Consider the following 54,867-nt stretch of genomic DNA (forward strand, 5'->3'; position numbering starts at 1 on the left):
CAGGATAGTCGCTGCGAAAGCGCGAGATCAGTTTTGGAATTGTATCGAGCACGCCTGAGCCAAAAATCCCTACGTCCAGGCGACCTAGCTTGCCCTGCCCGGCCTGTAGTGCCTTCTCTGCGGCTTGCTCGACCAGAACCCGAATATTGATAGCTTCCCGCAGAAGTAGCTCTCCTGCCTGTGTCAACTCCACGCCTTTAGGGGTGCGAACAAACAACTGCGCACCGATCTCTTCCTCGAGTTGCTGAATCTGGCGCGTAAGCGGTGGCTGCGAGATGTTGAGCACAAGCGCGGCTCGGCCAAAGTTCATCTGCTGCGCGACCGCGACGAAGTACTTGAGCTGACGAAGATCCATTTGAACGAGTAGCCACTCAAGCGGCATGTGGCGTCAATAACGAACCAAGCATACACAACTCAATACTTTTTTGATATTGGGTATCTCCTTCCAAAGCATTGGACCGTATCGCGCCCGCTCAAATAGGATTCTGCTGCACTCCCGCACTCAGCACAAGTGCCATATGAGGCACCCAATCGAGCGGATGTGACAACCAGAGAATGCTGCAATGCACCACAAATAGCGTTGTTGCCGGGCGGGATGACCTAGGTGTTTCTCTCTATCTTCGCCCTCCTTAAGGGAGGGCGCTGCGGGTGGAGCGAGTACTTAGACTTCCTTCAACACCCGAAAGGCAAACGCTGCAGACCCAACGCCATCGGCAAAGCATCCACAAAGGAGACCGCAAATGTTTGTTAAGAATTCCTGGTATTGCGCAGGATGGGACTATGAACTCAGCCAAGGCAAGAATGCACTGTTGAGTCGCAAGATCGCAGGCGAGCCGCTTGTCCTGTATCGGAAGCCAGACGGGGAGGTGGTCGCAATGGAGGATCGGTGCTGCCACCGCCAGGCTGCGCTGCATCTCGGTCAAAAGGAAGGCGACTCGATCCGCTGCATGTACCACGGAATGAAGTTCGGCCCTGATGGCAAATGCACCGAAGTCCCCGGCCAGGAACACATTCCCGAGAATGCTTGCGTCCGGACCTTCCCCGTCATTGAGAAAGACAACTGGATCTGGGTCTGGATGGGAGATCCGGCGAAAGCTGACCCCAACCTGATTTGTTTTTCCGTCGGCCCGGCAGACAGGAACTGGAATATCAAGACTTCGCAGGTTCGCGTCAACACCAACTATCGCCTCGAGATCGCAAACCTGATGGATCTGAGCCACCTGACCTGGGTGCACCGCAACACGTTCGGCGGAACCGACGCCTACACGAAGTCGCCGGCCAAACATACCATCACCCCACGTGGCGTCAACTCAAAGTTCTGGCTTCGTGGCGTGCCGGCACCTGTCTTTGCACAGCATCTTTTCCCAGTGGGCGCGCTGTTCGACCTCAGCTTCGATGTCGACATGACGATCCCCTGTAACTTCATTCTCCATTTTCAAGTCTGGACCGCCGGCGCCGCCACCGAAGGCCCATCCGATGGTCAACTGGTTCTCGACAGCTACTCCTGCCAGGCGATCACGCCCCGTGACGAGGACTCCGTCGATTACTACTACTCCTGGGGGCCAAGCGTTGCTACCGACGGTCCGGGCATGAGCGATTTGCTGTACGAAGCGATCACCGCCGCATTCCTTGAGGACAAGGAAATGCTTGAGGCCCAGCATGAACGGATGAAAGAGCGTCCGAACAAGAAGATGGTCGACATCGTTCATGACGCCGGGCCTGGCAAGCTCCTTTGGGTGCTCGACAAATTCCTGAAAGCGGAAGCCTCCAGCCATATCCCCATCGTAGAAGTCGTCTAGTCCTGCGAGATGGAAGGCTCGGTGCCATAGGCATCGAGCCCCCTTCCACGTCTCCCCCGCGGCTCTTGAAGCATGGCGTTGTAAATGAACACTCGACTAAACCTAACCGTGACCGGCGTACGCTGCGAGGCGCGCGACGTCCTCATGCTCGAACTTCGCGATGCGTCCGGCGCGCAGTTGCCGGCATTCTCGCCTGGCGCGCATCTCGAACTGCATCTAGCCGGTTCGATGGTTCGCCATTACTCGCTCTGCAACGACCCTGCCGAGCGACACCGCTATTGCATCGGCGTCGGCCTGGCCAGAGACAGTCGCGGTGGTTCGAAGCACATCCATGACTATATTCGAGTCGGGGCGACCCTCTCCTGCAGTCCCCCTCGCAATAATTTCCCGCTTGACACCGCGAACGACGATTTCGTCTTTGTTGCCGGCGGGATCGGTATCACCCCAATCCTCTCGATGATCAGACAGTGCGTCTCGCTGAATAAGCGCTGGCGTCTTTACTACTGCACACGAAACCGACAGCGTACGGCCTTCTATGAGGACCTTCGCCAGTTGGAGCACGACAACTGCCACTTCCATTTTGACGATGAGGAAGGCGGGCGAGTACTCAACGCAGCCGCTATCCGCAGCCAGTTATCCGCTCAGACGCATCTTTACTGCTGTGGACCGGCACCGCTGATGAATGCAGTACGCGACGCCATGTCCGATCATCCGCAGGACCGGGTGCATTTCGAGTGGTTCACCGCGCAAGACCAACCAACGTCGAATGATCGCCCGTTCACGATCAAGATCCATAGCTCAGGCGAACGATATGAAGTTCCTGTAGGCAAAAGCATTCTGGAGGTCCTGGAGGACAACGATCTGGCCATCCCCTACTCCTGCCGGGAAGGCCTCTGTGCCACCTGCATGACGCCAGTGCTTTCAGGCATCCCAGACCACAGGGACAACGTCATGTCAGCTTGCGACCGGTCGGCTAACAACAAGATCGTGATCTGTGTCTCTCGCGCGAAATCCGAGGAGATCGAACTCGACCTCTGAGCGCTCCCCAATTCGTCCTGATCTAAAAAAACGCGCCAAAGGAAAGGGGAATGTGCAATGCGCGAACTGGAGACAACATGCTGCGGCTACCCTCAGCTCAATCGGTTCCGCCGACCGACAGAACCAATTCGGTCCGGGCTTTGACTCGCTATCGGGTGGAGATTCTGGATAGCGGAGAGTGTGTGACCTGCATGCAGGGAGAGTCTGTCCTGGCTGCGGCGGCAAAAAATGGCCGACGCCTGCTTCCCGTGGGTTGCCGCGGCGGCGGTTGCGGCGTCTGCAAGATCGAGGTACTGCGTGGGACCTACGCGCAGAAGGCAATGAGTGCGAGTCAGGTTTGCGATACCGACAGGCGACTCAATCGCGTACTGGCCTGCTGCATCTTTCCTCAGGAAGACATGACTATTCGAATTCTCGGCAGGCGAGGGTCGCTGAGAAACCCTACCGGCACTCCACCTTCAGCAGCAGCAATCCGGGAACCATGACCTGCGCTGCGCGCCAAGGAAAAACAGCAATCCAATTAGCGCAGAGGCACCGGCGCACTAGCGCAGGGCCGTCGCCACAACCAGACAGCGAGAACAATCATGCGAGCAGTGAAACACTTTATTCACGGCGAATTCACGAGTGGAACTGGCCAGAAGCAATTCGAAAAGCACTCCCCTTTGGACAACCGCGTCATCGCCACGGTAGCCGAAGCGTCACAGGCCGACGTGAACGCCGCCGTCGTCTCAGCGCGTTCGGCGCTGCACGGTGAGTGGGCGCGCCTGGGCACCGAGCGAAGAGTCGAGATGCTGCACGCAGTGGCGAACGAAATCACACGCCGCTTTGATGACTTCGTTGAAGCGGAGATGGCGGACACCGGCCAGCCGCGGCACGTTATGACGCACGCATTTATTCCGCGGGGAGCTGCCAACTTCAAGGTCTTTGCTGATGTAGTAAAAAACGCCCCCGCAGAATCCTTCCAGACCGATACTCCAGACGGTCGTGGTGCGCTTAATTACGCCCTGCGTCGGCCCAAAGGGGTGATCGGAATAATTTGCCCCTGGAATGCACCATTCCTGTTGATGACCTGGAAAGTTGGTCCAGCGCTGGCGTGCGGCAACACCGTGGTCGTCAAGCCATCCGAGGAAACGCCGCTCACCGCAACGCTGCTTGGCGAGGTCATGAACACGGTCGGGGTTCCGAAGGGCGTCTATAACGTCGTCCATGGATTTGGGCCCGGCTCGGCAGGCGAGTATCTCACCAAACACTCTGGCGTGGACGCCATCACGTTCACGGGGGAGACACGAACCGGCACCGCCATCATGCAAGCAGCGGCAGATGGCATGCGAGACATCTCTTTCGAGTTGGGCGGAAAGAATGCTGGCATCGTCTTCGCCGACGCCGACTTTGATGCGGCGGTCGAAGGGATCTTCAGATCCTCATTCCTGAACTCGGGCCAGGTCTGCCTCGGAACCGAGCGGGTCTATGTCGAGCGCCCCATCTTCGAGCGTTTCGTGTCGGCACTGAAGACCAAGGCTGAATCGGCCAAATTTGGCCGCCCCGAGGACCACGAATCGAACTACGGTCCGCTGATCAGCCATGAGCATCGAAACAAGGTGCTCTCATACTATGCCAAGGCGTTGCAAGAAGGCGCGACGGTTGTCACGGGTGGTGGTGTTCCCGATATGCCCGACAGCCTGAAAGGCGGTGCGTGGATCCAGCCAACGATCTGGACAGACTTGCCCGACTCGGCAACGGTCATCAAAGAGGAGATCTTTGGCCCCTGCTGCCACATCCGGCCATTCGATACGGAAGATGAAGTCGTAGGCCTGGCGAACGATACGCCGTACGGTCTCTCCACGACGATCTGGACGAGAGATCTGTCGCGAGCACACCGCGTCGCCGCTCGCGTGGACGTCGGCATTACCTGGGTCAATAGTTGGTTCCTGCGCGACTTGCGAACCGCCTTCGGTGGCTCCAAGCAATCCGGAATCGGCCGGGAAGGCGGTGTTCACTCCCTGGAGTTCTACACCGAAACACGCAACGTCTGCGTGAAGCTTTAAGGCAATTGCCATGGCAACCATGAATCAACATGATATTCAGAAATACGGTGACGAACTCTACGATGCCCTCGTTTCTCGTCGCACGGTACGCCCGCTGCTGGAACGCGAGCCAGACATCACTATCGGGGATGCCTATCAGATCCAGTTGCGAATGGTGGAGCGACGAGTCCAAGCCGGGGAGCACGTCGTCGGCAAGAAGATCGGCGTCACCAGCAGGCCTATTCAAGAGCATCTCGGTGTCTTCCAACCTGACTTCGGGCACTTGACGTCCGGCATGGCCTATCAGGAAGGCCAGGCGGTTGATCTGACAAAGCTCATTCAACCCAAGGCGGAAGCGGAACTCGCGTTTGTCTTGAAGGAAGACCTGAAGGGGCCTGGCGTCACGGCTATGGATGTGATTCTAGCGACAGACTATGTCGTCCCCTGCTTCGAAATAGTGGATTCCAGGATCACCGACTGGAAGATTCGCATTCAGGACACGGTTGCCGACAACGCTTCCTGCGGGGTCTATATCCTCGGGCAAGACAAAGGCGATCCGCGCTCCCTGGACATCACTCTCGCCGGCATGGTGCTGGAAAAGAACGGAGAACTCTTCTCTACCGGCGTCGGCGCAGCGGTCCAGGGCTCCCCGGCGAACGCCGTGGCGTGGCTCGCCAACACACTCGGACGCTTCGGAATTCCCTTCCGTGCCGGCGAGGTAATCCTTTCCGGATCGCAGTCGAGTCTGGTGCCGATCGCCGGAGGAGACGAACTGGTTTGCACTGTCGGTGGCTTGGGCAGTTGCCGTGTCACATTCTCAGGAGGAAGCGCGGTATGAGTAGGACACTGAACGACGACGATGTGCTGCGCCTCGCCAAACGAGTGGAAGAGGCACAGCTAGGCGCTCACGCCATCGCGAAGCTGACAGATGAATTTCCCGAGATGACGGTTACGGAAGCCTACGCGATTCAACGTCAGCTCCGGCATCGCTGGATCGGGCGTGGAAACCGGCTTGTTGGCTGGAAGGTGGGTCTCACCTCCAAGGCAAAAATGCAACAGATGGGGGTCCACGAACCCAGCATCGGATTCCTCGCGGACGACATGGCTCGTCCCGAGAACTCCAACATCGAGACCAAGGAATTGGTACATCCGCGCGTCGAATGCGAAGTCGCGTTCGTAACAAGGGAGACGTTGCGCGGTCCGAATTGCACACGGGAAGCCGTGCTGGATGCAACCGCTTTCGTCGTCCCCGCTGTCGAGATCATCGACTCTCGCTACGCCGGCTTCAAGTTCGATTTGCCAAGTGTAATCGCCGACAACGGATCCAGCGCGCGCTTCGTGGCAGGTGGCCGTGCTCGCTATCCGAAGGATCTCGACCTCCGTACGCTTGGGGCAGTGCTGGAGAAGAATGGAGAAATTGTAGCAACGGGCGCTTCGGCCGCCGTACTTGGTCATCCGGCCGAGGCGATTGCAATGCTCGTCAATATTCTCTGGTCCCAAGGCGAAGTCCTGCCAGCCGGAAGCTTTGTTATGAGCGGCGGCATCACGGAAGCCATACACGTTACCAGCGGTGATTCGATTACGGCGAGATTCCAGGAACTCGGAACCGTGTCGATGCGATTTGTGTAACCCAAAGACACCCACGTCAACGCCCCGAGGGTAACGGAGCGCCAAAAGCCAGGAATGAGCGCGACCGGGGCGCGTCAAGTTCCATGTGCCATAGCAATTCGCGCTCGGCAGTAAGTCGGCGACGAGGCCCATCAAGGCAGGAGAAATCAATGCCAATCATACAAGTCCACCTGCTGGAAGGCAGGTCTATGCAACAGAAGCGCAATCTGGTCGCAGACATGACTGCCGCCGTTACCGGCGCCCTCAGCGTCAAACCGGAACAAGTGCGAATCATCATCAACGAAGTGGACTCCGGACACTTCGCGGTCGCCGGCCAGACTGTTGAGGAAAAAATGGCGCTCTCGCCTGCACGTTAAACAAGGCAACAAGGAGACCACACAGTGGAAAAGATCAAATGCGCCATCATCGGCTCCGGCAACATCGGCACCGATTTGATATACAAGATCCGTCGAAGCGCTGTTCTTGAGCCGGTCTGGATGATTGGCATCGATCCGGAATCAGAAGGACTCGCCCGCGCCCGGGAGTTCGGGCTGCGGACCACCTCGGACGGGGTCGACGGTTGCCTTCCGCATATCCACAATGACGAGGTTCGCATTGCCTTCGACGCAACCTCCGCATATGTGCACGCGGAGAACACCCGGAAGCTAAACGAGCTCGGTGTCACCATGATCGACCTGACGCCGGCGGCAATCGGCCCACTCTGCGTTCCGCCAGTGAACCTCCGAGAACTGGCCCAACGCAACGAGGCGAATGTCAACATGATCTCGTGTGCTGGCCAGGCGACGATTCCCATCGTGAACGCCATATCCAGCGTGCAGGCCGTCGACTATGCGGAGATTGTGGCAAGTCTCTCATCGCGCTCTGTCGGCCCGGGAACGCGGGCCAACCTCGACGAATTCACCTACACAACCTCAACCGCGATCTGCCAGGTCGGCGGTGCGCGGCGAGGGAAGGCGCTCGCGATCATCAACCCGGCAGATCCGCCAATGATCATGCGAAACACGATCTACTGCCTCACAGATGACTCGCCCGATGAGCAGCGGATCACTGAATCGGTACTCCGGATGATTCAGGAGGTGCAGAAATACGTTCCGGGCTACAAGCTCATCAATGGGCCGGTCTTCGACGGCAACCGGGTTGCCGTGTTTATGGAAGTCGCCGGGCTTGGCGACTACCTCCCCCGATATGCGGGCAACCTGGACATCATGACCGCCGCGGCAACGCGTACGGCAGAACTGTTCGCCGAACAAATGCTCGAGAGTAAAGAAGGCGCATCGCGCGAGGAGGCTACCCAATGAGCGATTCACTGAACGTCAAGGGACGCAAGATCATTGTCCACGATATGTGCCTGCGTGATGGCATGCATGCCAAGCGCGAGCAGATCAGCACCGACCAGATGGTCCAGGTGGCCGCAGCGCTGGACGAGGCGGGAGTCCCACTCATTCAGGTGACGCATGGAGGCGGCCTTGGAGGGAACTCGCTACAGCACGGCTTTGCTCTGCACACTAACGAAGAGTATCTCCAGGCAGTCGTTCCGAAGTTAAAACAAGCCAAGGTCTCGGTTCTGCTGATCCCCGGCCTCGGGACCATGAAGGAACTGCAGTCCGCATACGAGTGCGGCGCCCGCAGCGTCCATGTGGCCACGCATTGCACCGAGGCGGACACCTCCGGCCAGCATATTGCCTTTGCTCGCAAGCTCGGGATGGACACCACAGGGTTCCTGATGATGGCGCACCTCAACTCGCCCGAGGGTATCGCTGCGCAAGGCAAACTCATGGAGTCGTATGGCGCGCAGACGATTTACGTCACGGATTCAGCGGGCTACATGCTCCCCGGGGATGTGCGTGACCGGGTGTTGGCACTCCGCGAAGTCCTCAGTAATGGCACGGAAATTGGCTTTCACGGGCATCACAACCTCGGCATGGGGATTGCGAATTCGCTCGCGGCAATCGAAGCTGGGGCCTCGCGAATCGATGCGTCGGTCGCCGGGTTGGGAGCCGGTGCAGGCAACACGCCCCTGGAGGTCTTCGTGGCGGTCTGCGAGCGCATGGGCATCGAGACGGGTTGCGATCTGTTCAAGCTAATGGACATTGCGGAAGACATCATCTATCCGTTGATGGACCACGTCGTACGGGTGGATCGGGCTTCCCTGACGCTCGGCTATGCCGGCGTGTATTCCACCTTCTTGCTTCACGCGAAACGCGCAAGCGAAAAATATGGCGTTCCCGCACGAGACATTCTCGTCGAACTAGGCCGCAAGAAGATGATCGGCGGTCAGGAGGACATGATTGAAGACACGGCACTAACTATGGCCAGGGAGCGCGGCGTGCTGCAAGCCACGCACGTTTCCTGACCCAACCATAGTTCCAATTGAGAAAGGGCGTCTTGTCACTGTGTCGTAGACGCGCTCATAAATTTTACGGAGACTGAAATGGCACTGAGAGGAATTCTGAGGTTAGGCGAGGTTTGCATCCGGGTTCTTGATATGGCTGCGGCCCGCACGCACTATGGTACTCGCATGGGACTCCACGAAGTCATGGAGGATAGCGACGGACGTGTCTACTACAAGGCATGGGACGAACACGATCACCATAGTCTCGTGCTGCGTGAGACAAAGAACTCCGGACTGGACTACTTCGCATTCAAAGTCTATGACGACGAGACCCTCGTCGAATTGGAAGAAAAGGTCAGAGCCTTCGGGCTTAACGTCGAACGGATCGAAGCGGGTTTCTTCCCGAAGAGCGGTCGGCGGATTTCGTTTGTCCTCCCGAGCGGTCACACGATGCAACTCTACGCGGAGAAGGAGCAGATTGGTAATACGCTTGGCACACTGAACCCTGGCGTCATGCCGGATGAAGGTGTGATTCGCGGATTCCGCATCAACCGCATGGATCACGTCTTGCTCGGCGGAGTCAATCTGGAAGAGAACACCCGGCTGTTCCAGGAGGTGTTCGAGTTCGATATGAGCGAACGCCTGATCGATGACGAGTCGAAAGCCCCCTTGGCCGTCTTCTTCAGTTGTTCAACGAAGCCACACGATGTCGCGTTCGTGGCGCAACCCGAACCGAATCGATTCCATCACATCTCGTTTCTGCTTGAATCCGTGAATGATGTGATCCACGCAGCCGATATGATTGGAAAGTACCGCATCCCGGTGGATGTCGGTCCGAACAGGCACGGCGTGACACGCGGCGCGACCATCTATTTTTTTGATCCGTCAGGCAATCGAAATGAAGTCTTCACTGGGGGATACGTGCACTATCCCGACACGCCCGTGTTGACTTGGGATACGACTGAGCTTGGAGCCGCGACGTTCTCCCAGGACAACACTCCGCGAGAGAGCTTCCTGACTGTCCTGACGTAAGGGCGCGCGCCTGACACGGTGCAGCCCTCCCCAAAATCGAGGGCTGTGACGTTCAACGCTCACGGAACGGATATGAGCAATAGAAAAGACGCGACCAGTGAGTCGGTTGGCACGAGGTCGATTGACTGGGAGGCGGCGCTGCGCGTGGCGTCCGGGGCTGGACACAGGGCAAAGCAGCTTGGCATTCGCGTCGATGTTGCTGTCGTCGATCGCAGCGGCAACCTTGCGGCATTCGTGCATATGCCAGGCGCCTTTCTGCACTCCAAAGACATCGCCATCGATAAGGCTTATACGGCAATGGGATTCGGAATCCCGACCAGGACTATCGCGGAGCTTCTCGACTCCCAGCCCACACATGTGAGATCTGGCCTTCTCTCCCGGCCGCGGCTGGTTGCCATTGGCGGAGGTCTACCCATTGTATTTGCTGAAGAGATCATCGGCGCGATCGGCGTATCCGGTGGGACAGAAGAGGAAGATATCGACTGTGCTCTTGCGGGGCTGGCAGCGATCACGGCCGGGTAGCGCCGGCAGCAATGGGCGCCCCAGCACCCGACTGTAAGGCAGGAATTCCGAAACCAAAGTGTGACGCCTCCTGCTCCGTGCATCTGCCGCGTGAACGTTACCGGAAGCGCCTTCGTACGGCCCCACAGAGGGCTTCAGACGATACTTGCCAACACTCATGCTGCGTCGCAGCGATTCCCTCATCTGCCCCGCAGATTTGGCGAGCGTAATTCGGCGCTGCCAAGCGTCAGCTAGGCGTTAATACTGAACCCCACCCTCCCGATGGGAGGGCGGAGATAGAAGCTGCGCTTTTTACACTGAAGGCATTCAAGGACAGGCCTGCGGCGCGCGATAAGACCATCGTGCTCTGGCCGCCAAACCAGTTTGCCGAAGTGAGCGCGTCATGATTTACCGCCCCCAACATCAACCCCAATCCAGCGGGTTCGCAGGCGTTGAGTTTCCAATAGAAGACACTCTTAGCACCCTGTTCACGCCTGCCATTGGAGCGCACCTTGTTAGCCCACGATGTGGATATGAGCATCACGGAATATCGATCGGAAATGGCCGTGTGATTCACTACTCCGGTTTTGCGAATTCAGCTCGTGATGCCCGCGTTGAGGAAGTCAGTCTTGTTGCGTTCTGCGGGAACCATGGTTTTCGCGTCGTAGAAGACGAGCAATGCCAATTTGACGGCAACACCGCGGCCCGGCGTGCCCGCTCCCGGCTCGGTGAAAGAAACTACCGGCTTCTAACGAACAACTGCGAACATTTCTGTTCATGGTGTCTATATGGAGAGCCGCGCAGCGCGCAGGTGGAGGCGTGTCTTTCGAATCCCAGTGCTTTGGCATCAACGATCCTCGGCCTCCTACGGCAAATACTTCGCCTTCGGCTCCCGCTGCTGCAGGCGTCGCGAGTTCCTGCGATCCAGCCTAATTTCCTCTTTTAACGTGTCCTTGGTCAAGTCCGCCATCCTGCTATTAAGGCAGAGCTCTAATCGATCATTATTCTATCAACATCTCTATCTGATCATTCCGAAAAGGTATTGGTACGCTCATCGTAAGGTATTGGACCGTCTTGACATCATCTTCTTAAACTATTTCAGTATCCTCAACCTCATAAATTACAGCTAACACACCTAACTTAATATGCAGAAAAACTTTTGAGCATCAATACGTTCCCCATACGACCTTATAGCTGCAAATCACTTTTTAAAAAAAGATCAGGAGACCATTTTGAAGCACGCTTTACGATATATTCTGGCTTTCGTCACCAGCCTCATCTTGGCTCAGACCCAGGCATCCGCGCAGTCGGCTGGCAGTTTTGTGGTTTCAGGCGGTGCAGCCTGGATCAACTTCGCGCGCTCCAGCGCGCAGGAGCTGCAGAGTCAATCGGCATTTGGCTCCTTCACTTCGCCCGGCACTGCGGCCCAGGTGCATAACACCTTCACCCCTCAGTTCCTCTTCACGTACTTTGTCACGGATAACATTGCAATTGAAGGGACGGCAGGGATACCACCAGAGTTGCATCTATTCGCACAAGGTAATGCAGCTCCATTGGGCGCGGGTGGGCCAAGCTTGCCGCTTGGCAATCTTCGGCCTCTGGCCACGACTAGAGCCTGGGCACCGACCGTACTTGCCAAATACTACTTTGGCAAGGCGGAAGACAATCTACGCCCTTTCGTCGGGGCAGGGGTCAACTACACGTGGTTCACTTCGGTCCATTTGCACCCCACATTTGAAGGCGCTTTGAGCCAGTTCGCCGGGCCTGGCGGCAGTGTCCAAGCGGCCGCGAGCCCATCCTGGAATCCCGCGTTCGCGGCAGGCGCCACCTATCGGTTCAACGACCACTGGTCACTGACCGCCTCGGTTACGTATATTCCCCTCAAGACCACGGCAAGGTTTGACGCCGTGAGTCAGAACGGCACGGTGGTACTCGGGAACAGGACACGGATTACAGCGGATCCGATTATTGGATTTGTGGGGATCGGGTATCGGTTCTAAGCGGCGATGTTGTATGCTACGTGCAGCAGCCGACGGTAGAGAAGAGAGGGCGTGCCTGCTGATGTTGACGCCGACAACACAATTTGGCTGTCATCTGCTGCGGCGACTATCTCACCGCACTCCTTGCCGACGCCCATCCCGTAGCGCGAGGGCCGCATTTCGATCAGTACGAGCGAGTGCTTCTGCTCCTCGAAGAAGCACTCAATCCAGCGCCGGTGCGAGCAGAAGCTATCATGCTTGCTCGTTTCCGGCTGGGTACTTCGAGCAGTGGCGGGACGAACCACCCTGCCCGCTGACAGAATGGGCCAATCTCGCCTGACCAGACGCATCAGAACTCGAGCAAAGTCTTCCCGAAGTGCCCGCCGGCCTGCTGCAGCCGGAATGCCTCCGCAGTATTAAACCGATCGAAACCAATCTATCCCGCGTGATGCAAGTCAGGCAGGAGAAGGGGCTGGTTGAGTGAAGGGGCTGGTATCGGTGCAAATCCATCAGACTGGCCCGACAGTCCGGGGACCCCGTCGAGTACAGGTGTATCGGATGCAGCCGAACGTGTTGACTACGAATCCTTAGCAAAGCAATCGTAGAGCACGCTGCGCAACCACTGATTCCCCGCATCGCGGTGATAGCGCGCATGCCAATGCTGCTTCAAATCAATCGTCGGCGCGGCCATAGGTAGCTCCAGCAAGCGCAGCGGTCCCAATTTCGCAAATGCTTCCGCACACGAATAGGGCACCGTAGCAATCATGTCTGAGTCAAGAAGCAAATGCGGTACGCTCATGAAGTGAGGGATGCTCAGCCCTACCCGTCTCTGGATTCCCTGCTCTTCGAGGTAGCCCTCAAAGATTTCCTGGCTCCTTCCTTCGGCACGAATCACTACGTGTGTCGCCTCCAGGAACTGCTTCATGCTCAGCCTTCCCTTGATGACGGGATGGTCTCGACGCACTAGGCAAGCAAACGAATGCGTAAATAGATGCTGTTGGTAGAAGTTAGCCTTGGTAATGTCCGGAAAGTACCCCACCGCCAGGTCCACTTCACCGGCCACCATGGCTTCTTCCAGACGTGCCGGCGGCATCGATACCGATTTGAGGATGATATTCGGCGCGTCCGTCCGTAGGCGCCGGAGCAACTTTGGCAGGAACACCATTTCGCCGACATCGGTCAGGCTTAGCGTGAAGACTCTCTTGCTTTTCCCAGGATCAAACTCGTCCTGCAGGAACACATCCCTCTTAACCACCTCGAGAACCTGCTGCACTGGCCCCGCCATCTTTGCTGCTCGTGGCGTCGGCTCCATACCCTTGGTGGTCCGTACGAACAACGGGTCACCGGTTAGGGCTCGGAGCTTGTTAAGCGCGAAGCTGACGGCCGGCTGGCTTAGGCCCACCATTTCCCCTGCGAGAGTCACATTCCGCGTCCGTATCAGCGCGTCGAAGATGCGCAGCAGATTCAAGTCGACCTTTTCAGTATCCATAGCACGGATTTGTCCTATCAGCCCATTTGATTGACAGATAGTACCTCGAAATCCAGAATCCACTCGTCAGTCGCGCGCTCACCTGCTCCAACTGGTACCCCCTCAACAAAGCAATCAGCCCTGGAGCAACGACGTGCCCCATATTTCAGTCCGTGACGTTCAACTTCACTATCAACTCGAAGGACCGGAAGCAGCGCCAGTGCTGGTACTGATTAACTCTATTGCCACCGATCTAACGGTCTGGGATCGTGTACTTCCCGTTCTGACGAAGTCCTTCCGGGTACTCCGATACGACGCGCGTGGTCAGGGTCGATCCAGTGTTACAGAAGGACCCTACTCGCTGGCGATGCTTGCTGCGGATCTGATTGGAATGCTTGATGAGCTCGGCGTCTCAAAGGTCAACCTCTGCGGCCTGTCTTTAGGCGCCATGGTTGGCATGTGGCTCGCGACCAAGCATCCCGAGCGGATCGCCAAGCTGGTCCTTTGCAACGCGGCCGCCATGGTAGGACCGCCCGAATCGTGGGACGCCCGCGCGGCCGCCGTGCGCGAGCATGGCATGCAAGCAATCCGCCGGGCGGTGTTGGAACGCTGGTTATCCAGTTCCTTTTGCTCCGAAGACAAGGCGGGAGCGGCGCGCGTGCTCGCCATGGCTTTGGCGTCATCACCCATCGGCTATATCGGCTCGTGTGCTGCGATCCGCGACATGGACCAACGCGAATCCATTCGTTCGATTGATGTACCGACCAGCGTCATAGGTAGCAGCGCGGACCTTGCAACGCGTCCCGCGGATGCTCGCTTCCTCGCAGACACGATCCCTGGCGCCATCTATACGGAACTGCCGGGCGGCCACCTATCCAATATTGAGCAGCCCGAGAAACTGGGCAATGCATTTCGGAGCTTTCTCCTGGACTAGTTGATCAGAGAGCTTCAATTCCTACAAAAAAAAGGAGACATCATGTTTATTCGCAACGCATGGTACATCGCCGCCTGGTCGAGCGAAGTCCAAGCCAAACCGCTTGCGCGCCGTATTCTCAATGAACCGGTTGTACTGTTTCGAGACAAGCAGGGAAGACCGGCTGCATTGCTTGACCGCTGCTGTCACCGCGGCACCCCACTCTCCCTGGGACAGGTTACCGAAGCTGGTTTGGAGTGCGGCTACCATGGCATGACCTTCGATTGCTCCGGACAGTGCGTCCATATTCCAGGCCAGGACAAGATCCCCCAGAGGGCGCGCGTCCCCAGCTTCCCACTAGTGGAGAAAGATGAGTTTCTGTGGATCTGGATGGGTGACGAGAGCAAGGCCGATGTCTCGAAGATCATCGACTACCCGTATCATAACGACTACGAAAAGTGGCCGCACAAGCATGGGCTCTACCACGTCAAGTCCAACTACATGCTGCTGGTCGACAACCTAATGGACTTGACGCACCTCGGATATATCCACGGCAGCACCATCGGCGGCAATCCGATGACCCATGTAAATGCAAAGATGGAAACGACGCCATCTGAACATGGGCTTCGCTTTGTGCGATGGATGCCCGACTCCGTGCCGCCGCCCAGCTATGCAAAGGCTGTCTCTTTCGCGGGTAACGTCGACCGCTGGCAAGAGTTCGAGTACATCGCCCCAACGAATATTCTTCAATGGAGTGGCGCCATCGATGTAGGCAAGGGAGCCATGGAGAACAGGGAACAATCTGGCTTCTCGCTGCGCCTGTTTCATGGCCTGACACCCGAGACAGAAACAACCTGCCTTTATTTCTGGTCGACCGCAAACGGCTATAACCAGGACGATCCCAAGGCGACGGAACTGCTGTATCAGGAGATCGCCAAGGCCTTCATGGAGGATAAAGTGGTGGTCGAGGAGCAACAGTTGCGGTTGAGCGAGCGAGGTGACGACCCGCTGGTCGACATCGTTTCGGATCGCGCGCGCATCCACATGCGCCGCATCGTCGACCGGATGCTTGAGGCGGACACCCCGCCTCAAATGATCGATCCTGCATAAGCGCGGCGCTTACCTTCCCGCCGCAATTACCTTACCGTCTTTCCCCGGGTCTTTCGATCCGGGGCGGGCGCGCTTTCTCCGGTCCATTCCTGCTGGCTTTCCACCCCAGTCGAGAGCACTGCCATGCTTACCGTTAAAGTCAACCGCAAATCCCCAGAGGCGCTGGACATCTTCTCCTTCGAGCTAATTGATGTAGGCGGTCGCCCCCTCCCCGCCTTCTCGGCGGGCTCGCATATCGATGTGCATATCCGCAAAGGGCTGACCCGCCAGTACTCCCTAGCCAATGACCCGTGCGAATCGCATCGCTACTTGATCGGCGTACTACGCGATCCGCAGACGCGTGGCGGCTCTCAAGCCATGCTTGATGACATCCACGAAGGAGATTTCCTTCAAATCAGTGAGCCAAGGAACCATTTTCCCCTGGCACAGGTCACGATGCGTAACCTCCTGCTTGCCGGCGGTATTGGCATTACGCCGATTCTCTCTATGGCCGAGCAGTTGACCACGCTCTCCGAGAGCTTCGAGCTGCACTACTGCGCACGCTCGAAAGAGCGCACTGCCTTCCGCCAGCGCATCCGGACCTCCAGGTTCTCTGACCGGGTGTCCTTCCACTTTGATGACGGCCCCGAGAGTCAGAAAGCCGATATCCCGTCGCTGCTTAGCGACGCGGACAATGATACGCACCTATACGTGTGCGGACCGACCGGTTTTCTCGAATATGTCATCGATATTGCCAGGAAGAACGGCTGGAGTTCCGACAATATCCACTATGAGTATTTCGCCCCAGCGCAGAACTCAGGGGATGCAGCAAGCTTCGAAATCAAGTTGGCCAGCTCCGGACGAATCCTGACGGTAGGAGCGAATCAATCCGCGCTCGAAGCCTTGGCTGCCAATGGCGTGGCGATCCCCGTGTCCTGCGAGCAGGGGATCTGTGGCACCTGCGTGACACGCGTTCTCAGCGGAGTGGTCGACCACAAAGACAGCTATCTGACCCGCGAAGAGCAAGCGCGGCATGACCAGTTCACCCCCTGCTGCTCTCGCGCCAAGTCTGGCATGCTCGTATTGGATCTATAACGAGAACCGACCGCACCGCGAGCTCGCTTCGCCACGGGGCGAATCTCCGTCTCCTCTTGGTCTAAGCAGTGAGACATCGGCGCGGCGGAAAAAACGGATGGGTGCAAACCAGCCGGAAGCTCCAAAGCACTCGCATCAGCATCCCCATCAATTGAGGTCGGGCACCATGCGGCAGGTCCCACATGGCGCCCCATAACCCGCCTCTAGAAGATGTGTTTGATGCCCAGCATCGTCCCGAGCTGATTGCCACCGGGTGCGGGGTTGGAGCCAACCTGGCCCGCACTGACAGATTGCGCCAGAGTTCCACCGTTGTTGATATAGCCAGCGGTCGCATACAGGGAAGTACGCTTGGTGAATGCGTAAGTGCCGCGTGCCGCGTACAGCCAGGCCTTGTTCGCGCTATTGTGGAAGCGCAGGTTGAATACTTCAGCATCCACGCTGAACGCCGCTGTTACAGGATATGAGACACCCGCGAAGTACATGTCGCTACGCGGCGTAGGACTTCCCCGGTTGTCACGGCGCAGCCAGCCAAGCCCGATCTTAGCCTTCTCTACCATGAAGTAGCCGTTCACCAATAGCCGGTCGTCCGTCAGTCCACTATTGGTGAGACCCCCAAACGCGCCGGGGCCGCCGCGCAACGAGTCGTAGGCGGCTGCAATCTGCCAGGTAGGGGTGCCATACATCAGCAGCGCGGACCACTCCCTGCACGCGCGCTGGTCTGCGGGGTTCTCCCCGGCGCAGTTCGATCCGGCCGGGCTGGGACCAGCGTTGACGGTGTCACGCCCGAAGCTGTATGTCGCGCCGAGCGTCAGGCCGCCAAACGTTCCCTTGTAGGAAACAGAGTTATCTGTCCGCGCATTGGCAAGGTAGGGATCGAGCGAGCCGGAACCATATACGTTAGGTCCAAGCATGTCGGGCTCGGCCATCCCCCAAAAGAGCATGGTGTATTGGCGCCCCAGTCCAATTTGCCCCCATTTCCCCGAGAGTCCGACCGATGCCTGGCGTCCGAACAACCGGCCGCCCTGGTTATTCACCCCGCTATCGGGCGCGAATCCAGACTCGAGCCAAAAGAATGCTTTCATGCCATTGCCCAGGTCCTCGGCACCGCGCAGGCCCCAACGGGACGGCACCGTGCCGGTTAGATTGGGTATGCGAAACACGCTGTCTTTTGCGGCCCCGATATTGGAAACATATTCCACGCCGGTATCAACAACCCCATAGAGCGTCACCGATTGCGCCAGGGCGCCCAGCGGAAGTGCTGCCAGTATCGCTGCGGCAAGTTTCTTGATATTCATTGAGTTTCCTCCTCGGTCCTCGATATGATTTTTTGACTTCCTCGCTGCGTCGTGGCGCGGCGAGTGTGCGAGCGCGGGCCGTCTCCCCGTTTCAGGACGGGGATAGCAGACAGTGGGCGGGAATTTGGTGTTGGCCCGCAGGGCGAGGACTTTGCCTTGCCCTGATTCCGTCAAGGCCTAGGCGACGGACTTCCGGGCGGAAGGGATGCCTTCGTTGGCGGTGGCAGTCTTGGGCAGGAAGTAGATGATGATGGCCCCCACCAGCAGGGATACCGCCATGGTGTACAGGCCGTACTCGAGGTGCGCGGTCCGCTGCTTCACAAGGCCCATCATGTAGGGTGCGAGATAGCCACCGAGGTTCCCAATCGTGGCCATCAGTGCAATGCCCGCCGCGGCAGCCGCCCCGGTAAGAATGGCGCCGGGAAGTGCCCACATCACGGCAATGCCCGCCAGCGCGCCTGTCGCCGCCATTGACAGGCCGATCAGGGACAGTACCGGGCTTGCGGCATTCGCACCGCTGATCACCATACCAGCCGCTGCGACGAGCGTGCACCAGATCATGTGCCAGCGGCGCTCACCCGTCTTGTCGGAGTGCTGACCAACGAGCACCATGCCGATGGCGGCTATGCCAAAAGGCACGGCCGTCAGCAAGCCGTTGGACAGCATGCTGGTGACGCCGAGGTCCTTGACGATCTGTGGCATCCAGAACGACACACCGTAGATGCTGGACAGCAGCGTGAAGTTGGCCGCGGCCAACTGCCACACGTTCACGTTGCGAATGGCGTCCATGAACTTATGGCCGTGCCCGGCACTGAGCTGCATAGCCGCTTCCTTGTCTAGCGTCGATGCAACTAGCTCGCGCTCTTCTGCTGACAGCCACTTCGCGGCACGAGGTCCGTTGTCGAGATAGAAGTAGGTAAAGATGCCGGCGACAATGGCTGGGCCACCTTCAAGTACAAACATCCACTGCCAACCCGAGTGTCCCCAGACGCCATCCATGGAATGCATGATCCAGCCGGACAGCGGCCCGCCGATCAACCCGGACAACGGCACGCCGAGAAAGAAGATGCTGCAGACCTGGGAGCGGAGGCGAAGCGGATACCAGTATGTGAGGTAGAGGATCACCCCGGGATAGAATCCCGCCTCGGCGATGCCGAGCAGGAATCGCAGCACGAGGAACGAAGTGGGCGACTCGACCAGGCACATTGCCGTGGAAATTATGCCCCACACGACGAGGATTCGAGCGATCCAAAACTTTGCGCCGAAGCGTTGCAGCATAAGGTTGCTGGGAATCTCGAACAGTGCGTAGCCAACAAAAAATATCCCAGCTCCCAGTCCGAATGCTGCGTCACTCAGGCCGATTTCCGATGACATCTGCAGCTTGGCGAAGCCGACGTTGACCCGATCGAGGAACGAGATGATGTACAGCAGCAGAAGATATGGCAGCAGCCTGCGGGATACCTTGTTGTAGGTGACGTACTCCGAGTCATTGGCGAATGACGATCGGGTCAAGAATTTCATGGTGTCTCCTCGGGACCGTTCCGGTCCGGCGGTAATGTTTAATAGCGCTTGTTATCTGGGATTCGGTTCCTGCACCAGCACGACGCTAGAACGCGACGGCGTTCGCACCCTTCAGATGCAGCAATTGCCGGGCCTCGTCAGGCGTTGCGATGTCAAGTGACAACGACTCCAGCAGTCGGCGGATCCGCGTGACCTGGACGGCGTTGCTGGTCGCCAGCGTGCCGGGCCCGTCCCACAAGGAGTCTTCCAGGCCGACGCGCACGTTGCCGCCCATAGAGGCGGACATCGACGCCAGCGGCATCTGGCTGCGGCCCGCACCGAGCACTGACCAGACATAGTCCGAACCAAAAAGCCGGTCCGCCGTCCGCTTCATGTGCATGACGTCATCCGGGTGCGCACCGATCCCTCCTCGGATACCGAATACCGTCTGGATGAAGATCGGGCCAGAAAGCAGGCCGCGGTCGAGAAAGTGCGCGGCGGTGTAGAGGTGGCCGACGTCATAGCATTCAATCTCGAAGCGCGTGCCATGCGCTGCACATGACTCCAGGACATAGGCAATATCTCGGAAGGTGTTCTTGAAGATCAGATCGTCGCTGTTCGCCAGGTAGGGCTGCTCCCAGTCGTGCCGGAATTCCTTGACCCTGCCCAGCATTTCAAAAATCCCGAAGTTCATCGAGCCCATATTGAGTGAAGCAAGTTCGGGCGCGAAGCACAAGGCTGGCTCCAGGCGGTCGGTCAGGCTCATGACGGGCGATCCTCCCGTGGTCAGATTGACCACAACGTCGGATTGCGCTCTGATCTGCGGAAGGAATCGGGCATAGACGTCCGGCGACTGGGTGGGACGACCGTTGACAGGATCGCGTGCATGTAAATGGACAATTGCCGCGCCAGCCTCGGCAGCACCAATCGCCGCGTCGGCAATCTCTTGCGGCGTGACGGGCAAGTACGGCGACATGGACGGCGTATGAATCGCGCCGGTCACTGCACAGGTAATGATGACTTTCTTCATGGTGCTCGGTCTCTTGGCGTAAGCGGGCCCGTGCCACTGCCGCTAGCAGTGACATGGGTAATGACTGAATGAGAGATTTAGCGGCGCTGGACGCTATGCAACGAGCCTATGGCTCAGGCCAGGGAGGGCTCAGGCGGCCTTCGCAACGTGCGCCCCCTTGTAGCCAATACTCTCGGACGTTGTTCTTGCGGCATCCAGGACCGCCGCCAACTGAGCCTCCGAGGGTTCCGCCCCGATGGACTGGACGAGGTCCACGATGGCAATCGCCCCGATCATCATCCCCGAGGCATCGAAGATCGGTGCCGCAAGGGTATTCAGCCCCAGGGCAGCCTCGTTGGGAGCGACGGCCCAGCCACGAGAACGGATGACTACGAGCTCGGCCTGGAGCGTTGCTGCATCGATAATCGTTTGGGTGGTATGCGCCTCGAGCTTGGACGACAGGACGCGTTCCTGCACCGGGGCCGACGCATACGCCAACGTCACCTTCCCCTGGGCCGACGAGTGAAAGCCGAGCACGGACCCCGGCTTCACGATGATCTCGACCGGCGCAGTGCCCGGCAGAACGGAGATCACATGCGCCCCGTCCGGTCCCGCGAGCGAGAGGACCACGGAATGGCTCAGCTTGTCCCGCAGCACCTTCATTGGGCCGGATGCCATGCGAGTCAGGTCGAAGTTCTCGCTGACGGCGTGACCAAGGGCGATCAGGCGCGTGCCAACACGGTAGCGCTCGGATTCCCCCTCCTGCACGATGTACCCCAGTTGAACCAGCGTCCGCAAATGACGGAATATGCGGTTCTTATTGGTATCGAAGTGCTTCGCCAGATCGGTGATGCGAACGGCCTCCTTGTTTCCGGCGAGGTATTCGAGAATCTGTAGCGCGAACAGTACGGCTTGCACGCCGCCGGCGCTGGCTTGAATGTCTTTCATTCGTCACTTTCATCTGGCTTGGCCGCCGCTCTTGGGCGCGATCGGGCAAGTCTTTGTGTCTCAGTTGGCTTGAGCCCAAGCTTTTCCATCCGGAATTCTAGCCGGGGCGCGAGCGGCGCGATCTGCAGACGACGCCGACTGGCGTGCAAGACCAGCGACCGCTTTGACCTGTCCGGCCCAGTCCTCCAGGTACTGCCGGCGCGCATCATCGCCTACCCGAGGAGCAGCATAGGCGACAAAAGTGGGCGCGGTGGCCAAGCCGACGTACTCCAGCATGCACCGACGATGGGGATACAACAACGTATCTATAGCGCCATACACGCCCTCTGCCGAGAACCGCTCGCGCGTGCCGCCGGTGCTGATGGCCTCGATGCCATGGCATCCCTTGAAGAAGCCACGGTCAAATCGCTGCCCATCCGTGTAAGCGAACCCGTAGGCAAGCACACGCTCGAACCAGCCCTTCAGGATGGCCGGCATGCCGCCCCACCATAGCGGATAAACAAACACGAACAAGTCCGCCTCGGCGACGCGCCGTTGCTCCCGTGCGATATCGGCTGCAAAAGCTCCATCCTGCGCGGCGTGAAGTTGCTCCTGTTGATAGTGAAAACGATCGGCATCGCAGACCGACTCAAAATCATGGCGACCGGCGACAGGATTGAACTCTTCCGCGTACAGGTCCGAGACCGTCACCGTATAGCCCTCCTCTCGCAGGGCCGCCGCGGCTACGTCCTTAAGCGCCGCACTAAAGGACGTCGGTTCCGGATGTGCAAGCACGATCAGGGCGTTCATACGTCGATCTCATCAAGGCCGACAAGGGCGGCGGCATTGGACGAAACCATCTTGCGCACAGCGCTCTCGCTGTAGCCCAGGTCCAGGCAGATCTCGATCACGCTACGGAAACCGTCCACGAGCCTCGGGTTGCCAACCTGGCCGAGATCCGAGCCCAGGATCGTCCTGTCCACGGTGCCGGCCTCGATCATGGCTTTCAACATCTTCGGTTCGTAGAAACGAAACTTCGAGTCTTCAGCAAACATGCACATGGAATGCTCGACGTAGACGCCCATCCTCGCCAGCGTGGCAATGTCCTCCAGGCTCGCGTCGATGACATAGGTAGGATGGTTACAGAGCAGACGCTTGACGCCGCGCCGCTTCGCCTCCTCGAACAAAGGCCAGATTTCACTGATATGCAGGTGCCCCGACGACAGCACTACGTCGTGCTCGGCAACCATATCCAGGATCGGAAGCACCTCCGGCAGCAAAGCGCCCTTCTCGTCCACCACGGTCAACGGCTGCGGTTGAAGCATCTTCTTTTTCGCCCGGGGAAACTGAAAGTCATCGCCCTCTTTCTTGTGATGGGCGATGTGATTCGCGGAGGAAAATGTCGGCATCCACACCAGCCGGGCGCCTAATGCAATGCCATGTTCGACGGCATAGATATTCAGCCCACCGCTTTGATTGTTGAGCGGAACGCCGGACAGCAACTTCACGCCGAAATGGCTGAAGTGCTTGTTCAGCAGGCTAGTCACCGGTGTGGCCGAATAGTAGTGATCCTTGATCAGGAGCGCACGGACGCCGGCCTCCGAGGCTTCTTCCATAGCCTCGCAGTGATCGAAGTAGCGCGGCATCACGGAAGGGCCACTGTGACAATGCAGATCGATTGCGCCGGTCATCAGGCGGTCAACGACGGCTGGGTCTTCGGTGCGCCAAGAGTGAGTTTCGTATGCGGTTTCCATTTTGTGCGTCCTGTTCTTGAGTAGCGATGTTGAGGTTAGCGATCGGCTTCAGCCCTGAACTGGGCGGCCATCGAGGAGGCGGCTCCCCTTAGCAGGCCTTGATCGGAGCCCAGGATGAACAGAGTGAAGCCCATCTCCCTGAACGCGCGCAGTTCCGACAGCGACGAAATGAAGATGCCCGAGGCTTTTCCGTGTCTTTCGCACGCGTCCGCGACTTTGCGTACCGCTGCGACAACCTGATCATCCGTCACGCTGGTCTTGCCGAACGACACCGCGAGATCGCCACGGCCGACGAAGAGACAATCCACGTCTCCGATGGCCGCTATCTCTTCGATGTTGTCGATCGCAAGGCTGTCTTCAATCTGGCAGAGCACCACCGACGCATCGTCGGCCGCCGCGATGTGGGCAGCCATGCCTACCCTGCCGTACCCACCAGCACGCGGGGAATTCGAGAATCCGCGCGTACCGTCCTTGTAGTGCGACGCGCGCACCACGTGCATGACATCGGCGGCATTGGTTGCGTGGGGGACCAGCACGCCGGCATAGCCGACGTCGAGAACCTGAAGGATCGAACGTTCGGTCGCGTCGGCGATGCGCACCAGCGTCGGTATTTGTGCCGACGTGGCTGCCAGGGCCATGGCATCGAGATGGCCACGGTCAAATGGCGCGTGTTCCGCATCGATAACCGTAAAGTCCAGTCCGCTTTCACCCAGGACTTCGAGCGTCTGAAAGGCGGATGTCTTGATGAACGTTCCAAGCAATGTCTGACGCTCCCGCACGCGCTGCTTGAAATCTGAATTCGCAGTCATTTGGCTTCTACCTTTTCGGCCAGGCGAAGGTTGTCCAGCGACGCGAATTCGGCGGCCTGGTATTCGACCAGGTGCGCATAGTCCTCCCGAATCGGGGAAAACACGTCGAGATTCAGGACGACCTCGTCTCCGAGGGGCTCGGCGTAATGAAGGGTATGGGGTGGCACACGGAGCATGGAGCCCGGGGTCATCTCAAATACGTCATCGCCCACGTGATAGTTCATGCGGCCTTGCACGCAAATGGCGATCTGCTCGAAAGGATGGCTGTGCGGCCGCACCTGCATACCCGGCTCAGCCCAGTTCATCACCATCACCACGTTCTCGCCGCGAAATCCCACGCGTTCCACACCCTTTCGCACGGCCTCCCGAGGCAAGGTGTTCCAGTTGTACATCGCCGTCTTAACCGGTTCGGTCATCACAATCTCCTGAAGGTCTCTGTATTGTGTTATGCTAGATATAACCCTATGTCACTGTGCATAACAAAATGATAGTGGGTGTGCGCGCCAAATCCACTAGGGTTAGCCCTTAGGGTTCGCGAGCGAGGCCGTCCTTGACGTGGGACGGCGATGGGAGTCAGGAGAGCAAGGGAGCGAGACTAGGCGGTGTAGGTGGGCAACTGATTAGCGACGGCCCACGGCAGGAGATCGCTCATGCGATTGACCGGATGGTCGGCAATGCGAGAGATGACGTGGCGCAGATAAGCCTCAGGATCTAGGCCGTTGAGTTTGGCGGTCGCCATCAACGTGTTTCGGATCGCGCGACACCTTGAAGCCGCGCACGATGTGCGGCTTCAACGCGTGGGCGTGCCAATGGCGCATGACGGTGCTGGCGCTCACGCCCAACTCGGCGGCCATCTTGCGCGTGCTCCAGTGCGTGGCTGCTTCGGGCTTGCTCTGAGTGGTCAGCTCCACCAGCCGCGCCGTGCCCACCTTCACCGGCGGCGCACCGCGCGGCAAGTCGCGTTCGATACCGGCAAGCCCCGATTGCGCATACCGCTCACGCCAACGCGAGACCTGCACGCGTCCGACTCCCAACTGCTCGGCGATGTCCTTGTTCCGCAATCCGTTGGCGGCCAGCAGCACAATGCGCGCGCGCTGCGCCAGCCTCACGCTCGTGAGCTTCGACCGAACCAGCCTCGTCAACTTGGTTCGCTCCTGCTCTACCGTGCCTTGTCGCCAAAGGGCAATCCGACCCTTAAGACCTTGCTTGCCGTGCTGAAGACGGTTGGAATGCGGCTGTCTGTCGAGCCCGATCACCACGCGCACGCCTGACAAGCCGTTTGAGGTTCCGCAGCAATTGGCCTGAGGGCAATGGTGCCCTCCCCGTCCCAGCCCTGCCCGTTCGCGCTGCGCGGGCGAGCGCCGGCAAAAAATTCTGGCCGATTTGCACGCCGTAGCCAATCGGCGCGATCTCGGCGGTGGCTTCCGCCTGCGCGCTCCCCCCGCCGCCGCGCCGCTTAGTCGGCCGCCGCTTGGCGCGGTCTCCAAGCCAGGTCGGCTCGTGCCTGTCGAGCACTTCCTCGCGGTCCGAGCCCTGCAGGCTGTGCAGTGTCAGAAACTAGCGGGCAGCAAGGAAGCCTCGGGAAAGGGGTGGTCATCTCTTGCGAGGCCCCTGTCGGGCAAGCGATACCTGTGCTTCTCGCCGCTCGCAACGGCCCGGGTCGTTACTTGTCCAGCAGCTTCATCAGCGCGGCATCGTAGCGGTCGCCGCTAACCTGGCCGGGCGCGAACATCTCGCCAATACGCGTCATTGTCTCGCCGGACAGCGAAATCTTCAGCGCGCCGAGGTTCTCCTCCAGGAAGGCCAACGTATCGCAGCCGCAGATCGCGACGACATTGCTGCTGTTGTTGTACAGCCAGGCCAACGCAAGCTGCGAGAGGGTGCAGCCCTGCTCCTCTGCGATCGCACCCAGCCGGTCAACCAGCGCGACATTCCTTGGAAAATTCTCCGGTGAGAATCGGGGATACCTGCGCCGCACGTCGCCTTCACCAAGCTGATCCAGGCACCGTAGCAGGCCGGTAAGCATGCCGCGGGCCAACGGCGAGAACGCCATCAGCGTGACGCCGAGTTCCCCGTAGGCGTCGAGCATGCCGGCTTCCGCGTCACGGGTCCAAAGCGAATACTCGGCCTGCACCGCGGTGATCGGGTGGACCGCACAGGCCCGGCGTAACGATCTCTCCGAGATCTCGCAAAGTCCGAGATAGCGCACCTTGCCTTCCTTCACCAATTCCGCCATGGCCCCCACCGTCTCTTCGATCGGCACGTTCGGATCCAGTCGATGCTGGAAGTACAGGTCGATGCAGTCGGTGCTCAATCGGCGCAACGACGCCTCGCACGCCTGCCGGACGTAGGCGGGATCCCCGCACACACCCAGGCCGCCATCGTCCGCCCGCACGTAGCCGAACTTGGACGAGAGGATGACCCGGTCGCGCCGCCCTTGCAGCGCCGATGCCACCAACTGCTCGTTGTGCCCCCATCCGTAGAAGTCGGCGGTGTCGATCAGGTTGATGCCTCCATCTACCGCGCGCTGGATTACCTGGATCGATTCGGCATCCGATCGCTCGCCATAGGCGTTGCTCATCGAATAGCAGCCTAGGGCCATGGCCTTCGTACTGACAGCGGTTTTACCAAGCTGGCGCTGGAACAAAGCATCAGGCATATCGTGGACCTACCTCTCTTTGAATTCATCATCGGAGCCCCACAGCCGGGGCGGAAACAGCCGAGCCACGCCAGGCGGCTGAACGGCATAGCGCACAATACCTGGCGTCACTCGAGCCTTGTATCCGCACCATGCCGTGAAACACAACACGGTCGGCGGCGAGCGCGGGCTGACGACCAGGCCGGAGCGCGTCATCATCGCGGTCCGGCCGCTGTTTCACGTCACCTCATGATCGACGACGTCCTCGGGCCGAGCCTACGAGCACCAGGTGGTCCCTTCGGACTCAGCGAGAAAGGATTGTCACGCAAGCAACCGCCTCTTCCACCCCGATCAATCCGCCACCATTCTCGGCGATGCCCACTGCGGCATTTTCAACCTGCCGCCCCTCCGCCTCGCCACGAAGCTGGAGCACCAGTTCGTATATCTGTGCGAGTCCTGTCGCGCCAATTGGATGACCTTTTGACTCCAATCCGCCGGAGGGATTCACAGGAATCCTTCCGCCGAGCGTCGTGTCGCCGCGTTCCGCTAGCGGCCCGCCCTCTCCGAATGCGCAGAGTCCCAAGTTTTCGGTCTGGACAATCTCGCCCATCGCCGTAGCATCGTGAACTTCGGCCACCGATACGTCTGACGGGCCAATGCCGGCCTTCTCGTACGCCAGCCTGGCGGCGATCGCAGTGCAGGCGTTCTCGACATCGTGCACATCACGATCGGCCCCGGTGCGTACGACCGACGCGGCGATTCGCACGGCACGGGAGCGGCTCAGCCCAAGTCTTCGCAGGGCGCTCTCGCTGCAGACAATGGCCGCGGCAGCACCATCCGAAACCGGCGAGCACATCGGCGCAGTCAGCGGATAGACAATCGGGGGCGCCGCCAGGATCTCCTCGATGGAGTACGGGTTCCGGTACTGGGAGAGCGGGTTGTACTGCGAGTGCTTGTGGTTCTTGGACGCGACGGCCGCGATCTGGCGCTGGGTTGTGCCGTAGCGCTTCATGTGCTCGCGCGCGGAGGCTGCATAGATGTCCATGAACACGCTGTATGGCTTCGGCGACGTGCTGCCAGGCGGGACCTCGACCCCCTGGCCGAGCTTGAGCAGCCAGGTTTTCGCAGCCTCGATCTCGCCGATGTCCCAGCCGCTGTCGAAGGCGGAGAACATGCGCCCCCGGTCCTGCGAATACATCTTCTCGGCGCCGAGGGCAAGCGCGAAATCCCCTTCGCCCGACTTGACGAAGTTGTATGCCAGGTTCAGTGCGGTACTGCCGCTGGCACAAGCATTCTCGACGCTGGTGACTGGAATTCCGCCGATACCCATATGACGCAGCGCCACGGGGCCGCGGATCATATGCTGCCCTTCCATATGGCCCTGCACGCAGTTTCCGAAGAATGCCGCCTGCAGGCTTTCCTTTTCAACGCCGGCGTCCTTGAGCGCGGCGCCGACGGCGGCGCCTGCCATCTGCTTGATGTTCAGTTCCAGCAGGCGGCCGAACGGCGTCATCCCTACGCCGATGACATATACGTTTTCCATGTTGTCTCCTGTTTTTTTCGTACCTGTCACCGCGCTAGCCGGCGATGACGACAATTTTCCCGAAATGCCCGTTCCGCGCCATGTGCTCCAGCGCGCTGGCGAGGTCGCCGAGCGGGTACACTTTGTCGACCGGCATGCTGATCTTGCCCTGCTTCAATGCCGGCTCCAGGTCGTGCCTGGCACGCGCCACGACGGCGGCCACCTCGGCCGGCGTGCGGGTGCGGAAGCTCACGCCGACGTAGGTGATCCTGCGCATCGAATGCAGGTCGAAGTCGAACTCGCCGCTCTCGCCAGCGACCCGCCCGACATTCACGATGCGGCCGCCCACGCGGGTCGCGGACATCCCACCATTTACGAACGGCCCGGCGATCAGATCGACCAGCAGGTCGACGCCTATACCGTCGGTGGCGTTGGTCACCGCCTGGACCCAGTCGCTCTTGCTGGTGTCGACCGGCAGGTTCGCACCGTAGTCGCGCAGCTTCTGCCGGCGCTCCGCGGAAGTCGAGGAACCCAGCACCAGGCCCGCGCCCAATAGCCTGGCAATCTGCATCCCCATCAGTCCCATGCCGGAACTCGCTCCCTGGATCAGGACCGACTGACCGGCTTGCATGGCGCCATTCGTCGAGATGGCGTCGTGCATGGTCTGCATGGCCACGGGCAATGCCGCAGCCGCTTCAAAGGGCATCCCTTCTGGAATGGCGTACATCATGGCCGGGTGCGCCAACGTGTACTCCGCAAACGCTCCGATACCGGCGCCCATCACCCGGTCACCTATTTGCCAGGCCTTGACCTGGCTGCCGACGGCAGCTACCTCGCCGGCCCATTCGACACCCAGAGGCACACCTTGGCCACCCGCTGTGCCATGTTGTTTCCCCTTGGCCATCGTCAGGTCGATACGATTCAACGCACTGGCGCGAACCTTGACGAGAACTTGCCCGTCGGCTGGCGAGGGGCGAGGCACATCGCCTGCGACGACGCCGCTGCCATCAGATAAGAATGCAAGCATGGTTTTCCTTGTTACATGAGGTTCCGATTGCCTTGAGCCCGTCGATGCCATGGACAACCCTCCCGGTGATCGACGCGGTCAAAACCTGCCCGCGCCGACTAGCGCCGGAGCGCATAGCCCGCCCTTTCCCGGTCCCAGGTCGAGGGCGTGACCCCCTCTTCGCGCAGTCGATACTTTTCAACGCGGTGCGTCGGCGTCTTGGGAAAGTCATTGCGAAAATCGACAAAGCGCGGCACCGAGAAATACGGCATGAGCTTTTCGCAGTGCTGGATCAGCTCGAGCGCGGATAGTGCCGAGCCTTCCTTACACACCACGCAAACCATGACCTCGTCTTCGCCAACCTCGGATGGAACGGCAATGGCCGCGGACTCGAGGACCGCCGGGTGGGCGTTGACGACCATCTCGACCTCAAAGGCTGAGATGTTCTCGCCGCGACGGCGGATCGCATCCTTCTTGCGGTCGACGAAGTAGAAGTAGCCGTCGCTGTCCCGCTTCATCAGGTCGCCGGTGTGGAACCACAGGTTCTGGCTCTGCGCCAGCGTCGCCTCGGGATTCTTGTAGTACCCGTCCATCATGATGTACGGCTCCTGGGGCCGGAACACGAGCTCGCCAATCGCATCCACACCAACCGGCTCGTCGTTGCTGTCGACAAGATCGACGTCATAGCCGCAGATCGGCAGCCCAATGGAACCGACACGCGGGGCGTCGATGGGGCTTGCGAGCGCGACACAGTTCTCGGTCTGGCCATACCCTTCGTAGAGCTTCAGGCCAAATCGCTGCTCGAAGGCCTCCCACAGGTCCTTGGGCGCACCGCCGCCCGTGGCAAACCTGACAGTGTGGTCGCGATCCGAGGGGCTGGCGGCTTGCTTCATCAGGATCGGGAGCATGCCGCCGATGTAGTTGATCTGCGTCGCACCACAGCTCTTGAGCCGTTCCCAGAAATTAGACGCACTGAAACGATCGTCCACGATCAGCGTGGCACCAGCCATCAGTGCCGGCGTAGCCGTCACCAGTTGAGCATTGGCGTGAAACAGCGGCAGGCAGGTGTAGAGGCGGTCATCGTCGCCAATATGCCGCCCCTCCGCAGTCTTGCTGCCATGCCACCAAAAGTAGTTATGACAAAGCTGGATTCCCTTCGACGGCCCGGTCGTCCCCGACGAGTACATGATTGCCAGCGGGTCTCGATTCGACACTTTTACATCGGGCAGGGGCACGTTGGACGATTCCAGCGTCTCGAAGTGAACGCCCCGGATTGGCATATCCGGCAGCGATTCGCCATCGGCCCCCAACACGATCGCTGTCTCGATCTTTCCGAATCCGACGTGCGCATCCTGGAATCGTTCGACAAACTCTTTCGAGACCACGGCCATCCGGGAATCCGAGTGCTCGATCACGTGCCGCAGGAGCGGTCCGCGGTAGGCCGTGTTGACGGTCACCTCCAGCAGGCCCAGACGCGCGCACGCGAACCACAAGCCCATGAATTCAGGGCAGTTGGGCAACATGATCGCGAGCTTGTCCCCCTTGCGCAGCCCAAGCTCAGTCAGTCCGCGGGCCAAGCGAGTGACCCAGGCATCGAATTCGCTGTAGGTATAGGCCCTGTCACCGAAGACAAGAAACTCCTTGTCAGGGCGCTTTGCCGCTTGCATGGCAAGGCATGCGCCCAGCGTCCGTTGCTCGTTCTTGAGTGAAAGCGCATCCATGAGATCAGCCTCCCGTAGTGGCTTGCGCCGCCGCCGGCGGAATCTCGACGATGCGCACAGGATCGGATCCATCCCATGTCAGCGCGGCTTGCCTGACAGCCTCGAAATACTGAGCCTTTCCACCAATCATCTCCGAGATTTCGAACATCCCACTCGGAAAGTCCGGGTGCACGAAGTACCCAAATCGCCCGGCGCCGCCCATGCGACCGCCATGCCCCTCGACATATCCCTGTCCGAGCAGGGTCGCGACGATCTCGTCGTACCGGTCGTCCGTCCAATAGGCGACGTGCTGCGCGATCTCTCCGTTTCGCTTCAGGGAATCGTTATACAGGGACGGCGCATCATCCCTTTGCTGGATCAGTTCGATCTGTACGTCACCCGAGTTCGCCAATGCGATCGAGAGTTTCGGTATGCGAGAGTTCTCGCCGAAGTAACGAAACTCCCTGGTCCCGACGTCCGCCATGTAGAACCAAGGCCCGACACCCAGGTTGGTCCAATGCGCCATGGCGGCCTTGATGTCTCGCACGACGTACCCGATCTGGCGGACCCCGCCGAATTTCTGACTCATTCCTTGTCTCCTCGATGTTCGTTGTTTCGCCCTCGGCACGAACCGGTGCGGTTCTGACCGCGTCTCTGCCGTTCGCAGTGAGGCCAGTGTAGCTCGTTTCTGGAATCGATTCCGCATAGGGATAACCCCATGAAAGGCAAATTGGTTTCCGCAGCGCTGGATGTACAGAACCCGTTTTCAGTGAAAAATACGAGATATACCGCATGTCTATGGCAACGCATCCTTTTGGAGAGCCGATTACCTATCGACTGGTGCTTACCTATGGTAAGCCCTATGTGCAATCGATTCCAGACGCATTACACTCGAACGGACAAGCCCCTTGCAACGTGGGTTGGTACCAAAAAAGAGGAGACAATTCATGTACTCAACATCGGGCGCCGGCCCCAAGGAAGTGGCGAGCGCTTCGACGCCATCCGCAGACGACGCGCTCTTTCGGCGCATATCCTGGCGACTGCTGCCTCTGCTATTCCTGGCGTACTTCATCAACTACCTGGACCGCACCAACATCGGATATGCGCAACTGCAGATGCAGGAAACGCTCAAGTTCGCGGACACCGTTTTTGGGCTTGGCGCGACCGTTATTTTTCTCGGTTACGTCCTGTTCGAGATTCCCAGCAACGTGCTGCTGACGCGCATAGGGGCGAGGCGCACGCTGGTTCGAATCATGATCCTGTGGGGCTTTGCGTCGGCAGCGACAGCGTTTGTCACAACGCCCACCCAGTTCTACGTGGCGCGATTCTTCCTCGGGATGTTCGAGGCTGGACTGGTACCGGGCGCCCTCTACTACCTGACGCTTTGGTATCCGCTGGAACGCAGGGGCCGCGCCAACGCCATCTTCCTGATGGGCGCCGGCTTTGCGCCAATTCTTTCCGGGCCCATTGCTGCCGGCGTCATGACCTGGCTGCACGGTAGAGGCGGTCTTGACGGGTGGCAGTGGCTGTTCGCGCTGGAAAGCCTCCCGGCATTCGCCCTCGCCGCAGTCACCCTGCTCCGGTTCGACGACAATCCTGGCAAGGCGCGCTGGCTTACGCCGGAGGAGAAATCACATGTGCAGGCATTGGCACGGTCCGGCAATGAAGGCCGGGACGCCGGCCACCTCGGCACCGCACTTCGCCAGCCGAGGGCCTGGGGCTTCGGTCTGGTCTGCTTCCTGACGGTCCTCGGCATTTATGCCCTTGCCTTCTGGCAACCGACGCTGCTGAAAAGCATGGGCCTGTCGTTGATACAGATCGGACTGGTGTCGTCCCTGCCCGCCATTGCCGGCGCGACGGCGTCGTTCTGGATGGCATCGCACTCCGACAAGCGACGCGAGCGCCGCGGACACTTCACGGTTGCGGCGCTCGTGGGCGCGGCAGGCCTGACGACGGCAGCCTTGATGCAACAGCATCTGTTGATCGCCATGGTCGGCTTGGTCTTTGCAGGCGCCGGACTGGCAAGCGCACTCACGCTGGTATGGGCGAGCGTCGGGGAAGTGCTGCCGCGTGAGGGCCTCGCTGCTTCCATCGCGCTGATCACCACCTGCTCGAACTGCTCCGGCCTGGTTGGACCGCTGTTGGTAGCGGCCATCCGGCAGGCAACGGGTGGATTCGGATGGAGCCTGATCATTTTGTCTGGCGCCCTCCTGCTCGCTTGCGTTGTCATGCAGGTCATTTTGTGGCCATCCAAACGAATCCCCTCCCCGATGAGCGTCGCTGCCAGGCACCTCTGAATACAAGTCCAACAGGAACCAGCATGAACAGAACTGAAACCACAACCATGACCGGCAAACTGCTTGCCGGGAGGACTGCTGTGATTTCCGGCGCCGGCCGCATCCAGGGGATAGGACGGGCAACAGCCAGGCTCTTTATCGAACATGGCGCGCGGGTGGCACTGCTGGATGTCAACGAAGATGAGGTCAAGGAGGCCGCGCACGATGTCGCTCGAGGCGAGCCGGTGGCCCTCGGCGTTCGTTGCGACGTCACAAGCATGGAATCCTGCCTCGCTGCCATCGGCCAGGTGCAGGAATGGAGTGCTTCCGGTGGGCGGATCGATGTCCTGATCAACAACGCCGGAGTCACGCAGAAGATCTCCGCTGCCGACATCAGCCTGCAGGACTACTTGCGGATTACCGACGTCGTGCTCAGGGGAACCATGCAACTCTCCCAGGCGGCGATTCCTGCCATGCGAAGTCAGAAGGCCGGTTCGATCATCGCCATTTCGTCAATGTCGGCGCAGCAAGGCGGTGGGGTATTCGGCGGCGCGCACTACTGCGCGGCGAAAGCTGGGGTGCTCGGCTACACGCGCGCACTCGCTCGGGAACTGGGTCCCGATGGCATTCGCGCAAATGCGATTACCCCAGGGTTGATCGTGACCGACTTCTCTCGCACCAATACGCCGGAGGATGTCCTGCATTCCGCGGCGGGTAGCTGGCCGCTCGGTCGTGCCGGCAGTGCAAGTGAGATCGCAGGCGCCTGCCTGTTCCTTGCTTCGGACCTGTCATCCTATGTGACCGGCAGCACTCTCGATGTGAATGGGGGCGCCTACATGCGCTGAGCGCCCGGCGGCGGCATGCACGAGCGCCGTAGCAGGAGCTCGGTCGGAAACATCACTGTCCTGCTGTCGCCGCTTCGGCCCTCGATGCGATCCAGTAGCAGTTCCGCCGCTGTACGGCCGAACTGCTTCAGGTCCCAGCGCAGTGCAGTGATGCCGGGCGCAGCAAACTGTGCCAGAACGGTGTCGCCAATACTGATCACCGAGATGTCCTCCGGAATGCTTAGGCGGCTCGCTTCCACTGCCGCCAGGGCCCCCGCGAGCATTTCCGTTCCGAGCGAAACGATCGCAGTCGGCCGCGACGGCTTTGACAGCTCATGCAGAACGTCGCTGAATACGCGCGTCTGGGAAGGGTCGGTATGTTCAATGACCGTGAGCACAGATAATGGCAGACCTGCTGCCTGCACGGCCTCTTGTGCTCCTGCGATGCGCTCGCGACCCGGCCGAACACGCGCCGACGGCGTTTCCAGCAAGATATGCCGGTGTCCAAGGCTGAGAAGAAACGAAATCGCGGAACGCGCGCCCTGGCGATGATCCACCGTAACCCGATCACAAGACAGGGCACTATCGCGATCCAGCAACACCACTGGGGCATCCGCATCCCGCATGGCATCGAGCACATCCTTACGCGTATCGTCATCCACGGTCAGCAGCAGGCCGTCCATGCGACGACGCCGGAACATGTTCAGGAGTTCGAGTTCCTTCGCACCATTGCGCGAATTCGCGACGACCATCAGGTATCCGGCTTCCTGGAATCGAAGCTCTGCTGCACCGATGATCTCCGCGTACATTGGATTGGTAACGTCGGAAACCATGCATGCGATGGTACGACTGGACTGGTTGCGCAGGCTTTGAGCGACCGAATTCGGCTCGTATCCGAGCTTTGCGACGGCTTCCGCAACGCGGGCGCGGAGTTCGTCGCTGGCGTAGCGGTCAGAATTCAGGGCGCGCGACACACTGCTGGCCGATACCCCGGCTAGTTTCGCCACATCGCGGATTTGGACAGGTCGCTTCATGCCAAAAGTATACCTCAACGCACTGCCTGAAACGCGCACCAAAATATAAAGCCGCACCTCCAGAGAGGTGCGGCCCGCTTATGGTTGATCCGGCGTTGCGCCCTATCGCGCGCCTGCCGGTTTCGATCAATCGAGCGTGATATTTGCCTCCTTGGCAACGCGCTTCCAGACTTCAATCTCGCGGGCGTTGACCGCCGCCTGTTCTTCGCCTGGCAGATAGTCCGGAGTAATGCCCAAATCGAGCATTTTGGCCATGACAGTGGGGTCCTGGAGCGTATCCTTGAGCGCCACCGAGATCTTTTCGACAATCGCCTTCGGCACGCCAGCGGGGGCGAACATAGCCCAACCAGTCCACTGATCGAAGTCGACCCCCTGCTCCTTGTACGTTGCGACATTCGGGAAATTCGACGTACGTCGGGTGCACATGGCAAGTGCCTTGATCTTGCCGGTCTTCACTGCCGTGGTTCCAGAGCCGATGTCGAGCCACCCCACCTTCACGACATCGCCCATCATAGCGGTCATGACGGCAGCGCCTCCCTTGAACGGAATGTGATCGAGCTTGATGCCGGTCTTCTGCGCAAGCACCTCCGCACAGAAATGACCGGTCGAGCCCGCCCCCCAGGTACCGAACTGAATGGGCTTGGGACTCTTCCTGGCCAGCTCGATAAACTCCTTGAGGTTATTTGCCGGCAGATCCTTGGTTGCCACGAGAATGATCGGCGATGTGCCTACCCGCGCCAGAGTGGTAAGGCTCTTGATAGGGTCGTAGGGCAACTGATGATAGACCGCGGGCGCAAGTGTGGTGGTGGTCATCGTCCCCAGCGCAATCGTGTAGCCATCCGGCCTGGCGTGAGCGAGCTGCGCGATCGCGATCGTGCCTGCGGCGCCTGCGATGTTCTCCACCACGAACGACTGCCTGAGTCGCTTGCTGAGTTGCTCGCCAAGCAGTCGACCGAAAGCATCCGCGCCGCCGCCCGCCGCCGACGGCACGATCAGTTTGACGGGACGCGCAGGGTAATCATTGGGGCTTTCGGCCATGGCAGTGCCGGCGAACGCCGCACATATGGCCAAGAGCCCCCGGCAAAGGGACTTCTTCATGACACTTGTCTCCATTGATTTCTTATAGGTGAAGATCGATGATCCACGCCTTGCGCCGCGTGCATCGACGTCGATTGAGTGCGCAGTCCTGTGGCACGCACGGGACCGCGCCTCTCAAACTATTGAGAATCAGTCCCGCGAGAATTCCGCGCCACCCTTCGGCCGGATATACCGGGGCACAGGGAGGCCAGCCTTCCGAGCCGCAGCAAGAATGCCTTCTTCGATGGCGCCAGCATCCCGAACACTCTGGTACTCCCCATCGGCGAAGATCACGTTGGCACCGTACACCACCATGAAGCCCTCGGCAGGTTCCGTCGCATCCGCCGGTACCGAGAACGTATGCACTGAGCCACCGGGCTCGTAAAGGTAGCTACCTGCGGTTTGGGGGTCGTCCGGGTACTCGACATAGTTCCACTGCCCTTTGGTCGTAAAGAAGTGCACGGTGCCGGTGTGGAAGTGCGGCGGCAGCGTCGTGCCCGGCTCGAACTTGCCATACAGCACCCATACGCCGTTCTCGCGATCGAGAAACAAGGGGATGATGGTGGAGCCCGATTCGGATCCCGGAAACTCCTGCGACTCATGGATATTGACCGAAAGCAATCGGTCCTGATGCGTAACAACCTTCGGTAGTGCCATCTCAATCTCCTATGGAATGATCGTTTGCTGGTGAAGTACATGGCAGAGGCCACTCACACGTCGGCCTGGCCACGGCATTTGGCGATTGCCTACTCCAGCGTGATGTTTGCTTCGCGCGCGACCCGCTTCCAGACCTCGATATCGCGGGCGTTAGTCGCAGCTTGCTCGCTGCCTGATACGAAGTCGGGCGTAATGCCGAGCTCGGCCATCTTGCTGGTCACAGCCGGATCCTTTAGCGTTTCCTGAACCGCTGCAGCAAGCTTTTCCACGATCGGCTTGGGCAGGCCCGCTGGAGCAAACATGGCCCAACCGGTCCATTGGTCGAAATCGACGCCCTGCTCCTTATACGTTGCGACGTTGGGGAAATTCGCAGTGCGACGGGTGCACATGGCCAGCGCCTTGATCTTTCCGGACTTGACGGCGGCAGTGCCACTGCCAATGTCCAGCCAGCCCACCTTCACGACGCCACCGAGCATTGCGGTAACCACCTGGGAGGTCCCCTTGAACGGAATATGGTCGAGCTTGACCCCCGTCTTCTGGGAAAGGACCTCAGCACAAAAGTGGCCCGTGGAGCCAAGCCCCCACGTACCGAACTGGATGGGTGTCGGGCTCTTTTTCGCTACCGCCACAAGTTCCTTCAGGTTGTTGGCCGGGAAGTCCTTGGTGGCAACCAGGATGATTGGCGATGTGCCGACGCGAGCGATCGTGGTCAGATCCTTTATCGGGTCGTATGACAAGGCTCGGTACACGGCCGGCGCGAGCGTGGTCGTGGTCATCGTGCCAAGGGCGATCGTGTAGCCATCCGGGGTGGCGCGCGCCAGTTGCCCGATCGCAATCGTGCCGCCAGCGCCCGCATTGTTTTCAACCACCAGCGGCTGCTTGAGGCGACGGCCCATCTGGTCCGCCAGGATTCGGGCAAACACATCGCCACCGCCGCCTGGCGCTGTGGGAACAATCAGGCGGATAGGCTTGCTGGGATACGCCACTTCGCCCTGTGCTTGCGCCGCAACGGATAAGGTGATCGCAGTCAGCAATGTGAGGGCGCTGAACTTCTTCATTTTTGTCTCCAACTTGTGGGTCGGTGCACCACTCTTCTCATTTTCTTGAGCGTGGCGCCTGCCGTAGAAATGGAACATGGAAAAACGTTTCCACACATTTTGCGACCACAACCCTTACGAACAAATGGTGGTAAACCCGTGGGAAATTTGATGCCTGGTGCGCTAAGCCACCAGGGCGGTCAGGCGCGGAGATCCGGCTCTGCGGTCGGCCTGCGTTCGAAGGCCATTCCTTTGAAGGCTATTGGCGGGGAACTGAAGCTCAGGCTCACTCCCGAAGGTCTCTCATGCATTCTGAGTGAGAACGATCTTCCCGAAGTGTGTGTTCTTGCGCATCATTTCGCACGCCTGCGCCACGCGATCGAGCGGCAACCGCACATCGATGGGAAGGCGCAACTCCCCACGCGCGAGTGCGGGCCAGAAGTCCTTGCGCACGCGCTCTGCGATCACCCCAAAGTCTTCGACCGTGCGAGTTCTGAACGTCATACCAAGATACTGAATCCGGCGCATCGAGTGAAGATCGAAATCAAATATTCCGCTCTCCCCCGCCATCCGGCCAATATTGACGATCCGTCCTCCGATTGCCACGGCGCGCATACTGTCATTGATCAGCGGCCCGGCCAGGAAATCGACGAGAAGGTCGACGCCGCGGCCGTCCGTGAGCTCATGTACCTTTTTCACCCAGTCCGGACCGTTGCTATCGAGAGCGACATGGGCACCGAACTCGGCAAGCCGATCACGCCGATCCGCTTTGGTCGAGGAGCCGATCACCAGGCTCGCGCCGAAGTGCCTGGCAACCTGAAGACTCATTAGCCCGACGCCGGACGATGCACCCAGCACCATGACCGTCTGGCCCGCCTCCAGTTGCGCGGTATGCCGTATCGCCGTGTGCGTCGTGCGTAGCGCGACAGAGAGACAGGCGGCAGTTTCATAGTCCATGTCGGCCGTCGGAAACGGGAAGGCACGCCGCCAATCCGTGACGGCATACTCGGCAAACCCGCCAAGGCCGGAGCACATGACCTTGTCGCCGGCTTTGTATGCGGTGACCTCTTCCCCTACCTCTACCACGTCACCAGACCACTCAAGGCCCAATACCGTGCCAGGGCCGCCAGCGGAGCCGTGCGACTTGCCATCGACAAGCGCCAGGTCTGCGCGATTCAGGGAACTCGCCCGGACCTTCACAAGGACTTCGGTGGCTTTGGGGCGAGGAATCTCGAGATCTGCCATGGCCAGTCCGGTCTCATTGCGAATCGCAGCTTTCATACATGTCTCCTGTCGAATTAGTTCTGGTGTGACGTCGCGCCCGTAGGCTACGACGTTGTGGGCATGATCATTGTAGAAACGTTTCTACAGTTTACGCAAGTATATGCGAGACAAAAAAACCGCTTCACTTCGAAGCGGCTCTGTTCAGGATCTACCTGGATCGGGAAAGCCTATGCTGTTGTCTTCTTGCGGCTGGCGGCAGCGGGCCCGCATGACTCTCTCAGAACGAGTTGGGTTGTGATGCCGATCGTCTCCGGCTCGACCTCCGCATCCTTCTCCAGACGCTTGAGCATCATCTGGGAGAGGACCGTACCAACAACGTCGAGGTCCCAAGTCAAAGACGTGATCGATGGGCTAAACAGTTGCGAGAGATCGGTATCGCCGATACTGACCACGCTCACATCATCCGGCACAACCCTGCCGGTGTGCCGCAGCGCTTGGAGAACGCCGGACAGGATCCGAGTCCCGAGACAGAGAAATGCGCTGGGGGCATCCGGACCGGACAACAGCGATAGCGCTTCGCTGAAAGCGAAATCCATCGATGACTTCTCCGAACGGATGAGCTTGGCCACGGGCGTAAGCCCGCGTTCCTTGTACGCATCCGTGAATCCGGCAATCCGTTCCCGGCCGGGTCGAAGCGCACTACCAGGCGTCAACAACGCGATCCGCGTATGCCCCAGATTCAGCAGATAGCGGGTCGCCTGCATGGCACCGCCATAGTGATCGACATGCACACCGCTACCAATCACGGAAAGATCCCGATCCAGCGCGATGACGGGCATTTCTTGCGAAAGCTGCTCCAGCAGCTTTGGATTCTCTGCCTCACAAGGCGCAAGGATTAGCCCATCCACCCGTCGCCGGCGAAAGAGGTCGATCAGGTTCTTCTCGCGCTTGCCATCGTTATGCGTACTCGCGATCAGCAGCGCGTAGCCCGCGGCCTGCAGGGACGCCTCAATGGAGATGATGATGCGTGCGTAAAGCGGGTTCGATAGATCGGAGACCAAGATGCCGATGGCTCCCGACGAGCGCGTCCGCATGCTCTGGGCAATGGCGTCCGGCTCATACCCCAGGCGGCTCGCTGCCTTGGTGACAGCGGCAATCGCGGATTCGCTCACCCGCCCTGCACGATTGAGCGCACGTGAAGCCGTACCAATGGAGACGCCCGCTTCCTTTGCCACCTCCCGGATTGTGATACGCGGCTTCATTTGGCGAGCGTCGTTGTGAGCTGACTAACCAAAGTGACCGGGGCCATACGCATGCTCGACCAACCATCCGACACAGTCTGATGCGACACTTTGCGCCACACAGGTTCAGGCAGTGCACGGGGCTGCAACATCGATTCTCTCCTTTTTGCCCTAACGTGCGCCGCGAAGCAGCGGGTTCAGGCTGAGTAACGTCTTATGTGAATGCCGAGCATTCTAGCTCACCGGATGACGCGCACTCGTGGAGGCAGAGGCAGTCCCATATTGAGGCTAGAGCGCCCCTCGTAGAGCGCTCTAGCCTCAGTTAGCAACTATCGCGGGGCGCCGATCAGCCGGATGTGCTCGCCGTTTCCATCCCAGGCGAGGCCAGCACGCCTCACCTCGGCAAAATACTCGGCCTTGCCGCCAGTCATTTCCGAGATCTCGAACATCCCGCTAGGCAAATCGGGGTTGACGAAGTACGCAAAACGCCCTCGCGACCCCATGCGGCCACCATGCCCCTCTACGTAGCCGGCCTCCAGAAGGCGACCAACGATCTCGTCGAAGCGGTCTTCCGTCCAGTATGCGATGTGCTGCGCGCCCTCACCGCTTCGCTTTAACGAGTCCAGGTAGAGCGATGGCGCGTCATCTCGTTGCTGAATCAGCTCAATCTGCAGATCCCCCGAGTTGGCCAGCGCGATGGAGAGCTTGGGCGGCGTCGAATTCTTGCCGTAGTAGCGAAACTCGCTCGTGCCGACGTCTTCCTTGTAGAACCAGGGCCCGACACCTAGCTTCTCCGTCCAGTGCGCCATTGCCTTCTCAATGTCGCTCACGACGTAACCAAGCTGCCGAACCGCACCAAACAGATAACTCATCAATGTCTCCTCGTCGTCTTGAAAGTGTGCCCTGCATTGCAGAAACGTTTTTACAATACATCATCCACGACCCAAACATCAAGGGTAGCGTTTACCATGATTGCTCCAATTTTTAGGTAGAACAACAATGCTTCCCAGTTGTGGAAACGTTTCTTCTGTTTGGCGAAAATGAGGCTCGCGAACTGGAAAGAGACTGCAGAAGGACATACCGGAGACATGAAGATGGCGCAGTTCACGGAGAAAGTAGCCCTGATCACGGGTGGTGCGTCCGGCATTGGCGCCGCCACGGCCCGCCTGCTAGCCCAGCGGTCGGCAACAGTCGTTATTGCCGACCTGCCCAACAGCAGCGGCGCCAAGGTCGCCCAGGAAATTAGCGGCGAGTTCGTGCCGCTCGATGTGACCAGCGAGTCGAACTGGGCGGAGACCGTCAAATCCATTCTGCGCCGGCATGGCAGGCTGGATGTGCTCGTCAACGCGGCGGGCATCGTTGGCGACGTCGTCAACGGCACCTTGGCCAAAACGACGCTCGATGACTGGCATCGCGTGCTATCCGTCAACCTGGACGGGACCTTCCTGGGGTGCCGCGAGGCCATGGCCGCGATGCAAAAAGCTGGCGTAGGTTCAATCATCAACCTCGCTTCTGTGGGCGCCTACTACCCGACGACGCAAAGTGTCGCGTACGGAGCCAGTAAAGGGGCGGTAACACAGTTGACCAAGACGGTTGCCCTGGCCGGCGCCGAAAATGGCAACAAGATTCGCTGCAATTCAGTGCATCCCGGGAAGACGTCGACTCCGATGCTTGAGAGCATCTTCACGCAATACCAACAGCGCCAGGCGGCGGGCGACGTAGACCCCAGGCCGAAAGGACGCCAGATTCCGCTCGGCGACGAGGGACGAGCGGAGGATGTCGCAAATCTGATCGCATTCCTGGCATCGGACGAAGCAGGCTATATCACGGGCGGGGAGTTCACCGTGGATGGCGGGTGGCGGCTGCTCCGTTAAAGGTCAGGCAGGGCAATGCTGTCAAGCGATCAAGGCGACAGGCAACACCTACGCAGCTCAGCACAGTTTCTCGCGGCGGCCCGACTTGAGCCGCCCACACTTACCCCAAAAATATCCGACGGAGAACAAGGATGACCGATACGTTGAGCGCCGCGCGCATTCAGACCGTACGCGACCACATGGCACTGGAATGCACCCACGAGTGGGACGCCGTGATCAACACGTTCCAGCACCCCCGGTATGAAATGCATGCTACAGGGGTCGTGTTTGACGGCGAGGAGCAGGTCCGAGGTTACTTCGATTCCTCGCGCATCCCCTTCCCCGACCTTTCCAATGAGATCATCGCCATCGCCGCGGACGATGAAACTGTTCTCGTTGAATTCTGGCTATCGGGTACGCACCTCGGCCCGCTGAAGGCGAACGGCAAAGTCTTTGAACCAACCGGCCGGAAGTTCCGCGTGCGAATGGCAGCGACGTTCGAGTTTGCCCCGAACTCGGACAAGATCATCTGCGAGCGGCCCTACTCGGCGGCGGACGCAAAGCTGCGGGCTCTTGGCTTGGTCTGACAAATCGCTCCAATTGCCAGTTAATTGGCCTTTCTGCCGCCCTCGTGCTCGCAAGCGCACACCAACGACAACTGCAGAGTGGGGGCTTCTATGAAGCCTCCCCGATCGCTGTATGTCCGACGCCGACCGTGTAGACGCGATCGCTGCGTCTGACCGACCATTCGCGTGATGGGCATGTGACTGGATCGTGCCCGCGATAGGCTGGACACTATCCCTCCAATTCATCATGCGTCGCGCAAGACGCTGGCGCGTGGCGGCCGTTTGCCGGTTCGCGCTCCCCGGTCAGCGCGCAACGCACCATGGTGATCCTCAATGGATTGTTCGCCTAGCTGGTCGACGCGGGCTACTTGGCCGGCAACCCACTGTCGCTGGCGCGCAGGCTGCCCAAGCCGCGCATCACGCGCTAGCTGAGCCGCGACATGTGGCAGGCGGTCAAGGACGCGATCGATGCCATGCCGGGCACGATCGAACGTGCGACCGAGCGCGTGCGGCTGCACGCGTGCACCGCCTCATGCAGGCCTTCCCTTGTATCGTCGTCCAGGGTCAGCAGCAAACCATCCATGCGACGACGGCGGAACATATTGAGCAGATCCACCTCCTGCTGGCCCAGACGCGAATTGGCGACTACCGTCAGATAACCCGCCTCCTGGAATCGGGCCTCTGCGGCGCCAACGATCTCCGCGTACATTGGGTTGGCCATGTCCGACACCATGCATCCAATGGTGCGGTTGGACTGTGTGCGTAGGTTCTGCGCCAACGAGTTAGGCTCGTAGCCCAGCTCGGCCACCGCGGCGACCACTCGGGCTCTCAGCTCCTCGCTGGCATATCTTTCCGGATTGAGCGCGCGAGAGACGCTGCTCTGCGAAACTCCCACAAGCTTTGCAACTTCGCGGATATGTACAGGTCGTTTCATGTGCGCAATCCCAGCCGAGGTTACCCAATCATGGGGCCGGCGATCACGGCGAGACGCTAAAACCCGGGACGGTTCAATCTTTTGAGTAATACCTTGGAAACCATATGAACTTAAACACCTGTCTTTTCGAGATCACGGCAGCTCATCCAGCAGCGCTTTGGCCTGTCGTAAGTCAGCGGTGTCGAAACCTTCTGTGAAGAAGCCATAGGTCTCAGCGAGCCTCTGCCGGGCTGCCGCCGTCTTGCCCTCTCCTTGCCACAGGCGGGCCAGGCTCAGCGCCGCTCGGAGCTCCAGCGACTTCGCGCTTTGGTGGCGGGCCACCGCGATCGCCTTGTGAAAACACGCTTCCGCTTCTTCGCCGCCCACGGCCTCATCGGTCTGGACGCTCCGCTGATGCAGCATTGCCCGATCTGATGGTTGGCTCGATTACCCATCCGCAGAGCAGCCTGTCCGACTTCTACCGAGAGCTTAGCGACATCTTTGCGGTGCCGATCAAGCCGCAGAACCGCTGGGGCGGCTTCAAGGCCCTGCGCGAACGCTGGCTGGCCCATCTGGAGGCCAGCCGCCGTCGCTGCGTGCTGCTGATCGACGAAGCCCAGGAGATGAGCGCGCCGGTCCTGTCGGAGTTACGCCTGCTGGCGTCTGCTCGCTTCGACTCACAGGCGCTGCTGTTGCAGATCGCTAATTCTGCGAATGGTGCGCACTAATACTGCGAACGTGGCGTGCCAAGGAGGCTTCGGAACGACTCGCGATCCCCCCGCGCGTACTGTTTCCCTACCCAACGGATCACTGCATTGAGATTTTTGAGCTGGTGTAATCTGAACGATGAGATGGCCTGGAGGCGGTGATCGTGAATTTCACAGACAGTTGCCGCCGGATTCAGCCACTCACATTTCCAGCGAGGCGAAAAGACATCGAGGGGATTCAGAGCGAGGCACTCGAAGCAGAATGAAAGGCCGCGCCGGTCGGACACCCACGCTGCTGGTGTTTGGATCGCCACTAGTCTGTCGATGTTAACGTGAGTCAGAGCTGCGAGACGGGCAAGCACCAGCTCATCAACCGGCGGAAACAGCAGCCATCCACAGCGGGGCAAGTAGGGGAATGCCTCAAGCTGCCCACTTGCCCATAGCTGGGGGACGCTGATTCGATACGTGGCTGCCAAGCGCCCCAGCCAGCCGCCAAAGGCCTCGTCGTCAAACGGACGTGGCGCCACCGGCCAAGGTCTCACAGGCTCAGCACAGGAGACCTCGCGCTGCATTCTCGATGTGGCCAAGTTCGATCACCTCTCTGCCGTCGCGAATGGCGAGTTCAGTCGCGACATTGAGCACCCGCGATACCTCCCCGATTAGTCCGCCGCTCGCCGCCAGAATCGCGCCAGGTTCGACGGCCGTCGAAGGGGCAGAATTCGTTCAAAGGCAGCAAGGAGGCATCGGAAGGCCTCTGATTCGTTCCACCTGGGAATTTCGAAGCGTGTGAACCGGCTCACCATCTGCGGATCCGTTTGCAACGCAATCACGGCGTCTTGGGTGCCAACGAGGACGATGGAGATTCTCAAATCATTCGCCAGAAACTTCAGCAGATTCAAGGATGCCCGCTGTTCCCGGTAGCTTCCTGCCAGCAAGTGATGGACCTCATCAACAATCAGCATCCGCGGCGCTACCTTCCGAAGAAGCTCTCGGGTCAGCTTCTCGAGCGCGGAAAGCCGGGCTGTAGCATTGAAAGGCGCCCCCAGCTCGAAAAGCAGTGACGCATAGAATCGCTGCTGATCAGGCGTCGGCGGCATCTGCATGGCGACAATCTTGCACATCTCAACGCCCTTCTCCTCGTCATACTCGGGCGGATGATGACGCCGAAACTTGGAGATGATCTGCGTCTTTCCGATATTGGAGTCTCCGTGCAGTAACAGGCATGGCATACGCTCGCGCTCAGGTGTCTGGATGAGTCGTTCAAGAATCTCCAGCGCCTGCGTGGCCCGCGGGTAATCGATCCATCGGTTACGGGCCAGCCCTCGAATCCGGACATTGTCATCGCACTGAGCCAATGGTCTTGCAGCAGGCAGAAGATGTGTGAGTAGCGCGCCCATTACGGATCACCATTGCTCGATATCGTACGCTATGGCTGGCTTGCTGTAGTCGACGGATGCCTCAGTAGGTTTCACCGATGCGCTTTCGCTTTGCCGAACTTGAGAACTCTCTTGCCGAGCGTTCCTTGGCACCGGATCCTTCAAGACAGTGCCTCGACGGCTTGCGCCCAATGATTGCGTTCTTGCGCGCGCAACGATCCGTCGCTGTTCATCGATGGCCTCAAACAGCATCGCCTCGCTGACGTATTTCTGTCCCTGGGCGCGCAGATGCCGTAATGCGCTGCGCTGCTCCCATAACGAAACGCGCTCACGGCGCAAGTCGGCAAAGGTCGCCTCGAGGTACCGTTTGCCATCAACGCTGACAAAAATTTTGGAGAGATCTTCCGGGTGAAACCGTGTAATGACCTTCTGCTTGGTTGCCCGCCACGCAGTAAAGATTGGGTGCCAGTACCGAATGTAGAATAGCGTGAGGCCATCCGCCTGGACCGTTCGATAGGTCATCGGCAGGAACTGGATCAGGAAGCGCAAAGCCTCGGACGCCGTATCGGGAAGCAACTTCGGTGGCGTCACGCCGCCAAGAGTGGCCCACATGGAGTAGGGAGTGGCTCCGCGCAACCCCCGGTGCGCATTATGGTGATAGCGCTGCGCAATCTCCAGGACCAGCCACCGCTCGAACTCTCGGATAGTCAGGGATGCCTCTCGTTCAGGCGCCCTAGCCTTGCGGCCCTTTGGAGAGGATCCAGTCGACCCCGGCAAGCTGTGGACGCGCTCCATGAGGGTCCGGTTCAATCGCTCGATATGTCCGCCAAAGTATGGGCGTCCGGCGGGACGATACATCAACTCCACCCCGTACTGGCTACACCCGGAACGCAGCGCCCTGCTCTTGAACTCGGCCGCATTGTCGAGGTGAAGAACCTTCGGGATGCCGTGCATCGGCCATTCGGCACTGACCTCGAGGCTGGCGAGCCAGCTCACCTTGGCGAGCACGACGCGCGTCAACAGGAGAGCGACTGTGGCCGCACTCGGGCGGTCCATCCCCACATACACTCCCACGACACATCGTGTGGCAACGTCAACAGCGAGGCTAAGCCATGGCCTACCTATGGGACGCCGATATAACTCATCCACCAAGATCACATCGGCCAGCGTGTGATCGACCTGAACGATGTCCATCGGGTAACGCGCCACGAGACTGCCAGGCGGAATTGCTGCCGCCGGTAACACCGCCTGCAGAAGCGCCTCTTCCTTCCGATGAGCGGCCCAGCGCCGTGAAATGGTTGACCTGGCTGGTGCGGTGATGCCGGCATCTGCACAACGTTTGCGGATTTCAATGGTCAGCTCAAACAGCGGATGCGCCAGATAACGCTGCTGCGGCAGCCATGTGGTTAGTACATCGTTCACGATGTTCTCGACTTGCGCCGGCAGTCGCCCCTTTCCGGATCTCGGACCGCGGTCATACGGGCTCAGCGCGCTCGCGACTGGATCAGCTAGAAACCGTTGCCGCAGACGATAGACCGTGGACCGATGCATTCCGAGCAATTTGCCAGCGTACTCTGCTTGCTTGCGCGAGAGCGGTCCCCTTCCAAGAGGACGCAGGACTCGCGCAATGGCAAGTTCACGCTCCGTAGGCTCAGTCATGGAGATACGCAGAACACTAACCTTCAACCCACAGTAGTCGAATTACCGGTCCGCAGAGCCACAGTCGCGGAATCTGTGGTCCTGCGCCGGAAGGCCGTTGCCTCTGCGCAACGGCACCAATCGCCTTCCACCGACAGTTTTTCATTCAGAATCAATGCGTTAAGCCAGTGTGATTGCTCGCAGATATGTGGGCGCCGCTCGCGGAATTAACGATCTGCAACAACCGCTTCCCTTTCCTGGTGTTCTATCGGGTGAACGGTGACATGCTTGACGTGCTGCGTGTCCTGCATGAGCGCAGGGACATCGTGGCAAGCCTGATTGCGCATTGAGCGCCTGGCCACGGCCGTTCTCGCCGCAAGCCTACTGGATCGAGATGCGCGTGCCTACTCGGATAGGTCGTTCAACTCATAGCTGGTGCTGCGCCCGCCTGCATCCGATTTCCGCAATACGCCACGTGCGAGCAGATCAGTGATGTCGCGCAACGCGGTGTCTGGCGAGCATTTGGCGATCGCCGCCCACTTGGAGCTGGCCTTTGGCCACTCGCCCTACCTGCCGGAGGACGATGCCGGGCATGCGGCCACGCACGAACGGCACCGGATCGGCGGGAAGCCCAGCATCGTGAAACAAGCCCACACGAAGCAGTATGCGGTTCCGTTGGACTCAGGCGCAGGCACTTCCGACGAATATTCACGTTCGTGAAAGAATCCGTTTTCCCGACGCTCGGCCAGCGCGGTTTAGTTCTGCCGGGACGGCGGACGGATGAGCAAGGGCGGGTCGTGAGATACGTGAGATGGGGGGCGCTTCGGTCCACCAGCCTACTTGCACAGCGAGCGCGATGCGCGGCACGAAGGCACGCAAGCACATTAGCGACGCATGGGCATCGCACTGGTGCTGAGGCCCCTTCCGGTCGCCGCTTACGCCACGCTGCCCCTCCCGGGCAGGTCCTGCTGCCAAAGCCCGGATTAAGGTTGGGGTAGAAATCCTGGCGATTAATTGCATTTTGATGATCAAAGGATGATCGCGCAGCCAAGCGAAATCGCCGCGTTGATCATCGCCCCGGCGCTCTCTCCCGGAAGCTAAAATAGGGCCAGATCAGGCGACACGAAATGAAGAAGCCAGACATCAAGCAATGCGAGGGATACCGGCAGTTCGAGAAGATCCATGCGGCCTTCTGCTCCGGCGACATTGATGCGCTGCGGGCGGCGGTTGATAACCCGGCCTGCATTCCCAACGGACCGATGCCGCCAGGGATTGGGCCTTGCCTGGAGTACGCGATCTACCATAGCCCGCTGCCCCTTATCCGCACCTTGCTCGAGATCGGGGCGGATCCCCGGCCGGTGGATCACGCGGGTTTTCCGCCGCTGATTGCGGCGCTTTCATGTAGTCTCGCCCGGCCAGGCGCACCCGCACGAACGGATGTGATCGAGGTGCTCAGGCTGCTGCTGGCCTTCGGCGCCAATCCTGCGCAGCGCGGCAACAACGACTATAGCGCGCTGCACATGGCCGTGAGCGTGCGCAATTTGCCTGCGGTAGAGATGCTGCTGGCGGCTGGGGCGGACGCAGCTAGCCGGACGCGCATCGACGACTGCGAAACCCCACGCGAGATGGCCGAGGCAATGGGGTTATCCGGGATTTCACGGCTGCTGGCCGCCCATGAAGTGAGCGAACGGTTGTAGCGCAGCTCGACCATCGACCCGCGCCGAGCCATGTTACCTTCGCCCGCCATTCAAGTCATCGAATGGATACTACCTCAGCGGCGTCCCGCTTGTTTCCGGCTCACCGCTGTCACCCGGTCCTAGTGAACAGGTGTAGAAGAATCAACCATGCAGATTCCACCTACGCGGGCGCGTAAAGCGCATGTGGGATGCCGTTACGTCGTCGCCTCCCCAGATTCGCCAGTGCTAACGCGCCGCAGCGCCCTCGGCCACTTTAGGGGCGGTCGTCCAGGGACCGAGGGGGTCTGGTATTCCGAGGCAATGTCGTCACCCGTTTCGGGCCGGCCTTTGCGCACCGTGCTTGGCGACGCCGCTGTCGATTGCGTGCACGGTCTTCTCGCTCGCCATCAGCGCTGACCTGCATGACATATTAACGAATCGCGGTGGGTCGCGCGCAACGCTGGCACTGGCGATTTTACATCTCCGCCACCCGCCACATCCTCCCACCAACGGCTCACGCCTCTGGAATCAGAAACTTGTCGCGATTCTTCCCTAGCCACGCCGGTGCCCGACCACGGCCGGTCCAAGTGGCCCCAGTCTTGGGGTCCATGTACTTTGGCGGCAGCGAGGTCTTCTCCTTCGCCGCAGCCTTAGGCTTGTCACTAGCCGCCGGGCGTCCACGGCGTCGTTTCGGCGCCAAGTCATCGACGGTGAGTTCGTATTCCGCCATCAAAGCCTGGATTTTCTCAATGACGCCGGCGACCTCGCTTTGACGAACCTCGGCGAGCTGGGTTTCCAGCTTTTCCTTTTCTGCTAGCAATTGTTTGTAGGTAGCCATCTCAGTCTCCGTCTATAAATAACAGTTCGATTATCCTACAGCACTTCGCCATATTTTTACTACCTGTGTGAATCTCGCCCGCCCGGATGATCTTAGCCGGAACAGAGATAGCTTCTGTGAATACAATCCTCTCTGCCTATTCTTCCCTGCCAGGAAAGGCGCGATAGCGGCTGAGTGGGTAAATTCAGAGCAAGTCACCATGTGCAGAATGAGGCAAGCAAGTCCTTCCCCGATGCTTGGCTGCCCCGAGCTGAATTTGCCGAACGCGAAGCCTACAAGGGCTCCGACTATGACCGACACCGGGGGGATATGCCCAATGCCACTGCCATGGCTCACGCCCACAAGCTGAATGAAATGTGTTCTGAAAGAGGGGCAACATCGCAGCTCCCTCCCCCTTGCCACCTGGTCTGCCCCATATTCCACAGCCCCTGCGGATGTCAATCGCCGGAAAGGGCTATCGGGCTCGAGGCTCCGCCGGCGACTACAATACTGTGGGAGCACAGGGTGTTGCCCAAATCCGCCAAGAATGTGAGTGGAGAAGTCAATGGCGACAGCACGAGCTGGCAACAAAGGGGAGGCACTAAGACTCCTGGGGACGGAAGGCGTGACCGTGGTGGAACTGGACTATGAGGCTGGCTGGCAGGACGCGATTGAACTGGGTCGGCTCGGCCAGAAGGCGGGGATCCGCGTGGAATATCGCGGGCAAGAGAACATCGCGGTCAAATCGCCGGCGGCACTGGTCGCCGGCCTGATGCGACCAAAAACAACCTTCCGGCAGCGAAACCTCTATTGTCAGTTTGATCTGTCCGAGCTGCCTGCAGCTGAACTGGAGAGCCTCGAGGCAAAGGCATCCAAGCTGGGCGACTATATTCTCGCCGGGCGCTTGATGCGGGAAATGGATTCGGCATGGACAGAGTAAGCACTTCCCCTGGCATCCCATTAGCTACTCCAGCGCGTATCCACCCAGCGGCCGAGCCGGCGAGCTTTCCGCCTGGTCGCAGCCGATGCGACCACTCCCCGCCTGCTCCTGAGCAGCCAGATGATTAGAATCCCTCCTCATGCCTTGAACAGTCACATTTTGAAGTCGATGCAACTCGATATCTTTGCTCACAGCCGCGACGTGATGCTACGCAATGATGTGCCGACGCCCTGCAGCGCCGCGATGCGGTTGCTGCGCGCGGTGCGTTGCAGCTATTGCTCAGCGAGTGTCCTTCCGACGATCTTCTCCCCGTCCTTAGTACGCTGACTCTGGCCCTCGAGGATCAAAGGCCAGAGCGTTTTGGCGACCACGATGCACTACGACGTGCGCATGGTGAGGTCACCTGCGAGGTCATGCCGGCTGCTGCCCGCGTGTTTGGTGACACGGCCGGCAGTGCATGGTTCGCGCCGTTTTGGCGAGCGCTCGCGCACGCAACTGTCACTTTCCGTTCTTGCCGCAACGAGCACGATGCCCATGCGGCGCCCTTGTGGATCAAGGTCGGGGACTGGGTCGCGGCACAAGAAGCCATCGCACGTATTGCATTGTGGCGCCGCATTCCCTCGTCCGCCAAAGACACTCTTTTCACCGGCAATCACCCAAACGCAGGAGAGCGCTTCACGTTCAAGCATCTGCAGGAAGGTACCGCGACCCACTAAAGCACCCGGGGGACCCGGTTCACGCACCGATGGGTCGGAAAACATCTCACAACCCGCATCGTTGACGTATGCCGGCAACCACCCATTCATCATGCGAAGTCCCAAGTCCCGTCGAGTCAACCCGTCTTCGTACAGGTACCCGAGACTGCCAGTCCGAAACCATCCATATCGGAGGGAATTCGCGTTGAGCTTGCTGCAGCGCTGCGACGTGCGGGCTTTGCCCTTGGAACATCGGAATCTCCGATCCAACAGCGGCTGGCGTGGTGCGTAATACGGAGCGCCATACGCCACTTCCATGGTATGCGTGCAACTCACCTCCAGAACCCGCGATCTATACGCCCTTCTGCTCCTAGTGACCGCTGCCCCGTCAGGACAGGCAATCGAGACACGAAGGCGCTGGCGTGGACGCCTCTGTCAGAATTCCAGGGAAGCCGCCGTTGCCATCGGAGCCTACCGTCGCAGTAAAAACCTCTTTCGCGATTGCCGAGATCATCTTTGCAAGCAGATTGACCCTGCCTGGACGGTATTCAATCCCATTCCCGATCCCTCCTCCGTCCTTCTTCGTACACCTTAGACTCTCGTGCCGCATGGGATGCCGCCTGTTCGAGGAGAGGCACGTAATCCTTTGGCACGACTAGCATGGTCAAACCCAAGCCGTCTAGAGCACGGAGAACATAGTCCAGGTGAACGCCCTTCCCGTTCTCTAGCTTCGACAACATTCCCACGGACACCCCGCACGTTCGGGCGGCCTGATCGATTGGTAGTCCTTGGGCGGAGCGAGTCGCGCGCACTCTATCCCCGAGATGAGAGCAAATTTTGATCGTGGCGCGGGAAGGCAACGTTGAATCTGGCAAAGGTCGTGGCATGTGGAAACTCAAGAATTCGGAGCCATGAAGAAAGTGGCCCTATCGAATTATTTCACGAACGTGAAATAATTCCAAAAAACATCTAGCTATTGCAGATCGCTATTTTCGATCGGAGAATTGCCTGGCTGGCGGCAGCGCGATGTCGACCGCCTCGGAGTAGGCCCCCCGCCCGGTACCTCGCGACGATCTCGATCGATGGGCGCGCACGCATCCACGCGGTCAACGCAGTTGATTCCCTGCCGGCGAACACTTCGATTGGCTCACGTCGCTCCAGCTCGGAGATGATCGTTCCGTACCGGTGACCGCGCGCGATCGCCCAGTCATCGATGCCGACGACCGGCGGTCGTGGTTTGCGCTTTCGCCCAGGAGCTCTTCGCAACCCCCACAGCACGTGTCGGCACTGGTGCGCAAGCCCAAGACGTTAGCAAGGCGGGCCGCCGCCTCACCACCGAGGCCATGGCCCAGCACATGCAACGCCCGAGCCTGTGATCGCGTTCGACGTTGATCCCGACCGGCCAAGGCGTGGATGTTCTCGGCAAGCGTACGACGGGGGCAGCCGGCATTCGCACACTTGAAGCGACGCACCTCCACGGCGAGAACGACCTGCTGCTCGAGCATCGGTCGTTCTTCCAGCCTGCGCACATAGCTGCCGTGGATTCGGTTACTCCAATGACGGCAGGCAGGACAAGCTGCCGCGCGAACCGTACTGCAGGCTTCGACAGTGATGGTATTCCCTCGCACGTCGCTGGAGACGAAGCGCTTACCCACACGGGCGAGGATACGATCGATCCCACCGAGAACTTGGCTCATGGTAACGATCAACGTAGGCCAGATCGGCCGGAAATCAAGCCCTCAACCCAGCCGTCACACAAAGTGCGGGAGACCCGCAATGTTGGTACGGACGCCCGCGCAAAAATCGCTATCCCGTTGATTTTCGTGGTCTTTTTCCGAGACCTCGAGGGAGCATCTTTACTACACTTCACGGCAGCGCAGTGACACGTTCCTGTGTCCAGTAATTGCCGCGTCCGGTTCGAAGGTCATTGCGATTGAGTATGCTGGCAATCAGCAAATCGGGACAGATCCGGGCAAGTGAGCGTACGGCATCAATTGCTTCGGGGGAAGTATGGGAGGCGTTCTGTCCGCGGCGCCGTCGTGGCACCCGAACCGAGGTATGTACGCTCAATACGCTTCCTCAGGCGGGCGTCGGCCTCTGGCCATATGGACTCCAGCGCCGTAGCAAGGTCGGCAAACTCCTCTGGCATTGCTGAGGGGATCTGGCCGGATGCGCCTACCTGTTGCTCGATGCGCGATTGCAGTTCCTTGACCCTCAACAGGGCATCATTCCAGCGCCGCTCCAACTCGTCGGCGACCAGTCGATTCTCGGGGTCGGCAGCGTCATACTGCTTCTGCGCCCGCTGCGCGGCATAGCGGGCCGCCTGCAGATCTCGCTGCAGCGCTGCCAGCACCTCATCTTGTTTCCGCGTCTCTTCTTCGCGAGCCACGATAGCTGCCTCGATTGCTGCAGGTTGAACGACCTGAAGGACCGCCTGTGCAATGGCCGCGTCGATGCGTGTGCCACCGAATGCGATACAACGGGGCTGCCCTTTGTCCAGCCAGGCGCGATGACAGGAGTAGCGCAAGGCGTCATGCTGCTGGCCCGTGTAGTTTAGCGTGAGCTTGCTCGCGCAGCGACGGCACCGCAGCAGCCCCGCCAACAAAGCCTCCCCGCTCTTCGGCGCACCAGCATGTCCGGCCATCCGCACGTTGGCACTGATCGCGCGCTGGATTCGTTCGAACTCGTCCCAGGCAACGTACCCATCATGGGCTTCGGGAATCAGCGACAGCCATTGATCTCGCGGCTTGCGGCGATCACGCTTACGTGGTTCGCCGTCTTCATAGTGAATCGTGCATTCCGTCTTGCCATAGGCATATGCGCCGCCGTAAATCGGATTGGTCAGGATCTGGTAGACCGTGCCGTAGCTGGGTCGCTTCCAGTGGATTTCTCCGCGCGGTGTGCACGCCGGAAGCTGCAGCCCGTGCTCGCGGAACCATAGCAGTGTCTGGCGTACCGAACCGATCGCGCCGAACTGGCGGAACACCGACCGGATGGCCTCCTGCACACGCAAATCCGGATCCTTCTCCAGGCGCTGGTCTTCGGTCTTACGGTAGCCAACCGGCGCTGCTACGATGAGCTCGCCTCGCTTGGCCTTCTCCCGCCGTGCTTCCAGCGACCGCTGACGCAGCAGGTCCAACTCGTATTCGTTGAGGCTGCCCTTCAGCCCGAGCAGCAAGCGATCATTGCTCTGTCGTGGGGCGTAAACAGTTCCCTGATCGACCAGCACAGTGTCGACGACTCGGCAGACTTCGACC

Annotated in this window: 57 protein-coding genes and 5 pseudogenes (2 of these 62 running past the window's edge); 27 read left to right on the forward strand and 35 right to left on the reverse strand. The window is 59.7% G+C overall.

What is annotated here, in order from left to right:
• On the reverse strand, positions 1–355 hold the 5' end (the start) of the coding sequence (locus AC1Q7Q_RS31240; protein WP_492371493.1) for a LysR family transcriptional regulator. The gene continues 551 nt to the left of window position 1, outside the view; 355 of the gene's 906 nt are visible here — the first part of the coding sequence; its start codon is at positions 353–355; its stop codon lies beyond the left edge, outside the window.
• 385 nt (positions 356–740) lie between these two features.
• Between AC1Q7Q_RS31240 and AC1Q7Q_RS31245 the strand changes: the two genes are divergently transcribed.
• From AC1Q7Q_RS31245 to AC1Q7Q_RS31305, 13 genes are all read left to right on the forward strand, one after another.
• Positions 741–1,799, forward strand: a complete 1,059-nt coding sequence (locus AC1Q7Q_RS31245) for a Rieske 2Fe-2S domain-containing protein (protein ID WP_492371492.1) — start codon at positions 741–743, stop codon at positions 1,797–1,799.
• Positions 1,800–1,883: 84 nt separating this feature from the next.
• The gene (locus AC1Q7Q_RS31250) at positions 1,884–2,837 is read left to right on the forward strand and encodes a PDR/VanB family oxidoreductase (protein WP_492371491.1); all 954 of its coding nucleotides are present in this window, start codon (positions 1,884–1,886) and stop codon (positions 2,835–2,837) included.
• A gap of 191 nt (positions 2,838–3,028) precedes the next feature.
• Positions 3,029–3,322 carry a 2Fe-2S iron-sulfur cluster-binding protein gene (locus AC1Q7Q_RS31255; RefSeq protein ID WP_492387255.1) on the forward strand — a complete coding sequence of 98 codons (294 nt, stop codon included), beginning with the start codon at positions 3,029–3,031 and terminating at the stop codon, positions 3,320–3,322.
• Between the two features lie 99 nt (positions 3,323–3,421).
• On the forward strand, positions 3,422–4,882 hold the full coding sequence (locus AC1Q7Q_RS31260) for a 2-hydroxymuconic semialdehyde dehydrogenase (RefSeq protein ID WP_492371489.1): 1,461 nt from the start codon (positions 3,422–3,424) through the stop codon (positions 4,880–4,882).
• 19 nt (positions 4,883–4,901) lie between these two features.
• Positions 4,902–5,699 carry a 2-oxopent-4-enoate hydratase gene (gene dmpE / locus AC1Q7Q_RS31265; protein WP_492371590.1) on the forward strand — a complete coding sequence of 266 codons (798 nt, stop codon included), beginning with the start codon at positions 4,902–4,904 and terminating at the stop codon, positions 5,697–5,699.
• The gene (gene dmpH, locus AC1Q7Q_RS31270) at positions 5,696–6,490 is read left to right on the forward strand and encodes a 2-oxo-3-hexenedioate decarboxylase (protein WP_492371488.1); all 795 of its coding nucleotides are present in this window, start codon (positions 5,696–5,698) and stop codon (positions 6,488–6,490) included. Before dmpE ends, dmpH begins: the two co-directional genes overlap by 4 nt.
• An 83-nt stretch (positions 6,491–6,573) precedes the next feature.
• Positions 6,574–6,846 carry a 2-hydroxymuconate tautomerase gene (thmT, locus tag AC1Q7Q_RS31275; protein ID WP_492371487.1) on the forward strand — a complete coding sequence of 91 codons (273 nt, stop codon included), beginning with the start codon at positions 6,574–6,576 and terminating at the stop codon, positions 6,844–6,846.
• A gap of 24 nt (positions 6,847–6,870) precedes the next feature.
• The gene (locus tag AC1Q7Q_RS31280) at positions 6,871–7,788 is read left to right on the forward strand and encodes an acetaldehyde dehydrogenase (acetylating) (protein WP_492371486.1); all 918 of its coding nucleotides are present in this window, start codon (positions 6,871–6,873) and stop codon (positions 7,786–7,788) included.
• On the forward strand, positions 7,785–8,843 hold the full coding sequence (gene dmpG, locus AC1Q7Q_RS31285) for a 4-hydroxy-2-oxovalerate aldolase (protein ID WP_492371485.1): 1,059 nt from the start codon (positions 7,785–7,787) through the stop codon (positions 8,841–8,843). Before AC1Q7Q_RS31280 ends, dmpG begins: the two co-directional genes overlap by 4 nt.
• A 78-nt stretch (positions 8,844–8,921) precedes the next feature.
• Entirely contained in the window at positions 8,922–9,854 is a 933-nt protein-coding gene (locus tag AC1Q7Q_RS31290) for a catechol 2,3-dioxygenase (RefSeq protein WP_492371484.1), read from the forward strand.
• 72 nt (positions 9,855–9,926) lie between these two features.
• Positions 9,927–10,376, forward strand: coding sequence for a GlcG/HbpS family heme-binding protein (locus AC1Q7Q_RS31295; RefSeq protein ID WP_492371483.1), 450 nt, complete (start codon positions 9,927–9,929; stop codon positions 10,374–10,376).
• A gap of 382 nt (positions 10,377–10,758) precedes the next feature.
• A complete protein-coding gene (locus tag AC1Q7Q_RS31300; RefSeq protein WP_492371482.1) occupies positions 10,759–11,301 on the forward strand; it encodes a lecithin retinol acyltransferase family protein in 543 nt (180 codons plus the stop codon).
• A gap of 286 nt (positions 11,302–11,587) precedes the next feature.
• Positions 11,588–12,355: an OmpW/AlkL family protein gene (locus AC1Q7Q_RS31305; RefSeq protein ID WP_492371481.1), complete on the forward strand. Its 768-nt coding sequence runs from the start codon at positions 11,588–11,590 to the stop codon at positions 12,353–12,355.
• A gap of 556 nt (positions 12,356–12,911) precedes the next feature.
• Here AC1Q7Q_RS31305 and AC1Q7Q_RS31310 read toward each other — a convergent pair.
• Positions 12,912–13,823 carry a LysR family transcriptional regulator gene (locus AC1Q7Q_RS31310; RefSeq protein WP_492371480.1) on the reverse strand — a complete coding sequence of 304 codons (912 nt, stop codon included), beginning with the start codon at positions 13,821–13,823 and terminating at the stop codon, positions 12,912–12,914.
• Positions 13,824–13,956: 133 nt separating this feature from the next.
• On the opposite strand from AC1Q7Q_RS31310, the gene pcaD reads away from it, so the two are divergent.
• The 3 genes from pcaD (at position 13,957) to AC1Q7Q_RS31325 (ending at position 16,899) form a co-directional block, all read left to right on the forward strand.
• The gene (gene pcaD / locus AC1Q7Q_RS31315; protein ID WP_492371479.1) at positions 13,957–14,736 is read left to right on the forward strand and encodes a 3-oxoadipate enol-lactonase; all 780 of its coding nucleotides are present in this window, start codon (positions 13,957–13,959) and stop codon (positions 14,734–14,736) included.
• A 42-nt stretch (positions 14,737–14,778) separates the two neighbouring features.
• A complete protein-coding gene (locus AC1Q7Q_RS31320; RefSeq protein WP_492371478.1) occupies positions 14,779–15,825 on the forward strand; it encodes an aromatic ring-hydroxylating dioxygenase subunit alpha in 1,047 nt (348 codons plus the stop codon).
• Between the two features lie 123 nt (positions 15,826–15,948).
• Complete coding sequence (locus AC1Q7Q_RS31325) at positions 15,949–16,899, forward strand: PDR/VanB family oxidoreductase (protein ID WP_492371477.1); 951 nt, start codon at positions 15,949–15,951, stop codon at positions 16,897–16,899.
• A gap of 203 nt (positions 16,900–17,102) precedes the next feature.
• Here the strand turns inward: AC1Q7Q_RS31325 and AC1Q7Q_RS31330 are convergent, their stop codons facing one another.
• The 10 genes and pseudogenes from AC1Q7Q_RS31330 to AC1Q7Q_RS31375 all read right to left on the reverse strand — a co-directional run bounded on the left by AC1Q7Q_RS31330 (position 17,103) and on the right by AC1Q7Q_RS31375 (position 25,302).
• Complete coding sequence (locus AC1Q7Q_RS31330; RefSeq protein WP_492371476.1) at positions 17,103–18,194, reverse strand: porin; 1,092 nt, start codon at positions 18,192–18,194, stop codon at positions 17,103–17,105.
• Between the two features lie 177 nt (positions 18,195–18,371).
• Positions 18,372–19,715: an MFS transporter gene (locus AC1Q7Q_RS31335; RefSeq protein WP_492371475.1), complete on the reverse strand. Its 1,344-nt coding sequence runs from the start codon at positions 19,713–19,715 to the stop codon at positions 18,372–18,374.
• An 85-nt stretch (positions 19,716–19,800) separates the two neighbouring features.
• Positions 19,801–20,724 carry a 3,5-dioxohexanoate:acetyl-CoA acetone transferase gene (gene kce, locus AC1Q7Q_RS31340; RefSeq protein ID WP_492371474.1) on the reverse strand — a complete coding sequence of 308 codons (924 nt, stop codon included), beginning with the start codon at positions 20,722–20,724 and terminating at the stop codon, positions 19,801–19,803.
• Positions 20,725–20,853: 129 nt separating this feature from the next.
• A complete protein-coding gene (locus tag AC1Q7Q_RS31345; RefSeq protein ID WP_492371473.1) occupies positions 20,854–21,651 on the reverse strand; it encodes an IclR family transcriptional regulator in 798 nt (265 codons plus the stop codon).
• Positions 21,652–21,711: 60 nt separating this feature from the next.
• Positions 21,712–22,440, reverse strand: coding sequence for an NAD(P)H-dependent oxidoreductase (locus AC1Q7Q_RS31350; RefSeq protein WP_492371472.1), 729 nt, complete (start codon positions 22,438–22,440; stop codon positions 21,712–21,714).
• Positions 22,437–23,384, reverse strand: a complete 948-nt coding sequence (locus AC1Q7Q_RS31355; RefSeq protein ID WP_492371471.1) for a DUF6282 family protein — start codon at positions 23,382–23,384, stop codon at positions 22,437–22,439. The genes AC1Q7Q_RS31350 and AC1Q7Q_RS31355 overlap by 4 nt, the downstream gene beginning before the upstream one ends.
• 35 nt (positions 23,385–23,419) lie before the next feature.
• On the reverse strand, positions 23,420–24,193 hold the full coding sequence (locus AC1Q7Q_RS31360; RefSeq protein WP_492371470.1) for an HpcH/HpaI aldolase family protein: 774 nt from the start codon (positions 24,191–24,193) through the stop codon (positions 23,420–23,422).
• Positions 24,190–24,609, reverse strand: a complete 420-nt coding sequence (locus AC1Q7Q_RS31365) for a cupin domain-containing protein (protein ID WP_492371469.1) — start codon at positions 24,607–24,609, stop codon at positions 24,190–24,192. The genes AC1Q7Q_RS31360 and AC1Q7Q_RS31365 overlap by 4 nt, the downstream gene beginning before the upstream one ends.
• Positions 24,610–24,788: 179 nt before the next feature.
• Positions 24,789–24,938 (reverse strand): annotated as a pseudogene (locus tag AC1Q7Q_RS31370) (transposase domain-containing protein); the annotation flags it as partial.
• Positions 24,898–25,302: a helix-turn-helix domain-containing protein gene (locus AC1Q7Q_RS31375; protein ID WP_492387252.1), complete on the reverse strand. Its 405-nt coding sequence runs from the start codon at positions 25,300–25,302 to the stop codon at positions 24,898–24,900. The pseudogene AC1Q7Q_RS31370 and the gene AC1Q7Q_RS31375, both read right to left, overlap by 41 nt.
• 48 nt (positions 25,303–25,350) lie before the next feature.
• Between AC1Q7Q_RS31375 and AC1Q7Q_RS31380 the strand changes: the two are divergent.
• Positions 25,351–25,464: pseudogene (locus tag AC1Q7Q_RS31380) on the forward strand (helix-turn-helix domain-containing transcriptional regulator); the annotation flags it as partial.
• Positions 25,465–25,856: 392 nt separating this feature from the next.
• Here AC1Q7Q_RS31380 and AC1Q7Q_RS31385 read toward each other — a convergent pair.
• The 5 genes from AC1Q7Q_RS31385 to AC1Q7Q_RS31405 all read right to left on the reverse strand — a co-directional run bounded on the left by AC1Q7Q_RS31385 (position 25,857) and on the right by AC1Q7Q_RS31405 (position 31,648).
• Positions 25,857–26,852: an aldo/keto reductase gene (locus tag AC1Q7Q_RS31385; RefSeq protein ID WP_492371467.1), complete on the reverse strand. Its 996-nt coding sequence runs from the start codon at positions 26,850–26,852 to the stop codon at positions 25,857–25,859.
• 283 nt (positions 26,853–27,135) lie between these two features.
• A complete protein-coding gene (locus tag AC1Q7Q_RS31390; protein ID WP_492371466.1) occupies positions 27,136–28,374 on the reverse strand; it encodes a thiolase family protein in 1,239 nt (412 codons plus the stop codon).
• Between the two features lie 34 nt (positions 28,375–28,408).
• On the reverse strand, positions 28,409–29,431 hold the full coding sequence (locus AC1Q7Q_RS31395) for a quinone oxidoreductase family protein (RefSeq protein WP_492371465.1): 1,023 nt from the start codon (positions 29,429–29,431) through the stop codon (positions 28,409–28,411).
• A 47-nt stretch (positions 29,432–29,478) separates the two neighbouring features.
• Positions 29,479–31,152, reverse strand: a complete 1,674-nt coding sequence (locus AC1Q7Q_RS31400) for an AMP-binding protein (protein ID WP_492387253.1) — start codon at positions 31,150–31,152, stop codon at positions 29,479–29,481.
• Entirely contained in the window at positions 31,085–31,648 is a 564-nt protein-coding gene (locus tag AC1Q7Q_RS31405) for a VOC family protein (RefSeq protein ID WP_492371463.1), read from the reverse strand. The genes AC1Q7Q_RS31400 and AC1Q7Q_RS31405 overlap by 68 nt, the downstream gene beginning before the upstream one ends.
• Positions 31,649–32,006: 358 nt before the next feature.
• Between AC1Q7Q_RS31405 and AC1Q7Q_RS31410 the strand changes: the two genes are divergently transcribed.
• Both AC1Q7Q_RS31410 and AC1Q7Q_RS31415 read left to right on the forward strand, forming a co-directional pair.
• A complete protein-coding gene (locus tag AC1Q7Q_RS31410) occupies positions 32,007–33,356 on the forward strand; it encodes an MFS transporter (protein WP_492371462.1) in 1,350 nt (449 codons plus the stop codon).
• A 23-nt stretch (positions 33,357–33,379) separates the two neighbouring features.
• Positions 33,380–34,180 carry an SDR family NAD(P)-dependent oxidoreductase gene (locus AC1Q7Q_RS31415; protein ID WP_492371461.1) on the forward strand — a complete coding sequence of 267 codons (801 nt, stop codon included), beginning with the start codon at positions 33,380–33,382 and terminating at the stop codon, positions 34,178–34,180.
• Here the strand turns inward: AC1Q7Q_RS31415 and AC1Q7Q_RS31420 are convergent.
• The 7 genes from AC1Q7Q_RS31420 to AC1Q7Q_RS31450 form a co-directional block, all read right to left on the reverse strand.
• Positions 34,168–35,193, reverse strand: coding sequence for a LacI family DNA-binding transcriptional regulator (locus AC1Q7Q_RS31420; protein ID WP_492371460.1), 1,026 nt, complete (start codon positions 35,191–35,193; stop codon positions 34,168–34,170). The two genes, AC1Q7Q_RS31415 and AC1Q7Q_RS31420, sit on opposite strands and share 13 nt — an antisense overlap.
• A gap of 126 nt (positions 35,194–35,319) precedes the next feature.
• Positions 35,320–36,291, reverse strand: coding sequence for a Bug family tripartite tricarboxylate transporter substrate binding protein (locus AC1Q7Q_RS31425; RefSeq protein ID WP_492371459.1), 972 nt, complete (start codon positions 36,289–36,291; stop codon positions 35,320–35,322).
• 129 nt (positions 36,292–36,420) lie between these two features.
• Positions 36,421–36,927, reverse strand: a complete 507-nt coding sequence (locus tag AC1Q7Q_RS31430) for a 2,4'-dihydroxyacetophenone dioxygenase family protein (RefSeq protein ID WP_492371458.1) — start codon at positions 36,925–36,927, stop codon at positions 36,421–36,423.
• Between the two features lie 89 nt (positions 36,928–37,016).
• Positions 37,017–38,063, reverse strand: coding sequence for a Bug family tripartite tricarboxylate transporter substrate binding protein (locus AC1Q7Q_RS31435; protein ID WP_492371457.1), 1,047 nt, complete (start codon positions 38,061–38,063; stop codon positions 37,017–37,019).
• Positions 38,064–38,267: 204 nt separating this feature from the next.
• Positions 38,268–39,245, reverse strand: a complete 978-nt coding sequence (locus tag AC1Q7Q_RS31440) for a quinone oxidoreductase family protein (protein ID WP_492371456.1) — start codon at positions 39,243–39,245, stop codon at positions 38,268–38,270.
• Positions 39,246–39,415: 170 nt separating this feature from the next.
• Positions 39,416–40,450 carry a LacI family DNA-binding transcriptional regulator gene (locus tag AC1Q7Q_RS31445; RefSeq protein ID WP_492371455.1) on the reverse strand — a complete coding sequence of 345 codons (1,035 nt, stop codon included), beginning with the start codon at positions 40,448–40,450 and terminating at the stop codon, positions 39,416–39,418.
• A gap of 308 nt (positions 40,451–40,758) precedes the next feature.
• A complete protein-coding gene (locus tag AC1Q7Q_RS31450) occupies positions 40,759–41,301 on the reverse strand; it encodes a VOC family protein (RefSeq protein WP_492371454.1) in 543 nt (180 codons plus the stop codon).
• 216 nt (positions 41,302–41,517) lie between these two features.
• On the opposite strand from AC1Q7Q_RS31450, the gene AC1Q7Q_RS31455 reads away from it, so the two are divergent.
• From AC1Q7Q_RS31455 to AC1Q7Q_RS31465, 3 genes and pseudogenes are all read left to right on the forward strand, one after another.
• Positions 41,518–42,303: an SDR family NAD(P)-dependent oxidoreductase gene (locus AC1Q7Q_RS31455; protein ID WP_492371453.1), complete on the forward strand. Its 786-nt coding sequence runs from the start codon at positions 41,518–41,520 to the stop codon at positions 42,301–42,303.
• A gap of 131 nt (positions 42,304–42,434) precedes the next feature.
• The gene (locus tag AC1Q7Q_RS31460; RefSeq protein WP_492371452.1) at positions 42,435–42,869 is read left to right on the forward strand and encodes an ester cyclase; all 435 of its coding nucleotides are present in this window, start codon (positions 42,435–42,437) and stop codon (positions 42,867–42,869) included.
• Positions 42,870–43,120: 251 nt separating this feature from the next.
• A pseudogene (locus AC1Q7Q_RS31465) lies at positions 43,121–43,387 on the forward strand (tyrosine-type recombinase/integrase); the annotation flags it as partial.
• A 254-nt stretch (positions 43,388–43,641) separates the two neighbouring features.
• Here AC1Q7Q_RS31465 and AC1Q7Q_RS31470 read toward each other — a convergent pair.
• Positions 43,642–43,782: pseudogene (locus AC1Q7Q_RS31470) on the reverse strand (LacI family DNA-binding transcriptional regulator); the annotation flags it as partial.
• 132 nt (positions 43,783–43,914) lie between these two features.
• Positions 43,915–44,184, reverse strand: a complete 270-nt coding sequence (locus tag AC1Q7Q_RS31475) for a hypothetical protein (RefSeq protein WP_492371451.1) — start codon at positions 44,182–44,184, stop codon at positions 43,915–43,917.
• Between AC1Q7Q_RS31475 and AC1Q7Q_RS31480 the strand changes: the two genes are divergently transcribed.
• Positions 44,184–44,489 (forward strand): AAA family ATPase, encoded by a 306-nt coding sequence (locus AC1Q7Q_RS31480; RefSeq protein ID WP_492371450.1) that lies wholly within the window; start codon positions 44,184–44,186, stop codon positions 44,487–44,489. The two genes, AC1Q7Q_RS31475 and AC1Q7Q_RS31480, sit on opposite strands and share 1 nt — an antisense overlap.
• Here the strand turns inward: AC1Q7Q_RS31480 and AC1Q7Q_RS31485 are convergent.
• From AC1Q7Q_RS31485 to AC1Q7Q_RS31500, 4 genes and pseudogenes are all read right to left on the reverse strand, one after another.
• On the reverse strand, positions 44,486–45,040 hold the full coding sequence (locus tag AC1Q7Q_RS31485) for a TniQ family protein (protein ID WP_492371449.1): 555 nt from the start codon (positions 45,038–45,040) through the stop codon (positions 44,486–44,488). The genes AC1Q7Q_RS31480 and AC1Q7Q_RS31485 overlap by 4 nt on opposite strands.
• A gap of 87 nt (positions 45,041–45,127) precedes the next feature.
• Positions 45,128–45,865, reverse strand: coding sequence for a TniB family NTP-binding protein (locus AC1Q7Q_RS31490; RefSeq protein WP_492371448.1), 738 nt, complete (start codon positions 45,863–45,865; stop codon positions 45,128–45,130).
• 6 nt (positions 45,866–45,871) lie between these two features.
• The gene (locus AC1Q7Q_RS31495) at positions 45,872–47,266 is read right to left on the reverse strand and encodes a transposase (RefSeq protein WP_492371447.1); all 1,395 of its coding nucleotides are present in this window, start codon (positions 47,264–47,266) and stop codon (positions 45,872–45,874) included.
• A gap of 620 nt (positions 47,267–47,886) precedes the next feature.
• A pseudogene (locus tag AC1Q7Q_RS31500) lies at positions 47,887–48,030 on the reverse strand (DUF4172 domain-containing protein); the annotation flags it as partial.
• On the opposite strand from AC1Q7Q_RS31500, the gene AC1Q7Q_RS31505 reads away from it, so the two are divergent.
• Together AC1Q7Q_RS31505 and AC1Q7Q_RS31510 are read left to right on the forward strand one after the other, a co-directional pair.
• On the forward strand, positions 47,975–48,202 hold the full coding sequence (locus AC1Q7Q_RS31505; protein ID WP_492371446.1) for a hypothetical protein: 228 nt from the start codon (positions 47,975–47,977) through the stop codon (positions 48,200–48,202). The pseudogene AC1Q7Q_RS31500 and the gene AC1Q7Q_RS31505 overlap by 56 nt on opposite strands.
• A gap of 407 nt (positions 48,203–48,609) precedes the next feature.
• Positions 48,610–49,179, forward strand: a complete 570-nt coding sequence (locus AC1Q7Q_RS31510) for an ankyrin repeat domain-containing protein (RefSeq protein ID WP_492371445.1) — start codon at positions 48,610–48,612, stop codon at positions 49,177–49,179.
• 493 nt (positions 49,180–49,672) lie between these two features.
• Here the strand turns inward: AC1Q7Q_RS31510 and AC1Q7Q_RS31515 are convergent, their stop codons facing one another.
• Complete coding sequence (locus AC1Q7Q_RS31515) at positions 49,673–49,996, reverse strand: H-NS histone family protein (RefSeq protein ID WP_477112215.1); 324 nt, start codon at positions 49,994–49,996, stop codon at positions 49,673–49,675.
• 544 nt (positions 49,997–50,540) lie between these two features.
• Here AC1Q7Q_RS31515 and AC1Q7Q_RS31520 point away from each other — a divergent pair.
• Positions 50,541–50,915, forward strand: a complete 375-nt coding sequence (locus tag AC1Q7Q_RS31520; protein WP_492371444.1) for a PHA-granule associated protein 4 — start codon at positions 50,541–50,543, stop codon at positions 50,913–50,915.
• Between the two features lie 413 nt (positions 50,916–51,328).
• Positions 51,329–51,631: a hypothetical protein gene (locus AC1Q7Q_RS31525; RefSeq protein ID WP_492371443.1), complete on the forward strand. Its 303-nt coding sequence runs from the start codon at positions 51,329–51,331 to the stop codon at positions 51,629–51,631.
• 527 nt (positions 51,632–52,158) lie between these two features.
• Here the strand turns inward: AC1Q7Q_RS31525 and AC1Q7Q_RS31530 are convergent.
• From AC1Q7Q_RS31530 to AC1Q7Q_RS31545, 4 genes are all read right to left on the reverse strand, one after another.
• Positions 52,159–52,497: a helix-turn-helix domain-containing protein gene (locus AC1Q7Q_RS31530; protein WP_492371442.1), complete on the reverse strand. Its 339-nt coding sequence runs from the start codon at positions 52,495–52,497 to the stop codon at positions 52,159–52,161.
• A gap of 82 nt (positions 52,498–52,579) precedes the next feature.
• Positions 52,580–52,825 carry a hypothetical protein gene (locus AC1Q7Q_RS31535; protein WP_492387256.1) on the reverse strand — a complete coding sequence of 82 codons (246 nt, stop codon included), beginning with the start codon at positions 52,823–52,825 and terminating at the stop codon, positions 52,580–52,582.
• Complete coding sequence (locus AC1Q7Q_RS31540) at positions 52,717–53,307, reverse strand: transposase family protein (protein ID WP_492371441.1); 591 nt, start codon at positions 53,305–53,307, stop codon at positions 52,717–52,719. Before AC1Q7Q_RS31540 ends, AC1Q7Q_RS31535 begins: the two co-directional genes overlap by 109 nt.
• Before the next feature lie 293 nt (positions 53,308–53,600).
• Positions 53,601–54,867 carry the 3' portion of a recombinase family protein gene (locus AC1Q7Q_RS31545; protein WP_492371440.1) on the reverse strand. 311 nt of this gene lie beyond the right edge of the window, so only the last 1,267 of its 1,578 coding nucleotides appear in the window; its start codon lies beyond the right edge, outside the window — the gene reads right to left on this strand; the stop codon is at positions 53,601–53,603.

This window comes from Cupriavidus sp. GW823-FHT07A04, from assembly GCF_058794615.1.

Excerpts from the sequence above, each read along its gene's own strand:
- AC1Q7Q_RS31525 (WP_492371443.1), top strand. The coding sequence starts at position 51,329 with ATGCCGGCTGCTGCCCGCGTGTTTGGTGACACGGCCGGCAGTGCATGG.
- AC1Q7Q_RS31325 (WP_492371477.1), top strand. The coding sequence starts at position 15,949 with ATGCTTACCGTTAAAGTCAACCGCAAATCCCCAGAGGCGCTGGACATC.
- AC1Q7Q_RS31445 (WP_492371455.1), bottom strand. The coding sequence starts at position 40,450 with ATGAAGCCGCGTATCACAATCCGGGAGGTGGCAAAGGAAGCGGGCGTC.
- AC1Q7Q_RS31395 (WP_492371465.1), bottom strand. The coding sequence starts at position 29,431 with ATGGCATCGACGGGCTCAAGGCAATCGGAACCTCATGTAACAAGGAAA.
- AC1Q7Q_RS31350 (WP_492371472.1), bottom strand. The coding sequence starts at position 22,440 with ATGAACGCCCTGATCGTGCTTGCACATCCGGAACCGACGTCCTTTAGT.
- AC1Q7Q_RS31520 (WP_492371444.1), top strand. The coding sequence starts at position 50,541 with ATGGCGACAGCACGAGCTGGCAACAAAGGGGAGGCACTAAGACTCCTG.
- dmpE (WP_492371590.1), top strand. The coding sequence starts at position 4,902 with ATGAATCAACATGATATTCAGAAATACGGTGACGAACTCTACGATGCC.
- AC1Q7Q_RS31420 (WP_492371460.1), bottom strand. The coding sequence starts at position 35,193 with ATGAAGCGACCTGTCCAAATCCGCGATGTGGCGAAACTAGCCGGGGTA.
- AC1Q7Q_RS31295 (WP_492371483.1), top strand. The coding sequence starts at position 9,927 with ATGAGCAATAGAAAAGACGCGACCAGTGAGTCGGTTGGCACGAGGTCG.
- AC1Q7Q_RS31410 (WP_492371462.1), top strand. The coding sequence starts at position 32,007 with ATGTACTCAACATCGGGCGCCGGCCCCAAGGAAGTGGCGAGCGCTTCG.
- AC1Q7Q_RS31250 (WP_492371491.1), top strand. The coding sequence starts at position 1,884 with ATGAACACTCGACTAAACCTAACCGTGACCGGCGTACGCTGCGAGGCG.
- AC1Q7Q_RS31485 (WP_492371449.1), bottom strand. The coding sequence starts at position 45,040 with ATGCAGCGCGAGGTCTCCTGTGCTGAGCCTGTGAGACCTTGGCCGGTG.
- AC1Q7Q_RS31290 (WP_492371484.1), top strand. The coding sequence starts at position 8,922 with ATGGCACTGAGAGGAATTCTGAGGTTAGGCGAGGTTTGCATCCGGGTT.
- AC1Q7Q_RS31310 (WP_492371480.1), bottom strand. The coding sequence starts at position 13,823 with ATGGATACTGAAAAGGTCGACTTGAATCTGCTGCGCATCTTCGACGCG.
- AC1Q7Q_RS31460 (WP_492371452.1), top strand. The coding sequence starts at position 42,435 with ATGACCGATACGTTGAGCGCCGCGCGCATTCAGACCGTACGCGACCAC.
- AC1Q7Q_RS31360 (WP_492371470.1), bottom strand. The coding sequence starts at position 24,193 with ATGACTGCGAATTCAGATTTCAAGCAGCGCGTGCGGGAGCGTCAGACA.
- AC1Q7Q_RS31255 (WP_492387255.1), top strand. The coding sequence starts at position 3,029 with ATGCAGGGAGAGTCTGTCCTGGCTGCGGCGGCAAAAAATGGCCGACGC.
- AC1Q7Q_RS31455 (WP_492371453.1), top strand. The coding sequence starts at position 41,518 with ATGAAGATGGCGCAGTTCACGGAGAAAGTAGCCCTGATCACGGGTGGT.
- AC1Q7Q_RS31475 (WP_492371451.1), bottom strand. The coding sequence starts at position 44,184 with ATGCTGCATCAGCGGAGCGTCCAGACCGATGAGGCCGTGGGCGGCGAA.
- kce (WP_492371474.1), bottom strand. The coding sequence starts at position 20,724 with ATGAAGAAAGTCATCATTACCTGTGCAGTGACCGGCGCGATTCATACG.
- AC1Q7Q_RS31450 (WP_492371454.1), bottom strand. The coding sequence starts at position 41,301 with ATGAGTTATCTGTTTGGTGCGGTTCGGCAGCTTGGTTACGTCGTGAGC.
- AC1Q7Q_RS31355 (WP_492371471.1), bottom strand. The coding sequence starts at position 23,384 with ATGGAAACCGCATACGAAACTCACTCTTGGCGCACCGAAGACCCAGCC.
- AC1Q7Q_RS31390 (WP_492371466.1), bottom strand. The coding sequence starts at position 28,374 with ATGGAAAACGTATATGTCATCGGCGTAGGGATGACGCCGTTCGGCCGC.
- AC1Q7Q_RS31425 (WP_492371459.1), bottom strand. The coding sequence starts at position 36,291 with ATGAAGAAGTCCCTTTGCCGGGGGCTCTTGGCCATATGTGCGGCGTTC.
- AC1Q7Q_RS31400 (WP_492387253.1), bottom strand. The coding sequence starts at position 31,152 with ATGGATCCGATCCTGTGCGCATCGTCGAGATTCCGCCGGCGGCGGCGC.
- AC1Q7Q_RS31365 (WP_492371469.1), bottom strand. The coding sequence starts at position 24,609 with ATGACCGAACCGGTTAAGACGGCGATGTACAACTGGAACACCTTGCCT.
- AC1Q7Q_RS31490 (WP_492371448.1), bottom strand. The coding sequence starts at position 45,865 with ATGGGCGCGCTACTCACACATCTTCTGCCTGCTGCAAGACCATTGGCT.
- AC1Q7Q_RS31245 (WP_492371492.1), top strand. The coding sequence starts at position 741 with ATGTTTGTTAAGAATTCCTGGTATTGCGCAGGATGGGACTATGAACTC.
- AC1Q7Q_RS31430 (WP_492371458.1), bottom strand. The coding sequence starts at position 36,927 with ATGGCACTACCGAAGGTTGTTACGCATCAGGACCGATTGCTTTCGGTC.
- AC1Q7Q_RS31540 (WP_492371441.1), bottom strand. The coding sequence starts at position 53,307 with ATGAGCCAAGTTCTCGGTGGGATCGATCGTATCCTCGCCCGTGTGGGT.
- AC1Q7Q_RS31405 (WP_492371463.1), bottom strand. The coding sequence starts at position 31,648 with ATGAGTCAGAAATTCGGCGGGGTCCGCCAGATCGGGTACGTCGTGCGA.
- AC1Q7Q_RS31530 (WP_492371442.1), bottom strand. The coding sequence starts at position 52,497 with ATGCCACGACCTTTGCCAGATTCAACGTTGCCTTCCCGCGCCACGATC.
- AC1Q7Q_RS31300 (WP_492371482.1), top strand. The coding sequence starts at position 10,759 with ATGATTTACCGCCCCCAACATCAACCCCAATCCAGCGGGTTCGCAGGC.
- dmpG (WP_492371485.1), top strand. The coding sequence starts at position 7,785 with ATGAGCGATTCACTGAACGTCAAGGGACGCAAGATCATTGTCCACGAT.
- AC1Q7Q_RS31260 (WP_492371489.1), top strand. The coding sequence starts at position 3,422 with ATGCGAGCAGTGAAACACTTTATTCACGGCGAATTCACGAGTGGAACT.
- dmpH (WP_492371488.1), top strand. The coding sequence starts at position 5,696 with ATGAGTAGGACACTGAACGACGACGATGTGCTGCGCCTCGCCAAACGA.
- thmT (WP_492371487.1), top strand. The coding sequence starts at position 6,574 with ATGTGCCATAGCAATTCGCGCTCGGCAGTAAGTCGGCGACGAGGCCCA.
- AC1Q7Q_RS31320 (WP_492371478.1), top strand. The coding sequence starts at position 14,779 with ATGTTTATTCGCAACGCATGGTACATCGCCGCCTGGTCGAGCGAAGTC.
- AC1Q7Q_RS31515 (WP_477112215.1), bottom strand. The coding sequence starts at position 49,996 with ATGGCTACCTACAAACAATTGCTAGCAGAAAAGGAAAAGCTGGAAACC.
- AC1Q7Q_RS31435 (WP_492371457.1), bottom strand. The coding sequence starts at position 38,063 with ATGTTCCATTTCTACGGCAGGCGCCACGCTCAAGAAAATGAGAAGAGT.
- AC1Q7Q_RS31415 (WP_492371461.1), top strand. The coding sequence starts at position 33,380 with ATGAACAGAACTGAAACCACAACCATGACCGGCAAACTGCTTGCCGGG.
- AC1Q7Q_RS31385 (WP_492371467.1), bottom strand. The coding sequence starts at position 26,852 with ATGCCTGATGCTTTGTTCCAGCGCCAGCTTGGTAAAACCGCTGTCAGT.
- AC1Q7Q_RS31330 (WP_492371476.1), bottom strand. The coding sequence starts at position 18,194 with ATGAATATCAAGAAACTTGCCGCAGCGATACTGGCAGCACTTCCGCTG.
- AC1Q7Q_RS31335 (WP_492371475.1), bottom strand. The coding sequence starts at position 19,715 with ATGAAATTCTTGACCCGATCGTCATTCGCCAATGACTCGGAGTACGTC.
- AC1Q7Q_RS31505 (WP_492371446.1), top strand. The coding sequence starts at position 47,975 with ATGTCGCGCAACGCGGTGTCTGGCGAGCATTTGGCGATCGCCGCCCAC.
- AC1Q7Q_RS31510 (WP_492371445.1), top strand. The coding sequence starts at position 48,610 with ATGAAGAAGCCAGACATCAAGCAATGCGAGGGATACCGGCAGTTCGAG.
- AC1Q7Q_RS31345 (WP_492371473.1), bottom strand. The coding sequence starts at position 21,651 with ATGAAAGACATTCAAGCCAGCGCCGGCGGCGTGCAAGCCGTACTGTTC.
- AC1Q7Q_RS31440 (WP_492371456.1), bottom strand. The coding sequence starts at position 39,245 with ATGAAAGCTGCGATTCGCAATGAGACCGGACTGGCCATGGCAGATCTC.